Raw genomic sequence first — 48,201 nt, 5'->3', positions numbered from 1 at the left:
CTCCCTCCCAAACACACAAGGGGTTGGGGTGAGGGGGCGCAAGTTTAATTTCCACCGACCTACGGTCGGCCGCCCCCTCATCCCAACCCTTCTCCCGCGAGGGGAGAAGGGCCATTTGCTAGAGAAAGTCGCATCTCGTTCGCAGAAGCGAGATCTGTGCATGCCGTAGCGCGAAGGCGGGGATACAGGCTTTCCGGAGACGCCGCTTCCGACAGCCCTGGATTCCCGCCTTCGCGGGAATGACGGTTGAGAGAAGCGACAGGCGGTTCGGACAAGACATAGAAAAAGGGCGGGGACCTTTCGGTCACCCGCCCTTTTTCTTTTCGGCTCCCTGGGATCCGCTTGGGATCAGAAGGGCGGCTGCTGCGGCTGTTCGGCCTGCTGGCCGGACTGGCGGTGGTAAAGCTCGGCGAAGTCGATCGGGTTGATCATCAGCGGCGGGAAGCCGCCTTCGCGGGTCGCGCTGGAAACGATGGCGCGGGCGAACGGGAAGATCATCCGGGCGCCTTCGATCATCAGGACCGGGCGGTGATGCTCCTCCGGCAGGCCGGGGAACTGGAACAGAGCGCCATAGGCCAGCTCGACCAGGAAGGCGACGGACTCGCCCTGGCGGGCTTCGCAGCGCAGGTTCAGCGTCAGTTCGTAGATGTCGTCGCCGACCTTCTGGCCCTGGACGTCGACACCGATGTTCACCTGCGGCTGCGGCTGGTTGGGCAGCAGGCTCTGCGGGGCGTTGGGGTTCTCGAACGACAAGTCCTTCACATACTGCGCGAGGACATGCATCGGCAGCGAGGACGCCTGCTGCTCGGCGCCGTTGCTCATCTGATCGGACATAACGGACTCCTAATCGCCGGCCCGCTTCCCGGCCCCGGCCCCGGTTCGGGAAAGGGCAGGGACGGCGGGCCGACACGGATGTGGGGTAACAGGATTTGGTTCGCGACGGTTGTGCCTTCGCCCAACGGGCTGGCTATCACGGATCGGCCGTCCTGCCAACGGAAACCACCGGCCTTGCCGCCGTTCAGCGCCGCCCATCCGGACGGTGTTTCCCCCATTGGGAATCGGTCAGCCGCGGCGCATCGCCGTCGTCGCCGGCCTTGCTATCCGGAGTGACGTCGCGGAAATCACCGTCGATCACGCCGGGAGCGGGGCGGAAGGGATCGTCCGAACGGCGGGGACCGTCGGCGCCGAAATCCGCGCCGCCAAACCCCTGGCCGCTGGAATTCGCTCCGTTGGCGCCGCTGCCGAAGTCCGGGCCGAAGCCCCCCGCCCCGAAGCCGCCCCTGGACGTGGTGGTGAAGACCGGCAGTCCGGTTCCCAGCCGGCCGAGCAGCCAGCGGCCGATGCCGCGGCGCAGCGGCCGGATCAGCAGGGCGATGCCCAGGATGTCGGTCAGGAAGCCGGGGATGATCAGCAGGATGCCGGCGAGCACGGCGCAGAAGCCGTCGAGCACGGTGCCGATCGGCGCCTCGCCCCGCGCCGCCGCCGCCTGGGCGCGGCTCAGCGAGGCCAGCCCCTGGTGACGGACCAGCAGCACGCCCACCACCGCCGACAGGGCCAGCAGCCCGATGGTCGGCCCGGCGCCGATCCAGTCGCCGACCTGGATGAATCCGACGATCTCCAGGATCGGCAGAAGGAGGATCAACAACAGGGGATTCATGGTGTCCTTGCTCTTCGGGCTCACTGCCCCTATCTAGGTTTGGATAGGTCGTCCGGTGGAAACACCGGCCGCTTCATCCAATCGGCGGTCACTGGTTGGCGATTATCGGCGGGCAGGCAACACGTAATGCCGCCCGGCCGCAAGGTCCAGAGGCGGGCCGGATCCGCCGGCGATTTCGCCCGGCGCGGGGCTCGCGGCAAGTGGTTTTGGCAAGTTGTCTTGGAAGGAACAGATGATGGGAGATGGGTTCGTGTTCATCGAGATCGTGATCTTCGCGATGATCGCGGCCTTCCTCGTCTATCGGCTGCGCAGCGTCCTCGGCCGCCGGACGGGAGAGGAGCGGCAGCGCCCCAACCCCTTCACCCCGGCTCCCGGTGCCGGGAAGCCCGACAATGTCGTGACCCTGCCGGAGCGCAACCGGACGCGACCCGATGTCGCACCCGGCGCGGAGCCGGTGGCCGCGGACGAGCCGTTGTCGCTGGCCGCTTCCATCGACCAGATCCGGGCCGCCGACCCGAATTTCGACGAGAAGCATTTCCTGGAAGGCGCCAAGGCTGCCTTCGGCATGATCGTCGATGCCTTTGCCCGTGGCGACACCGCGACGCTGCGCCCGCTGCTGGCCGACGACGTCTATGACGGCTTCGCCCGTGTCATCCGCGACCGTCAGGCCGCCGGCGAACAACACGAGACCCGCATCGAACAGGTGCGCGAGGCCGAGGTGGTGGAGGCGAAGCTGGATGCCGGCCGGACCGCCCTCGTCACCGTGCGTCTGGTTTCCGATCAGGTGAATGTGGTGCGCGACCGTGACGGCACCATCGTCGATGGCGATCCCAAGGCCCTGGTCGAGAATACCGACGTCTGGACCTTCGCCCGCAACCTCCGCTCCCGCGATCCGAACTGGGCGCTGGTCGAGGTGCGGCCTGTTCAGTAAAGAACGATCTCAGTAAAGAACGATCATCGGGAATGGCTTTCCATCATCGTACCGGTTTCAGCGCCATCGTCCTCTTCGGGGCGGTGGCGTTGCTGTTTTCGGCCTGCACCCCCAAGGACGAGGCGAAGCGGGAGGAACCGAAGCCGCCGCCCGACACGCTGACGCTGGCGCCGCTGTCTTTCGCCGACTTGGCCGGATGGCGCAGCGATCCGGTCGCCCAGGCTATTCCGGCGCTCGCCCGGTCCTGCGCGCGGTTCAGGACGCAGCCGGCGGAGCGGACGGTCGGGCCGAACGGGGTGGCGGGAACCATCGCCGACTGGCAGGGGGCCTGTGCCCAGCTGGCGGCTCTGCCGCCCGGCGACGATACCGCCGCCCGCGCCTTCTTCGAGGCCAGCTTCACCCCCTATGCCGCCGGCAACAACGGCACGCGCGAGGGGCTGTTCACCGGCTATTACGAGGCCGAGCTGGAAGGCAGCCGCCGGCCGGATCCGGCCTATCCCGTGCCGCTCTACCGCCGGCCGGCCGATCTGGTGATGGTCGATCTCGGCGACTTCGCCGAGCGCTGGAAGGGGGAGCGCACCGCCGGCCGGGTGGTCGACGGCAAGCTGAAGCCCTATGAGGACCGTGCCGCCATCGTCGCTGGCTCGCTCAAGGGCAAGGGGCTGGAACTGGTCTGGGTGAAGGACCCGATCGGCGCCTTCTTCCTGCAAATCCAGGGATCGGGGCGGATCCGGCTGACCAATGAGGGCGACGGGAGCGGCGAGGTCCGCGTCGGCTACGCCGGCCAGAACGGCCACAAATACGTCGCCATCGGCAAGGAACTGATCGATCGCGGCGCGCTGAAGCGGGAGGAGGTTTCGCTGCAGACCATCCGCGACTGGCTGCTCGCCCATCCCGATCAGGCGGCGGCGGTGATGAACGTCAACCCGTCCTACGTCTTCTTCCAGCCATTGACCGGCGACGGCCCGAACGGTGCCCAGGGCGTGGCGCTGACCCCCGGCCGCAGTCTGGCGGTGGATTCCAAGTTCATGCCCTACGGCGTGCCGGTTTGGCTGGATGCCGAGGATCCGGTCGATGCCGGGCAGCGGCTGCAACGCCTGCTGGTCGCCCAGGACACCGGAGGGGCGATCCGCGGGCCGGTGCGCGGTGACGTCTTCTGGGGCCATGGGGCCGAGGCGGAGCGGAGGGCCGGGGTGATGAAGAGCCGCGGGAGCTATGTGCTGCTGCTACCGAAAAGCGTGAAGGTAGCGACCGGCGGGTAGGGGGCCGACACGGGGAATGTTTCACGTGAAGCGGGGGCTTCGGTGGGACGTTAACCCCCCACCTGACCTCCCCCGCTGGGCGGGGGAGGGACTGCCGCGACCCTTCCGTACAAGCACTTATCTCCTCCCCCACCCAGCTCTCGCACAAAGCTTCGCCTTGTGCTGACGCGACAGGCGGACCATAGGTCCGCCGAGAGCGGGGGAGGATCAAGGTGGGGTAGCTTCGCAAGGAGCCTACCACCCCGTCACAGGATGAACTTCGACAGATCGGCGTTCTTCGCCAGCCCGCCGACCCGCTCGCGCACCAGGGCGGCGTCGATGGTGACGGTCTCGCCGGCGCGGTCGCTGGCGGCGAAGCTGATCTCCTCCAGCAGGCGTTCGAGCACCGTGTGCAGGCGCCGGGCGCCGATATTCTCGACCGAACCGTTGATCTCCGCCGCCAGCCGGGCCAGCTCGTCGATGCTGTCGTCGGTGAAGACCAGATCGACCTCCTCCGTCTTCATCAGCGCCTTGTACTGGCGGATCAGGCTGGCTTCCGGCTCGGTCAGGATGCGCTTGAAATCGTCCTGGCTCAGCGCCTTCAACTCGACGCGGATCGGCAGCCGGCCCTGAAGTTCGGGCAGCAGGTCCGACGGCTTGGCGATATGGAAGGCGCCCGACGCGATGAACAGGACGTGGTCGGTCTTCACCGGGCCGTGCTTGGTCGACACCGTCGTGCCCTCGATCAGCGGCAGCAGGTCGCGCTGGACGCCCTCGCGGCTGACGTCGGCGCCGCGGGCGTCGGAGCGGGCGGAGATCTTGTCGATCTCGTCCAGGAAGACGATGCCGTTCTGCTCGACCGCGCGGATCGCCTCGGCCACCACCTTTTCCTGGTCCAGCAGCTTGTCGGACTCCTCGGCCATCAGGACGCCGTGGCTCTCGGAAACCGTCATCCGGCGGGTCTTGGTGCGGCCGCCCATCATCTTGCCGAACATGTCGTTCAGGTTCAGCATGCCCATCTGGCCGCCGGGCACGCCGGGGATGTCGAAGGTCGGCATGCCGGCGGGCGCGCCGGTGTCGGCGACCTGGACCTCGATCTCCTTGTCGTTCAGCGTGCCTTCGCGCAGCATCTTGCGGAACTTGGCGCGCGTCTCGGCACTGGCACTGTCGCCGCACAGCGCGTCGAGCACCCGCTCTTCGGCCCGCAGTTCGGCCTTGGCGGCGACCTCCTTGCGCAGCCGCTCGCGGGTCAGGCCGATGGCGGCCTCCACCAGGTCGCGGATTATCTGCTCGACGTCGCGGCCGACATAGCCGACCTCGGTGAACTTGGTCGCCTCGACCTTCAGGAAGGGGGCCTGGGCCAGCCGGGCGAGGCGGCGGGCGATCTCGGTCTTGCCGACACCGGTCGGGCCGATCATCAGGATGTTCTTCGGCAGCACCTCTTCCCGCAATCCCTCGGGCAGCTGTTGCCGGCGCCAGCGGTTGCGCAGCGCGATGGCGACCGCGCGCTTGGCATCGTTCTGGCCGACGATGTAGCGGTCGAGTTCGGAAACGATCTCGCGCGGGCTGAAGGCGGCGGTGTCGGCGGAAACGGCGGCGGTCTGGGTGGTCATGGCGCTCACAGCTTTTCCAGGGTGACGTTTTCGTTGGTGTAGACGCAGATGCCGGCGGCGATCCTCATCGCCTTGCGCGCAACCGCCTCCGCGTCCATTCCGTCGATGTCGATCAGCGCACGCGCCGCCGACAGGGCGTAGGAACCGCCGGAACCGATGCCGATGAGCCCGTCCTCCGGCTCCAACACGTCGCCGTTGCCGGTCAGAACGAGGCTGACGGACGTGTCGGCTACCGCCATCATCGCCTCCAGGCGGCGCAGATAGCGATCGGTGCGCCAATCCTTGGCCATTTCGACGCAGGCGCGGGTCAACTGGCCGGGATACTGCTCCAGCTTGCCTTCCAGCCGCTCGAACAGGGTCATCGCGTCGGCGGTGGCGCCGGCGAAGCCCGCCATCACCGTGCCGCCGGCCAGCCAGCGGACCTTGCGCGCATTGGCCTTCATCACCGTCGGGCCGACCGAGACCTGCCCGTCGCCGGCGATCACCACCTGACCGTTCTTGCGCACCGACAGGATGGTGGTGCCATGCCATTGAATGGGATCGTGTGGATTGGACGCTGGGTAGGTCATGTGGAAACCATGCTGGGGGAAAGGAAGCCTCCCGCCATCGCGAAGAGCCGTGCCGTCGCAGGGCTTCGACCCCACGGACCGCGGCGGCAGGGCATCCGGTCTATGTGGGAGGGGTAAGGTCCCCGTCAAGCGGATCGCCATCCGGCACCTGGTCGTCCCAGGCCGGCTCCCCCATCGGGTCGGCAGCGCCGCCGCGGCGCGTCTTGCCCTGCCTGGGCATCGCAGGGGCAGGGACGACGCCGACCGGATCCGCACCCAGCCGGTCGAGCAGGGAACCGAGCGCCAGGAACTCGACCAGCCCGGCGGGCGTGGCGACGGAGCGGCCGGCGGACGGGGCGACGCCGACCAGCGCGCCGGTCGCGTCCAGCAGCGGGTCGCCGGACTCAGTCACCGCGGTGAACAGGGTGGCGGAGCCCAGATCCGCCTGGATCAGCGTGGCGCCGCGTCCCCCATCGGCAGGCAGACCGCCGACGATGCCGGCGATCTCCCGCCCGTGCCCCCTGGGAACCGCCCGCACCGGTTCGCTGACCCGCAGGCTCCCGGTGCGGACGGGCAGGGCGGCCAGCCGTGCCGGCACCCGGACCAGCGCGAAGCCGCTGGCCGCGTCGCGCCGGACCACCCAGCCGGTCAGCTCCACCCCGCGGGCCGGCCGCACGGCGACGGTGGGGTCGGATCCCGGAAGGGGTGCCAGCAGCACGGCCTGCACCTCGCCTGCGACATCGGTCTCGCCGATCACCAGCCCGAGCGACCTGCCGACCGGTATCCTCGCCGCCGCGGTCCTGCCGCCTCCGGTTCCGGCACGGAACAGAAGCCGATCCGATGCGACGGCTGCCGCGGCCGGAACGGCCGGAGTCGGAGCCGCAACCAAGGCCGGCGTCAGCGGCGTGGGGCCGGATCCGGCCGGTGCCGTTGCGGGACGTGCCGGTCCCGGAAATGCCGGTGGCGGCACGGATGAAGCGGGCAGGGGGCTGCCGGACAACAGGGCACGCAGCCCGTCGTCCGCGGCGAGAGCCTCCACCGCGGCGGCGAAAGCCTCTTCGACCAGCATGGTCTCGCCCTGCGGCACGCCGCGGTCCTGCACCGTGGCGCCGGTGGTGACCAGACGATGGACCAGCCCGCCGCCGCGCGCGTCATAGACCGTCCATTCCACCCTCACGCTGCCGGTGCCCGAACTGCCCTTGCTGCTTCCGGTCAGCCAGTTGGTTCGGTGGCACAGCTCCAGCTGCACGTCGCGCAGGTCGCCTTGCACGGTGAAGCGGGCGCGGCTGCGGTTTCCGTCGGGATTGTCGGGACCCCCGGGCCGGCCGACCACGTCGAAGCCGGTGGCGGTCATCACCTCGCCGAACCGCTCCTCGAAGGTGGAGCCGCGCCGCATGTTCACGCCGCTGGTCCAATAGACGTCGTCATAGGGCGGGGCGCAGTCGATGTCCCAGACATAACGGCCGATCTGCATGCCGCGCCGCATCGATCCGGTCGTCAGTTCGCCGAAGCGCAGCGGCGCCGTGGTCCCGCGGGCGACCGGCGGCGCCGTCCTGACGGCCTGCGGCGGCGGAGACAGGCCGCCGCAGCCGGCCGGCGGCAGGCAAAGGAGAAGCAGAACCGCCGCGGAGGGGAGCGGGTGTGTCGTCATAAGTGGATATGCACGCAGTGAGTGTAAAAGACTATAGACCGCACACCTTCGTAGGACAATCGTCGGAATGGACGGATGATCGGCCGTCGGTGCCACGCGCTGGCGCGTGCGAATGCTTCCTGCTACAAAACCGCCATGGACCAGACCCCCATCAATGGCGGCCGCCGCGCCTCGATCGAGCGGAACACCACGGAGACCCGGATCCGGGTCGCGCTGAACCTGGACGGCACCGGCGTCTACGACGTCAAGACGGGGGTCGGCTTCCTCGACCACATGCTGGAACAGCTGTCGCGCCACAGCCTGATGGACCTGACGGTCCTGGCCGACGGCGACCTGCACATCGACTACCACCACACGACCGAGGACACCGGCATCGCCATCGGCATGGCGGTGGCGAAGGCGCTCGGCGACCGCAAGGGCATCCAGCGCTACGGCCATTCCTATGTGCCGATGGACGAGACGCTGACGCGGGTGGCGCTGGACTTCTCCAACCGGCCCTACCTGATCTGGAAGGTGAATTTCACCCGCGACAAGATCGGCGATTTCGACACCGAGCTGTTCCGCGAATGGTTCCAGGCCTTCGCCATGGCCGCCGGCGTGACCCTGCACGTCGAAAACCTGTATGGCGAGAACAACCACCACATCGTGGAAAGCTGCTACAAGGCGCTTGCCCGCGCGCTGCGCGCCGGGGTGGAGATCGACCCGCGCAAGCGCGATGCGGTGCCCTCCACCAAGGGCACGCTCGGCGGATCGCTCTGACGGCGGGGACCTCCCGGTCCAGCCAAGAACCCCCTCCGCCGCCCTATCGGAAGGTTTGTCACGTCCATGGAAACGGTCGCGCTGATCGATTACGGCTCCGGCAACCTGCGCTCCGCCGCCAAGGCGATCGAGCGCGCGGCCGGCGAAGCCGAGGCTTCCTACACCGTCCTCGTCACCTCCGACGCCGATGCGGTCCGCCGGGCCGACCGCGTGGTCCTGCCGGGCGTCGGCGCCTTCGCCGACTGCAAGCGCGGTTTGTCGGAGGTTCCCGGCATGCTCGAGGCGCTGGAGGAGACGGTGCATCGCCGCGGCCGGCCCTTTCTCGGCATCTGCGTCGGCATGCAGCTGATGGCGGAACGCGGGCGCGAATACGGCGTGACCGAAGGGCTGGGTTGGATAAGCGGCGAGGTGGTGAAGCTGGAGCCGTCCGACCCGGCCCTGAAAATCCCGCATATGGGGTGGAACGAGCTGAACTTCCGCCGGCCGCACCCGGTTCTGGCCGGGCTGCCGGAAGGTGCGCACGCCTATTTCGTCCATTCCTACCGGTTCAAGCCGGCCGATCCCGACACGCTGATCGCCTCGGCGGATTATGGCGGACCCTTCGCCGCGGTGGTCGGGCGCGACAATCTGGTCGGCACCCAGTTCCACCCGGAGAAGAGCCAGGCCACCGGCTTGGCGCTGATCGCCAATTTCCTGCGCTGGAAGGTCTGAGACGATGGCCGAGATCGCCATCGACAGGGTCGATGCGCTGAAGACCGCCGAGTTGCACGACCTTTGCGACGCGGCCGACGACGCCATCCGCGCCGGCGGCGGTTTCGGTTGGGTCGAGCCGCCGCCGCGCGACGTGATGGAGCGCTTCTGGAAAGGCGTCCTGGTGGTGCCGGAACGGGTGCTGTTCGTCGCCCGCCTGGACGGGGTGGTGGCCGGATCCGCCCAGTTGGTCAAGCCGCCGCGCAACAACGAGGCGCAGGCCCACGCCGCCCAGCTGACCACCAGCTTCGTCGCTCCCTGGGCGCGCGGCCATGGCCTCGCCCGCCGCCTGACCATGGCGGTGGTGGAGGAGGCACGCGCCGTCGGCTTCAAAGTGCTGAACCTGGATGTCCGTGCGACGCAGGAGGCGGCGATCGCGCTCTACGAATCGCTCGGCTTCAGGCGCTGGGGCACCCATCCCTTCTACGCGCTGGTGCAGGGCAAGCCGCTTGCCGGCCATTTCTACTGCAAAGATCTCGATCCCGCTTCCCAGACGCCCGTCCCGTAACCGCCCGCCCGACAACCGCCAGCCACGCCATAGGAAGACGCCCGCGATGATCATCTATCCCGCCATCGACCTCAAGGACGGTGCCTGCGTCCGCCTGCTGCGCGGCGAGATGAGCCAGGCCACGGTCTTCAACACTGATCCCGGCGAACAGGCCCGCCTGTTCCAGAGCCAGGGCTTCGAATGGCTGCATCTGGTCGACCTCAACGGCGCCTTCGAAGGCAAGCCGGTGAACGGTGCCGCGGTCGAGAGCATCCTGAAGTCGGTGACCATCCCGGTCCAGCTCGGCGGCGGCATCCGCGACCTGAACACCATCGGCATGTGGCTGGAGAAGGGCATCAGCCGCGTCATCCTGGGCACGGTGGCGCTGCGCGATCCGGAGTTGGTCAAGGCCGCCTGCCGCGAGTTTCCGGGCAAGGTCGCCGTCGGCATCGACGCGCGCGAGGGCTATGTCGCCGTGGCCGGCTGGGCCGAGACCTCCGACATCAAGGCGCTGGATCTGGCGCTGAAGTTCGAGGATTGCGGCGTCGCCGCCATCATCTATACCGACATCAACCGCGACGGCGCGATGGGCGGCGTCAACGTGGAGTCGACCTCCGACCTCGCCTTCCACCTGACCACCCCGGTGATCGCGTCCGGCGGCGTGTCCTCCATCGAGGACCTGAAGGCGCTGAAGCTGGAGGAGGACACCGGGATCGAGGGCGTGATCTGCGGCCGGGCGCTGTACGATGGCCGGATCGATCCGAAAGAGGCGCTGGCCCTGCTCTCCGCCCCCGCCGTCGAGGACGCCGACTGATGCTGAAGATGCGCGTCATCCCCTGCCTGGACGTCAAGGACGGCCGGGTGGTGAAGGGGGTCAACTTCGTCGATCTGGTCGATGCCGGCGATCCGGTGGAGCAGGCCCGCGTCTACGACCGCGAGGGCGCCGACGAACTGACCTTCCTCGACATCACCGCCAGCCACGAGAACCGCGACACCATCTTTGACGTGGTGCGGCGGACGGCGGAGCAGGTCTTCATGCCGCTGACCGTGGGCGGCGGCGTCCGCACGGTCGACGACATCCGCAAGCTGCTGCTGGCCGGCGCCGACAAGGTGTCGATCAACACCGCGGCGATCCACCGTCCGGAGTTCGTGCGCGAAGGCGCCGAGAAGTTCGGCGCCCAGTGCATCGTCGTCGCCATCGACGCCAAGAAGGTGGCTCCCGGCAAATGGGAGGTCTTCACCCATGGCGGGCGCAACGCCACCGGCATCGACGCGGTGGAATGGGCCATGCGGATGGAATCGCTGGGGGCGGGCGAGATCCTGCTGACCTCGATGGACCGCGACGGCACCAAGAGCGGCTTCGACCTGGAGCTGACCCGCAAGGTGGCGGACAGCATCCGCGTCCCGGTGATCGCGTCGGGCGGCGTCGGCACGCTCGACCATCTGGTGGAGGGCATCCGCGAAGGGCACGCCACCGCGGTGCTCGCCGCCTCGATCTTCCATTTCGGCACCTACACCATCGGACAGGCCAAGGCGGCGCTTGCCGCCGCCGGCATCCCGGTGCGTCCGGCCAGGGCGGCCGAGACGGCAGCCGTGGAGAAAGCCAATGGGTGACAAGAAGTCGACCGATAAGGCGGGCGAGAAACCCGTCGAGAAGGCTCCGGCTCCGCTGGGGGCCGAGGTGCTCGACCGCCTGTTCGTCACCGTCCAGGCCCGCAAGGGGGCGGATCCGGAGACCTCCTACACCGCGAAGCTCTACAGCCGCGGCACCGCCAAGATCGCCCAGAAGGTGGGCGAGGAGGCGGTGGAGGCGATCCTAGAAGCGGTGCGCGGCGACAAGGCGGCGCTGGCCGCGGAATCCGCCGACCTGCTCTATCACCTGCTGGTGCTGTGGGCCGACCTCGGGCTGGATCCGGCGGAAGTCTGGAGCAAGCTCGGCCAACGCGAGGGCACCAGCGGCATCGACGAGAAGAAGTCCCGCAAGGCTTGACCGGGACTCCCCACCAAGAGGACGCATGCGATGGCCAAGATCTATGACGCCGACAACGTGTTCGCTCGCATCCTGCGCGGCGAAATCCCGTGCAACAAAGTGCATGAGACCGACCACGCGCTCGCCTTCCACGACATTGATCCGCAGGCGCCGACCCATGTGCTGGTGATTCCGAAGGGCGCCTACACCGACCTGGACGACTTCACCGCCAATGCTTCGGAGGCGGAGATCGCCGGCCTGTTCCGCGCGGTGGGCGAGGTCGCCCGCATGGTCGGCGCCGAGGGTCCCGGCTATCGCATCCTGTCCAACTGCGGTGAGGCGGCGCACCAGGAAGTGCCTCATTTGCATATCCACCTGTTCGCCGGCCGCGATTTGGGGCGGATGCTCGGCAAGGCCTGAGGGGAAGTCAGGTTTCGCGATTGCGGAGTTAGACCCCCACCCTAACCCTCCCCCGCTGGGCGGGGGAGGGACTGCCGCAGCCTTTCCGAACAAGCACTTATCCCCTCCCCCGCCCAGCGGGGGAGGTTGGGTGGGGGGCATCGTCAGCCGATACCTCTCCAAAAAGCCACTATCTCCGCCGTACCCACACCCGCCGCCGTGTCGTCGTCTTCGGCGGCACCGCGTCCAGGATCGCCAGGATCGCTTCGATCCGCTCCTCGTCCAGCTCGCCGATGTGTTCCGACAGGCGGTTGGCGAGTTCCGTCGCCTTGGAACTCAAGCCTGCGGTGTCGACCGTCACGCGGGGATGGGACAGGGCCGCCAGCCGTTCCAGCTCTTCCGCGTCGTCCCAGATGATGCCGAAATAGGCGCAGATCTGCCGGACCAGCTGGGGGGAGGGCTGGCCGCGCTTGCCATGTTCCAGGGCCGACAGGTAGGCGGACGAGATGGACAGGTCGGTCGCCATCTGCTTCAGCGTCACGCCCCTGGCGTCCCGCAGCGACCGGACCCGTTCGCCGAACGGGGTCATGTGAAGTCCCTGATTGTTTGGGACTCAGTCCTTACGGTCGCGCCGCCGTTTGATCAAGACATAGAGCGCGCCGTCGCCGCCGTCCCTGGGCTGGGCCGGCTGGATCGCCAGCACCATCGGGCGCAGGGCCGGATCCCCCAGCCAGCGGGGGGTTGCCTGGCGCAGGACGCCCAGGCTGCCGAAGCTGCCCTTGCCGGTGATGACCAGCACGCAGCGCCGTCCCTCGTTCCAGGCACGGTGGACGAAGGAGGCGAGCGCCGTGTGCGCCTGGGCCTGGGTCATGCCGTGCAGGTCGATGCGGCCGTCGATCTCCAGCTCGCCGCGGCGGAAGCGGTCGCCGGTGCGGCGGTCGATGTTGGCGGTGGAACCGGGCGTCAGCGGCGGCTGGGAGTGCCGGGCGGGGCGGGGCGGGGAGGGATGCTGGCGCGGCGTCGGCGGCGGGGCGAGGCTGGTCGCCACCGGCTCCTCCACCAGCTCCGCCATGGTCGCCAGCGGTTCCGCCTCCGCCTCGACCTGCCGTCCGGGCATCGGTTCGGCGTCGCGCATGGCGATCCGCCACAGGCGCCGCTCGTCGGGCGTGGGCAGTCGTCTGCGGGTCATCGGCGCGGAACCTTCTGCGGAAATGAAAAGGGCGGTACCGACGGATAAAGCCCGCCGGCCCGCCCCTGTCAATGTGTGTCGCCGCCCGGCATAGAAAAAGGGCGCAAAGAAAAAGGGCGCGAAGGAGAACGAGGCCCCGTCGAAGGAAGCCCGGCTCAGGCTTGCGAATAGGCCGCCGCCGCCGCGACCTGTTCGTCGGTCGGGCGCACGCCGGTGTAGAGCACGAACTGTTCGAGCGCCTGCAGGGCGATGACCTCGGCGCCGGTGATCACCGGCTTGCCGGCCTCGCGCGCGGCGCGGATCAGCGGGGTCTCGGCCGGCATGGCGACGACGTCGAACACCTGGGCAGCCGTGGCGACCAGCGCCGGCTCGAAGGCGAGGGTCCCGGCCTCCGGTCCCCCCGCCATGCCCAACGGCGTGACGTTGACCAGCAGCGATCCTTCGGCGATTCCGGCGGTGTCCGGCTGCCAGGGCAGGCTGTACTCGTCGGCCAGCCGGCGGCCGGTCGCTTCGTTGCGGGCGATCAGCGTGCCGTTGGTGAAGCCGGAATCGCGCAGCGCGCACAGCACCGCGCGGGCCATGCCGCCGCTGCCGCGCAGCGCGAAGGGCAGGCCGGGCGAGACGTCGTGGCGGTCGAGCAGCGTGCGGACCGCGAGATAGTCGGTGTTGTAGCCGCGCAGCCGGCTGCCGCCGTCCTCGCCCCCGCCTGCGCCGGTGTCGTTGACGATGGTGTTGACCGACTGCAACCCGGCGGCCGACGGATCCAGATCGTCGAGGAAGGGGATGCAGGCTTCCTTGAAGGGCATCGACACGCCGCAGCCGCGGATGTTCAGCGCCCGGATGCCGGTGATGGCGCCCGGAAGGTCGCCGGTGGTGAATGCCTTGTAGACGTAGTTCAGCGAAAGGGCGTCATAGAGGTGATTGTGGAAGCGCGTGCCGATGTTGCTCGGACGGCCCGAGAGCGAAATGCACAGGCGCGTGTCTCTGTCGATCTTGTGGGGCAACCAAACCTCTCCTTGCCGTCATGCGTCGCGGGTCAGCCGCCCGCCTTCAATGCGTCCAAACGACCTTTCAGCAGAGTGTATTCGGGATCGCTCGGCTTGAACTGGGCGATCAGCTTACCCCAATGGGCGGTGGCCTCGTCCTTGCGGCCCGACATCATGGCGTCGAGGCCGAGCAGCCACAGCGCGTCCTTGTTCTCCGGCTCCGCCTTCAGCGCCAGACGCAGGGCGGACGTGGCTTCCTCCGGCAGGGGCTTCGGCGTCTCGTTGCGCGGCTGGCTCTGGAGGACGGCGTTGGCGTAGGCGACCTGCACGTCGGCGCGGTCCGGCGCCCGTTCGCGCGCCTTGCCGGCGGCGTCCAGCGCCTTGGCCGTCTCGCCCAGCACGCCGTAGGAGCGGGCGAGCTTCAGCCAGCCGTCGACGTCGGACGGATCGGCGTCCAACCGGGCAGCGAGGTTGGCGACCATGCCGCGGATCATCTCGTCCTGGCCCTGGGCGCTGGGCGCACCATTGGCCTGCGCGTTCGGAGCCGCCGGCTGTCCACCCTGCTGCCCTTGCGCCGCCTGTTCCTTCTGTTCCGGCGGCAGCGGTTGCGGCGTGACCTTGGCGGGGTCGAGGTTCAGCGCAACCGCGGCCTCGCGGATCTGGTCGCGCACCACCGGCACCCACGGCGCGTCGGCCGGCGATTCCGCCATCAGCGCGCTCCAGCGGTCCAGCGCCCCCTGCTGGTCACCGGCCTGGAAGCGGGCGAGCGCGGCGAAGAAGCGGGCGCGCGGATCCTTGGGTTCCTTCGCCAGCACGGCGTCGAAGGCGGCCACCGCCTCTTCCGGCACCATGCCGTCGTTGGCGGAAACCAGCGTTTCGCCGAACAGGCCCTGAAGCTCGACATCGTCCTTGTTCAGGGCGACGGCGTGGCGCAGCGCGTCGGCGGCGTCGCCGTTGCGGCCCATCTTGGCATAGGCCTGCCCCAGGATCAGCCAGCCTTGCTGGTCGGTGGGGTTCTCCGCCAGCTGGGCCTTCAGCTTGTCCATCGCGGCCAGCACGCTCTTGGGCGGGCCGCCGCGCTCCTGCTCCAGGTTGCGCGAGGCCAGCGGCTGGGCCGGCAGGTCGGGACGGCCGACCGATCCATAGACCGCAAGCGCGCCGACCGGCAGCACCAGCGCCAGCAGCACGGCCAGGACGCGGGCGCTGCGCGGGGTGACCGTCGCGCCGGACGGGCCGCTCTTCTCCGCCGTCGCCAGCATGCGCCGGGCAATCTCCGCCTTGGCCGCTTCCGTCTGCGCGTCGTTGATCAGGCCGCGCGACCGGTCGCGCTCCAGCTCGTCCAGCTGGTCGCGGTAGACCTCGCGGTCGAACTCCTCGCGGTCGGGGCCGGATCCGGCCGAGCGCAGCAGCGGCGGCACGATCAGCAGCAGCACGGCCGCGGTCAGGACGGCGGCGAAAATCCAGAACAGCATCAGTCGTCTTTCCGCAGCAGGGCATCCAGCCGCCGCCGCTCATCCGCGCTCAGGGGAGCGGTGTCGGCGCCGGCGGCCACGCCGCGCCGCCCGCGCAGGAACAGGAAGGTGCCGGCCGCGCCCAGCAGCAGCACGGCGAAGGGGCCGACCCACAGCACCAGCGTGGTCGCCTTGAACGGCGGCCGCAGCAGCACATAGTCGCCGTAGCGGTCGGTGACGTACTCCATCACCTTGGTGTCGCTGTCGCCGGCCTTCAGCCGGTCGCGCACCAGCAGGCGCAGGTCGCGGGCCAGCGGCGCGTTGCTGTCGTCGATCGACTGGTTCTGGCAGACGAGGCAGCGCAGCTCCTGGCTGATGGCGCGGGCGCGGGTCTCCAGCGCCGGATCCGGCAGCACCTCGTCCGGCTGGACGGCCAGGGCGGGCGCAAGAGTGGACAGTGCCAGCAGGGCGGCGAGGAGGACGCGCTTCATCAGCCCTGCCTCAGATGCTTGACCATCGGCAGGATCTGCTCCTCGACCACCTGCGGGGTCAGCGGGCCGACATGCTTGAAGCGGATGCGGCCCTTGCGGTCGATCAGGTAGCTTTCCGGCACGCCGTAGACGCCCCAGTCGATCGACACCCGGCCATCCTGGTCGGCGCCGATGGCGGCATAGGGATTGCCGTTGCGCGACAGCCAGGTCAGCGCATCCTCCGGCTTGTCCTTGTAGTTGATGCCGTAGACCGTCACCCCCTGCTCGCGCGACAGGCGGGTGATGACGGGATGCTCCGCCTTGCAGGGGATGCACCAGGAGGCGAAGACGTTCACCAGCGTCACGTCGCCGGTCAGCTTGGCCGAGGACAGGCCGCCGGCCCCCAACTGTCCCTGGACCGGCTGGCCCGGGATAGCCGGCAGGTCGAAGGTCGGCGCCGGCTTGTCGATCAGGGCCGACGGGATGTCGCGCGGGTCGCGCTCGAACCCCAGGTAGAAGGCCACGCCCACCCCGAGGAACAGCAGGAAGGGCAGCAGGTAGAGAAGGCGGCGCATCGTGTCTTTGTCCTCATTCGGCCGGCAGCGGAGCCGATTTGTCGCCAGTTTTCCCGGCCATGCGGCGCCGTTCAGGCGCGCCGATGCGGAAGCGGCGATCGGTCAGGCTCACCAGTCCGCCCAGCATCATGCCGATGCCGCCGATCCAGATCCACGGCACCAGCGGGTGGTGGTAGATGCGGACGATCCAGGCGGTGCCGTTCTGCGTCGGGTCGCCCAGCGCCACATACAGGTCGGAGAAGACCGTGGTGTGGATGGCCGATTCCGTGGTGGTCATGCGGGTGGTGCTGTAGCTGCGGCGTTCCGGCTCCAGCGTGGCGATCTGCCGGCCGTCCTTCGTCACCGTGAAGGTGCCGCGCTCCGCCTTGAAGTTCGGGCCGTCGACCAGCCCGACGCCGTCGAACCGGAACTCGTAGCCGGCGACGCTGGCCCGGTCGCCCGGCTTCATCGCGCTGATCGATTCCGTCTGCCACGCCGAGGTGCCGGTCATGCCCAGGATCGACAGGCCGACGCAGGCATGGGCGATGGTCATGCCCCAGGCGCTGCGCGGCAGATGCACGGCGCGGTTCCAACTGTTGCGGAACGAGGTGCGGAACAGGGCGATGCGGTCGGCGAACTCCACCAGCGAGCCGACGAAGGCCCAGGCGGCAATGCCGATGCCGACCAGCGCCAGCAGCGGGCCGCTGCCCGCCTTGACATAGGCGGTGACGGCGACGGCGGCCACCACGGCGACGCCGGCCACCCACAGCCGGGTCAGCGCCGACCCCAGATCCGCCCGCTTCCACGACAGGAAGGGGCCGACGACCATGGCGATCACCATCGGGATGGCGACGGGCAGGAAGGTGGCGTTGAAGAAGGGGGCGCCAACCGACACCTTGCCCAGCTTCATGATGTCGAGGAACAGCGGATAGAGCGTGCCGATGAACACCGTCGCCGTCGCGGTCGACAGCAGCAGGTTGTTCAGCACCAGCGCCCCTTCGCGGCTGATCGGCGCGAACAGCCCGCCCGCCTTCAGCGACGGCGCCCGCAGGCTGTAGAGCAGCAGCGAGCCGCCGGTGGCGATGGCCAGCAGCACCAGGATGAAGATGCCGCGCTTGGGATCGACGGCGAAGGCGTGCACCGAGGTCAGGATGCCGGAGCGCACCAGGAAGGTGCCCATCAGCGACAGCGAGAAGGTGACGATGGCCAGCAGGATGGTCCAGCTCTTCAGCGCGTCGCGCTTCTCCACCACGATGGCGGAGTGCAGCAGCGCCGTGCCGGCCAGCCAGGGCATGAAGGACGCGTTCTCCACCGGATCCCAGTACCACCAGCCGCCCCAGCCCAGCTCGTAATAGGCCCACCAGGAGCCCATGGCGATGCCCATGGTCAGGGTCGACCACGCCGCCAGCGTCCAGGGCCGCACCCAGCGCGCCCAGGCGGGATCGACCCGCCCTTCGATCAGCGCGGCGACGGCGAAGGAGAAGGCCATGGAGAAGCCGACATAGCCCGCATAGAGGAAGGGCGGGTGGAAGGCGAGGCCGGGATCCTGCAGCAGCGGATTCAGGTCGTTGCCGTCGAGGGGCGCCGGAATCACGCGGATGAAGGGGTTGGAGGTGATCAGGATGAACAGCAGGAAGCCGACCCCGATCAGCCCCTGGACCGCCAGCACGCGTGCCTTCAGCGTCGGCGGCAGGTTGCGCCCGAAGACGGCGACGGCGGCGCCGAAGATCGTCAGCATGACGATCCACAGCATCATCGAGCCCTCGTGGTTGCCCCAGACGCCCGACACCTTGTAGAGCATCGGCTTGGCCGAGTGGCTGTTCTGCACCACGTTCAGCACGCTGAAATCCGACACCACATGCGCCCAGGTCAGGGCGGCATAGGCGAGCAGCACCAGCAGCATCTGGGCGATGGCGGCGGGCACCGCGACGTTCATCCAGGCGCCGTTGCGGGTGGCGGCACCGACCAGCGGCGGCACCGACTGCACCAGCGCGACGAACAGCGCCAGCACCAGCGCGTAATGGCCGAGTTCGGGGATCACGGTCCCGCTACTCCTTCTTCGCGGTCTTCGTCGCGGATTCGGCAGGGTTCTTGTAGACGCCGGCCTGCTTCAGCGCTTCCGACACCTCGGGCGGCATGTAGTTCTCGTCATGCTTGGCCAGCACCTCGCGCGCGACGAAGACGCCGCCGGTCATCCGGCCCTCCGCCACCACGCCCTGGCCCTCGCGGAACAGGTCGGGAAGCTGGCCGCGATAACGGACGCTCACCGTGTTGGCGGTGTCGGTGACGCGGAAGGCGGTGGTGACGCCGTCCGGCTGCTTCTGCACGCTGCCTTCCTCGACCAGCCCGCCCAGGCGGAAATTGCGGTCGCCGACCTGCTGGGTCTGCAGTTGGCTCGGGCTGTAGAAGAAGACGATGTTGTCCTGGAAGGCGGTCAGCGCCAAGGCGGTCGCCGAACCCAGCCCGAGAAGGGCGAGGCCCAGCATGTAGAGGCGGCGTTTCTTGCGGGTCATCCTTCGCTCGCTTCCGCCGGCGTTCCGGCGCTCTGTTCGGCCGCTTTCCGACCGGTGTTGCGGGTGCGGCGGCGGGCCGGACGGGCGCTTTCCAGCGCCTTCAGCGTCGCCTCGGCGTTGCGCAGCCCCTTCCAGGTGGCGACCAGCAGGCCCAGCAGGACGAGGGTGGCGATGCCGTAGGCCGGCCAGACATAGGCGGCATACCCGCCCATATGGAGGAACTCGTTCATCGTCCTTACCCCCGCATCCCATCCGTCACGGTGCCGTTGACGGCCCCATCGCCGGTCCTGTCGCCGGCAGGCCCACCGGCGACCGCCAGTCGCAGCGTCTGGATCTTGCGCTGGGCGATCTCGGTGCGCACGCGCAGCAGGACCACCGATAGGAAATAGGCGGTGAAGGCGCCGGCCATCACCAGCAGCGGCGTCAGCATGCTGGGGTCGATGCTGGGACCGCCCATCCGCACGACGCTGGCCGGCTGGTGCAGCGTGTTCCACCAGTCGACCGAGAACTTGATGATCGGCACGTTGACGATGCCGACCAGCAGCAGGACGTTGCCGGCCTTGGTGCCGCGCTGCGGATCGTCGAAGGCGTTCACCAGGGCCATGTAGCCGAGATAGAGGAAGAACAGGATAAGCACGCTGGTCAGCCGCGCATCCCATACCCACCAGGTTCCCCACATCGGCGCCCCCCACAGCGACCCGGTCACCAGACACACGAAGGTGAAGCCGGCGCCGATCGGGGCGGCGGCCTTGGCGAACAGGTCGGCCAGCGGGTGCTTCCACACCAGGCCGCAAGCTGCGGCGATGGCCATGTTGGTGTAGACGAACAGGCTCATCCAGGCGGCGGGCACATGGATGTACATGATCCGCACCGTCTCGCCCTGCTGGTAGTCGGGCGGCGAGCTGAACAGGCTGAACCACAGACCGAGGATCGTCAGGATCACGGTCGCCCCGGCGCACCACGGCAACAGCAGGGCCGACAGGCGCAGGAAGCGGGCGGGGTTGGCGAAACGATGCATGGAACGATGGCCCCGGTACGGATGACCTTGGTCAGGCTTGCGGACGATATAAGCGCATGTATAGCGGACTGCGAGGGGTTTCGCCTTGATCTCGGTCAGGCGGACCCGCCATTCGTTCGTACGCTGACACCAAGGTATGAGGCGCCTCAGACCTCCAGTGCCGCCTGTTTTCCCGTTGTGGGACGCCGGTGGCGGGGTCTTTCATCCCCGCGCACCGGTGATTTTTTCCGGATCAGGCGGCGACCGCGTCTCGTGCCGCCGCCCGCATCTCCCCGGCGATCAGGTCGAAATCGCGCAGGCTCACCGGCAACAGGCCGAAGCGGAAAGCATAGCCCCAGTTCCGCACCCCGGCGGTCAGCTCCAGCCGGTCGAGCAGCGGCTGGATCGGCGTCTCCTCCGCCGGCCACCAGCCGACGTTGCGCCGGAAGGGAACGAAGCCGCCGCCCATGTCGAAGCGGTAGGGTTCTCCCGGCAGGATGGTGCCGATGGCGGTGAAGGACTTCAGCCCGTCCGCCGTGCCGAACCGGTCGGTGGGGGAGTAGTAGACGACCCGGTCCGCCCGGCCGGATCCGCCGCAGCGGGGCCGCCTTGCCGTGGCAGACCTGCATGAAGCCGCCGGCCCGGCCGCGCCGCACATGCTCGGCGCAGGCCACGGCGATCCAGGCTGCGATCGGGGCGCCGGTGTACGTGCCGCCGCCGCTCACGACCGCACCTGTTCGGCTTGCGTCTCTTCCCGGTGGGGGGCGAACACGCGCAGGCGGTGGCCGTCGGGGTCGCTTGCAACGAAGGTATGACCGAAATCCATCGCGGTCGGCCGTTGCAGGATGGTCAGGCCGCGGGCGCTCCAGTCGGCGTGGAGGCTATGGACAGCCGCCTCGTCGGCGACGCTGAAGGCGATTTCGCTGCCGCCGGGGGCCGTTGCCGCCGGTTCCACCGTGTGGCGCGACCACAAGCCCAGCATCAGCCCGTCTCCCGCCTTGAACATGGCGAAGGTGGGAGAGGCCTCGACCGGCTCCCGGCCGAGCAAGGCGGCATAGAAGGTGGCGCTGGCGGCCGGGCTGTCGACGTGAAGAAGGACGAAATCGAGGGCGAGGGCAGCGGTCTGCGGCGCGGTCATGGCTGGCTCCGGTCTTGAAGGATTGGGGTGGGGCGGCGGCCGGTTCGTTCCGTCACCCTCACCGGCAAGGCCAAGACTAGGCTCCTATGCTGACAGTTTCCGTCAGCATACCGTCAGCGTTGCGGGATGCCCTCCGCCGCGCGCCACTCCTTCAGCATCGCCTGCCGGCGGCGGGGATAACGGGTGTCGCTGGCGGTCAGCGCCAGGATGCGGTCGGTGCGGAAGTGGCGGAAGGACTGGCGCAACTCGCACCATGCCACCATCACCCGCACCCGGTCGAAGAAGCCCAGCGCGAAGGGCCAGACAATGCGCCGGCTTTCCGACCCGTCGCGGTCGCGATAGGCGATCTCGAGCTTGCGCTCCGCCCGGATCGCACTGCGGATGGTCGCCAGCTCGGCGTCCCCGACCGGGATCGGTTCGCCCGGCCCGACCAGCAGGGCCGAGCTGTCCAGCCCCTCCCGCCTGTCCGGCGGCAGCACCGCGGCGATCTTGGCGAGCGCGTCGCGCGCCGCCCCGCCCAGCCTGCTGTCGCCGCGCTCCACCACCCAGCGCGACCCCAGCACCAGCGCCTCGACCTCTTCCTCGGTGAACATCAGTGGCGGCAGCAGGAAGCCGGCGCGCAACAGATAGCCGACCCCCGGCTCCCCCTCGATCATCGCGCCCTGCGCCTGCAGCGTGGCGATGTCGCGGTAGAGCGTGCGCAGGCTGACCCCCAGCCCGTCGGCAAGCGACTTGCCGCTGACCGGCTGGCGGTGCCGCCGCAGAACCTGCATCAGATCGAGGAGACGTTCGGCGCGCGACATCGGCGGGGAAGGGTAGGGTTTGGAGAAGCCTGCATAACATGATGCCCGGTTGGGGCGAATGCCGCTTGTCGGTCCATTGCAGTTGGATCATATCTGGAGAAACCCCAGTTTCTGGAGAAAGCCATGCCTGCCCGCACCATCTCGGCCTATGCGGACGAAGAAACCGCGCGGGTCGTGGAACAGATAGCCGAACTGGAAGACCGTTCTCCCGCCCAGATCGCCGCAGCGGCGCTGCGCTTTTACGCTCGGCTGCCCTCCGAAGCACGGGCGGCCTTTCGCCGGATAGAAAAGCTCGGGACGGATGAGGATCTCGACTCCCTGACCCGTGCCATCACGCGGAAGACTCTGGATGCGGAATGGGAGGTGGCGCACCGCCGCTTCATCGGCGGGATGACCGGTGTCCCGGTTCCATCCGCCGACGAGGGCGTGGACGAAAATGACCTGCTGGCGAAAGCCGTACGTCTGACGCAGTGACGGCATCCGAACGATGCCGCCTGTCCTGAACATCTGCCTGGATTTGAATATCTGGTGCGCCGCTTTCCTGGCCGACCGCAAGGGTGCCAAGGGCACGGCTTCTCAAACCCTGGTCGGCACGGCGCGGGCAGGGCAGGCTGCTGATCTTTCGCTGCAACTGGTCGTGTCCTGGGGGATGCTGACCCGGTTGCGTAAGGTCTTTGAAGTGGACTGGAGCGTTCCGCGTCCGACGGTGGACCTGCTGGTCGAATCGATTGCCGGTTACGCCCGGCTGGGTCCGGCCGGAACGGCGCCGCACCTTACGCTCGGCGGTACCGGGTTGATGCCGATGCGCGACGAGGAGGACGCCCATGTCGTGGATACCGCGATGGCGGGAGGAGCGCATCTGCTCGTCACTGCCAACTTCGACGACTTTCTGGGCCTGAAAGGTCGGATCCTGGAGGGTGGACGGGTGGCGTTGATTGAATCCGCGAAGGCGCGCCTGATCGTCGCTCATCCGTTCCGAGCCGTCGAATGGCTGCGTTCCGGTCGGTTGCCCGTCCTGTAGCGTCGAACCACCTTGCAACAAAAAAGGCGCCTTCCCACGGGAAAGCGCCTTTTTTGTTGACCCGGCAGGGAGGGCTTCAGCCCGCCCCGCCGTCAAGTCCGGCGGATCACTCCGCCTTCTTGGTCAGGTCTTCGCCGGTGGCCTGGTCGACCTGCTTCATCGACAGCTTGACCTTGCCGCGGTCGTCGAAGCCGATGACCTTGACCTTCACCGAGTCACCCTGCGACACGACGTCCGACACCTTGCCGACGCGCTGCTGCGCCAGCTCGGAGATGTGGACGAGGCCGTCGCGCGAGCCCAGGAAGTTCACGAAGGCGCCGAAATCGACGACCTTCACCACCTTGCCGGTGTAGACGACGTTCATCTCCGGCTCGGCGACGATGCCCTTGATCCACTCGATGGCGGCGTCCGACTTCTTCTGGTCGACGGCCGAGACCTTGACGGTGCCGTCGTCGTCGATGTCGATCTTGGCGCCGGTCTGCTCGACGATCTCGCGGATCACCTTGCCGCCGGAGCCGATCACGTCGCGGATCTTCTCCTTCGGGATGTTGATCACGGTGATGCGCGGGGCGTTCTCGTTGACGCCTTCGCGGGCGCCGGTCAGCGCCTTCGACATCTCGCCCAGGATGTGCAGGCGGCCGTCCTTGGCCTGGCCCAGCGCGATCTTCATGATCTCCTCGGTGATCGAGGTGATCTTGATGTCCATCTGCAGCGCGGTGACGCCGACCTCGGTGCCGGCGACCTTGAAGTCCATGTCGCCGAGGTGGTCTTCGTCACCCAGGATGTCCGACAGGACGGCAAAGCCGTGGTCTTCCTTGATCAGGCCCATGGCGATGCCGGCGACCGGACGGATCAGCGGCGCGCCGGCGTCCATCAGCGACAGCGAGGTGCCGCAGACGGTGGCCATCGAGGAGGAGCCGTTGGACTCGGTGACTTCCGACACGACGCGCAGCGTGTAGGGGAAGTCTTCCTTCTTCGGCAGCAGCGGGTGGATGGCGCGCCATGCCAGCTTGCCGTGGCCGATCTCGCGGCGGCCCGGGCTGCCCATGCGGCCGGCTTCACCCACCGAATACGGGGGGAAGTTGTAGTGCAGCATGAAGTGCTCGCGGTACTCGCCCTCGAGCGCGTCGATGATCTGCTCGTCCTGGCTGGTGCCCAGCGTGGTGACCACCAGCGCCTGGGTCTCGCCGCGGGTGAACAGGGCCGAGCCGTGGGCGCGCGGCAGGATGCCGACTTCCGACACGATCGGGCGCACGGTCTTGGTGTCGCGGCCGTCGATGCGGCGGCCGGTCTTGAGCACGGCGCCGCGCAGGATGTCGGCCTCCAGCTCCTTGAACTCGAAGCCGATCGACTGGTTGTCGAATTCCTCGGCCAGCGTCTCGAGCGCCTTCGCCTTGGCGGCGCCGACCTTCTCGTAGCGGCTCTGCTTCACCGTCTCGGTGTAGGCGGCTTCGACGTCCGAGCCGACGGTCTCGCGCAGGCGGGCCTTCAGGGCCTTGCGGTCATAGGCCGGCTCCGGCAGGTCCCACGGCTCCTTGGCCGCGTCCTCGGCGAGGTCGATGATCATGTTGATCACCGGCTGGAAATTGGTGTGGCCGAACATGACGGCGCCCAGCATGACCTCCTCGGTCAGCTCCTTGGCTTCCGATTCGACCATCAGCACGCCTTCGACGGTGCCGGCGACGACCAGATCCAGATCGCTGTCGCCAACCTCGTCCCGGGTCGGATTCAGAACGTACTGGCCGTTCTTGTAGCCGACGCGGGCGGCGGCGATCGGACCGAGGAACGGGATGCCGGAGATCGTCAGGGCGGCCGAGGCGCCGACCATCGCCACGATGTCCGGATCGTTCTCCAGATCATGGCTCAGCACGGTGCAGACGACCTGCGTCTCGTTGCGGAAGCCGTCGGCGAACAACGGACGGATCGGACGGTCGATCAGGCGGCTGACCAGCGTTTCCTTTTCGGTGGGACGGCCTTCACGCTTGAAGAAGCCGCCGGGAATCTTGCCGGCCGCGAAGGCCTTTTCCTGGTAATTGACGGTCAGCGGGAAGAAATCGATGCCCGGCTTCGGCGCCTTGGCGGCGACGGCGGTGCACAGGACGGTGGTGTCGCCATAGGTGACCAGCACCGCGCCGTTGGCCTGACGGGCGATCTTGCCCGTTTCCAGGACCAGCTTGCGGCCGCCCCACTCGATTTCCTTGCGATGAACAGTAAACATGGATTCTTTCCTTCCATCCGACACCCTGAAACGGCCGGATTGCCGCCCAAGGCCGGGGCCATCGGTCGTAGGACCCCGCGAGAAAACTGGAGATACGGCGTTCGACAACAGGACCAAATCAATCAAGATGGAGGCGTCGCGGATGCAAAAAAGGCCGGTCCCCGAATAAACGGGCCGGCCTGTCCATCACGAAACGCTCAAGATCGAGTTTCTATTGCCAATAACCAATGAGGTGTTCCGGAACGGTACAGGTGAATGAAGATCTCGGTATCGGCTCTCTATGGTCCCGCCGGACTTTCGCGGAAACCCCCGGCCGGTGGCCGGCCAGGGGAACCCGAACCCGTCAGGGGGACGGCGCTGCGATCAGCGGCGCAGGCCCAGACGCTCGATCAGCGTGGCGTAGCGCGACTGATCCTTCTTCTTCAGGTAGTCGAGCAGACGGCGGCGCTGACCGACCATCACCAGCAGACCACGGCGGGAGTGGAAGTCCTTCTTGTGGCCCTTCAGGTGATCCGTCAGGTTGCTGATGCGCTCCGTCAGGATCGACACCTGGACCTCGGGCGAACCGGTGTCGTTGGTGCCGCGGGAATATTCCTTGATCAGCTCTTGCTTGCGCTCGGGCGTAATCGACATCGGGGTCTCCTAAATCACGTGAGGTTGAGCACGCGCACCGGACGGACCTCCGCCCCCTCGACACGGGCCAACGCCACCGGCGTTCCGCCGAAAAGCGCAATGACGGTGCCATCCCCACCGTCAGCACCCTGAACCGCCATCAGCCGTTCACGATCCTGCCGGGTGAGGAGAGCGACCGTCTGGCCGTGCCTCAGTCGGTGCGCTTCCGCTTCCGTCAGGGCCAGCGCCGGGATGTCGTCCAGCGCGGTCTCGATCGGCAACAGAAGTCGTTCGACGGCCGCACCTTGCTCCATGGCGGCCAGATCGTCCAGGGAAATCGCGCGGTCCAGGGTGAAGGAGCCGACGCGCAGACGGCGCAGAAGGCCGACATGGCCCACCGTGCCCAGCGCTTCCGACAGGTCGCGCGCCAGCGAGCGGACATAGGTGCCCTTGCCGCAATCGACTTCGAACACCGCATGGTCGGCGTCGGGCTCCTCGACCAGCTCGAAGCGGTCGATGCGCACGGTGCGGGCGGCCAGATCGACGGCGTCGCCTTCGCGCGCGATGTCGTAGGCGCGCTCGCCGTCGATCTTGATGGCGCAGAATTGCGGCGGCACCTGCTGGATCTCGCCCAGGAAGGCGGGCAGGGCGGCGCGGATTTCGTCGGTCGATGGACGGTGGTCGGAGCGGTCGATCACCGCGCCCTCGCGGTCGTCGGTGGTCGTGCGTTCGCCCCAGCGGATGGAGAAGCGGTAGGTCTTGGCGCCGTCCATGGCATAGGAGACGGTCTTGGTCGCCTCGCCCAGCGCGATCGGCAGGATGCCGGTCGCCAGCGGGTCCAGCGTGCCGCCATGGCCCGCCTTCTCGGCGTTCAGCAGGCGGCGCACCTTCGACAGCGCCTGGGTGGAGGTCATGCCTTCCGGCTTGTCCAGCACCACCCAGCCATGGATCGGCGTACCCTTGCGCTTACGAGCCACGACGGCCGCCCCGGCTCTCGTCCTTGTTCTCGTTCTTATCCTCGTCGTCGAGCATGGCGCGGTCGTCCTCTTCGAGGTCGTCCTCCGCAGCGTCGGGGTCCTCGTCCTCCCCGTCCTCATCCTCGTCCCAGGAATCGTCCTCATCCCCATCATGATCATCGTCATGGTCGTCGTCGCCGTTGACGCGGCCCAGCGGATGGCCGCTCAGGTCGCGGGCGACCTCCGGGCTGTGCAGGATGCTGTCGATGCGGTGGGCGTAGTCGAAGGAGGTGTCGCCCTCGAAGCTCAGCGTCGGGGCATGGCGGAGGTTGACCATGCGGGCGACCTGTCCGCGCAGGAAGGCGGCGGCCCGTTTCAGGGCGACCTGTGCCTCCTCCATCCGCTCGCCGCCCAGCGTCGCATAGAAGACGGTGGCGTTGGACAGGTCGGGGCTGATCCGCACCTCGGTGACCGTGACGTTCAGCGAGGCCAGCTCCGGGTCGTGGAAGTCCCCGCGGCGGAACAGGTCGGCGAGGGCGTGGCGAACCTCCTCGCCGACGCGCAGTTGCCGTTGGGACGGGGGCTTGCCGGCGATGAACGCGCCGCGCTTCTTGCTGGCCATGATACGTGTCTTTCGTCGATGTCTGCTACCCGTGCGGTCAGACGGCGGTCAGGACCAGAGAACGGGCACGTCGTAAAGTCTTATGGTTCGGTCGGCGCTCACCAGCGTTAAGCCGTCCGCCTGAGCCTGTGCGATCAGCATCCGGTCGAAGGGATCGCCATGGTGCCGGGGCAGGCGGTCCAACCTGTCGATGTGACGGACATCGATGGGTAGGATCGTCAGTCCATTTTCGGCCAGAAGACGATGGAACCCGGCGGGCAAAGTCAGCTTTCCGAGACCAACCTTGATGGTGAGTTCCCAGAGCGATGCGATGCTCGCCAGAACCGTGCTGGAGCCATCGGCGATCACCATCCGGACTGTAGGACCGAGCTTCGGGTCGTCGGCGGCCAGCCACAGCAGCACATGGCTGTCGAGCAGCAGCTTCACCCCGGCATTCCTTTCCACTGGTCCGGCCACTCCTCATCCGGAGCGAGACCGTAGAAACTCTTCAGCAGGTCGTCCGGCAGCGGAGCGTCGAAATCATCCGCGATCCGGATCCGGCCCTTGGCGAAGCCGAACCGTATCGGTGGCCTTCCGGCCGGAACGCCTTCGGATTGCGCGTTCTCGGCGACAGGCACCAGCTTCACCGCCGGCTTCCCGTCTCGAAGGATGACGATCTCCTCGCCATTCTCCACGCGGTCGATCAGTTCGGCCATGTGCCCGTCGGCTTCGGACAGCGGAATGCAATCCATAGCGTCACCTCCAGGTAGGCTTCACCACCTCGTCCGGAAAACGAACCGCCCGGCCCTCCCCGGTGAAATACCGGAAGGAGCCGGGCGGACCGCCGGTCTTACAGCTCGCGGGCGATTTCCTCGATCTCGAAGGCTTCGATCTGATCGCCGGCCAGGATGTTGTCGTAGTTCTCGAAGGCCATGCCGCACTCGTAACCCTCGCGGACGTCCTTGACTTCGTCCTTGAAGCGCTTGAGCGTCTTGAGCGTGCCTTCGTGAATGACGACGTTGTCGCGCAGCAGGCGGACGCCGGCGCCGCGCTTGACGGTGCCTTGCGTGACCATACAACCGGCGACCTTGCCGACCTTCGTGATGTTGAACACCTCGCGGATGGTCGCGTAGCCGATGAAGCGTTCCCGCAGCGTCGGAGACAACAGACCGGTCAGCGCCGCCTTCACGTCGTCGATCACGTTGTAGATGATCGAGTAGTAGCGGATTTCCACGCCGTCGCGCTTGGCGAGGTCGCGGGCCTGCGGGTTGGCGCGGACGTTGAAGCCGATGATCATCGCGTTGGACGCATTGGCCAGCGTGATGTCGGACTCGTTGATCGCACCGACCGAGTTGTGCAGGACGCGGACCTTGACCTCGGTGTTCTCGGCCGTGAGCTTCTCCAGCGAGCTGGCGATGGCTTCGATCGAGCCCTGCACGTCGCCCTTGATGACGACCGGCAGTTCCTTGGCCTCGCCGGCCTGGATGCGGCTGAACATGTCCTGCAGCGAACCGCGGGCCGACGCAGCCACCGCCGCTTCGCGCTTCTTGCGCTGGCGGAACTCGGCGATTTCGCGGGCACGGGCCTCGGACTCGACGACGGAGAAGTCGTCGCCGGCCATCGGCGTGCCGTTCAGGCCCAGAACCTCCACGGGCACGGCCGGGGCCGCCTCGTTGACGGTCTGGCCGCGGTCGTTGATCAGGGCGCGGACGCGGCCCCATTCGGCGCCGGTGACGAACACGTCGCCGACCTTCAGCGTGCCGCGCTGGACCAGCACGGTGGCGACCGAACCGCGGCCACGCTCCAGCTTCGCCTCGATGACGACGCCTTCGGCGGCGCGCTCGGGGTTGGCCCGCAGCTCCAGGATTTCGGCCTGGAGGAGGATGGCCTCTTCCAGCTTGCTCAGGTTGAGCTTGGCCTTGGCCGACACCTCGACGTCGAGAACGTCGCCGCCCATCTCTTCCACCACCAGCTCGTGCTGGAGCAGTTCCTGGCGGACGCGCTCCGGCTTGGCATCGGGCAGGTCGCACTTGTTGATGGCGACGATGATCGGAACCTTGGCCGCCTTGGCGTGGCGGATGGCTTCGATCGTCTGCGGCATGACGCCGTCGTTGGCGGCGACCACCAGCACGACCACGTCGGTGACGTTGGCGCCGCGGGCACGCATCTCGGTGAAGGCGGCGTGACCCGGCGTGTCGATGAAGGTGATCTTCGCACCCGACTCCAGCTGCACCTGATAGGCGCCGATGTGCTGGGTGATGCCGCCGGCCTCGCCCGACACCACGTCGGTCTGGCGCAGCGCGTCGAGCAGCGAGGTCTTGCCGTGGTCGACGTGGCCCATGATGGTGACGACCGGGGGACGAGACACCAGGATGGCGCCCTCTTCCTCGGTGGCACGCAGGCCGATCTCGACGTCGGACTCCGACACGCGGCGGACGCGGTGGCCGAACTCGGTGATCAGCAGCTCGGCGGTGTCGGCGTCGATGGTCTGGTTGATCGTCGCCATGACGCCCATGCGCATCAGCGCCTTGATGACGTCCGCACCGCGCTCGGCCATGCGGTTGGCGAGTTCCTGGACCGTGATGACTTCCGGCAGCACGACGTCGCGGGTGACCTTCGCGGTCTCCTGGCGGCTCATCTGACGCAGGCGTTCACGCTCGCGGGCACGGCGCACCGCGGCCAGCGACCGGGTGCGGTCGCTGCCGTCGTCGCTGAGCGCCTGCGAGACGGTCAGCTTGGTGCCCTTGCGGCGGTCGGCGCCGACGGGAGCCTTGGCGGCCGGACGGGCCGGCGCGGCCTTGGCGGGGGCGCCGCCACGACCACCCTTGCGGCGGTTGTCCTCCTCCTCCTCGGCGCGGGCCGGCGGGGCGCCGACGCCCGGCGGGGTGCGGCCGGGAGCGGCATCGGCGGCGGGACGGGCGGCGGCACCGCCGGGGCGCTGGTCGGCACCCGGGCGGGCACCGGCCGGACGGGCGCCGTCACGGGGCGCACCGTCGCGGCCGCCATCGCGGGCGCCGTCACGGCGGGGCGCCGGCTCGGCGTCGCGGCGCTTGGCCTCCTCGGCTTCCTTGCGCTTGGCCTCTTCCTCCTTGCGGCGGCGTTCGGCCTCGGCGGCGATCTTGCGATCCTCCTCCTGGATGGCGCGCATCTCGTCCAGCTCGCGCTGGCGCAAGGTGTCGGCATCCAGGATGACCGGCGGCATTTCCGGCTCGGCATGGGCCGGAGCGTCGGAAGCGGAGGGGGAGGCGGCCGGAGCGGCGGCATCGGAGGGAGCGGCCGCAGCGGCGGCGGCCTCTTCGGCGGCACGGGCGGCGGCCTCTTCGGCGCGGGCCTCGGCCCGGATCGCTTCCTCTTCGGCGTCGATCCGGCGCTGTTCCTCGAACGCCGCGGCGCCGCGAAGCGCGCGCAGGCGGGATTCCAGCTCCTCGCGGGTCAGCTGGCGCCCGGCGGGGGCACCGCCGCCACCGCCGCCGCGGGGCCGCTGGCCTGCCGCACCGCGCATGGGGAGGCCCTGGGCAGCCTGACGGGCGGCTGCACCGCCGTCGGCGACGCCGGGGACGGCGCCCTTTTCAACATGACGCTTGCGCTTGACCTCTACGGTCACCGGTTTGGACCGGCCATGGGAGAAGCTCTGCCGGACCTGGGTCTCGACCGGCTTCTTCGACTCCAGCTTTCCTTTGCCGGTGCCGGAGTTGAGGTGCAAGACTTTCTTCTGGTCCTGGTCGTTGCTGTCGGTCATCGGTTCCCGAATGGTCAGACGTTACATCGCAGGCCGGCCGGCCGAATCGCCGACTCCCCAGCCCTTATCAGAATCAAGGCGCGCGTCCCGGTCCCCTGGAGGACCCTTGACGTCCAGGTGCCCCTGGGGACCCTTCAGCCCCCTCAGGCGTGCCGCATCGCGGGCCAGCCCTGCGGCCAGCCTGCCCCGCGCCACCACGGCGTGCACCGCGTGATCACGTCCGAGCGCCGCGGCCAAGGCCGAGGACACGAACAGATCGATCACCGGCAGCGACGGCGCGAGCGCCGTCACCTTGCCGCGCTGGTCCAGCGAGCCGTCAGCGGCTTCGACCAGCAGGGACGGCGGGGGACCCGCACGGCCGACCTGGTTGGCCTTCAACGCCTCGCGCACCTTCTCGTATCCCGCCAGAACGTGGCCGGCACGGCGGGCAAGGCCCAACGCGTGCAGACACCGCTTTTCCAGCAGCCGTTCCAGCCTTTCGGCCAGATCGGGCGGTACTTTCACCGCCCGGCGGGCCGCTTTGGCGAAAACGGATTTACCCATGGCCTTCGCCAGGGCATCCCGGTCGGCCGTGACCCAAAGGCCGCGGCCGGGCAGACGTTCTTCCAGGTCGGGAACCACCTCGGCGTCGGGGCCGATCACGAAACGGATCATCCCCTCCTTCGGTCCCACCGTACCCGACGCGATGCAGCGGCGCAGAGGCCCCTTCTCGTCGTCGGCCGGCAGGCGGTCCGTCCCGGCACGATCGTCCTGTGCCAATTCCTGATCCGGCACCGCATCCGCGGCGGCGGTCGGTGTCCGTTCGTCGTTCCGTTCGGTCATCCGATCGTCATCCGCTCGCGCGGTCCCGAATAATCGTTCCTGTCGGACGCGGTTCCAACCGGCATTGCTGCCGGTCAGGCCTGCGCGCCCTGGGCGTCGGTCGAGCCCTCGGCCTTGCCGTCGCCGGCGGGAGCCGCGGCGGCGCCGTCCTGTTCCTCACCCTCGAACCAGTGGGCGCGCGCGGCCATGATGATCGCGTTCGCCTCCTCTTCCGAAGGAGCGTCCTTGGCGCCGTCCTTGCCCAGGATCTCGACCAGCTCGTCGCCGGCCAGATCGGCGAGGTCGTCCAGCGTCTTCACGCCGTTCTCGCCCAGCTTCACCAGCTGGGTGGCGCTGAAGCCGGTCAGCTCGGCGACGATGTCCTCGACGCCCAGCTCGAGACGGCGCTCGTTCGCCTGCTCGTCCTGGACTTCCAGGAAGGCCAGGGCGCGCTGCTTCAGCTCGTCGGCGACGGACTCGTCGAAGCCCTCGATCTCGGCCAGTTCGTCGGTCTCGACGTAGGCGATCTCCTCGACCGAGGTGAAGCCTTCGGCGACAAGGAGATGGGCGATCACGTCGTCGACGTCCAGCGCCTGCATGAACAGGGCGGACCGGTTGTGGATTTCCTCCGACCGGCGCTCCGACTCTTCCTGTTCGGTCAGGATGTCGATGTCCCAGCCGGTCAGCATCGAGGCGAGGCGCACGTTCTGGCCGCGGCGGCCGATGGCCAGCGACAGCTGGTCGTCGGGCACCACCACCTCGATGCGGTGGTTGTCGTCGTCGAGCACGACCTTGGCGACTTCGGCGGGGGCGAGCGCATTGACGACGAAGGTCGGCGCTTCGCCGTTCCACGGAATGATGTCGATCTTCTCGCCCTGCAGCTCGCCGACGACCGCCTGGACGCGGCTGCCGCGCATGCCGACGCAGGCGCCGACCGGGTCGATCGAGCTGTCGTGGCTCAGCACCGCGATCTTGGCGCGGCTGCCCGGATCGCGGGCGACCGCCTTGATCTCGATGATGCCGTCGTAGATCTCCGGCACTTCCTGGGCGAACAGCTTCGCCATGAACATCGGATGCGTGCGCGACAGGAAGATCTGCGGGCCGCGCGGCTCCTCGCGGACGTCGAAGATATAGGCGCGGACGCGGTCGCCGTTCTTGAAATGCTCACGCGGCAGCAGCTCGTCGCGGCGCAGGATCGCTTCGGCGCGGCCCAGGTCGACGGTGACGTTGCCGTATTCGACGCGCTTGACCAGACCGTTGACGATCTCGCCGTTGCGGTCCTTGTACTCGTTGAACTGGCGCTTGCGCTCGGCGTCGCGCACCTTCTGCACGATGACCTGCTTGGCGGTCTGGGCGGCGATGCGACCGAAATCGATGGGCGGCAGTGGATCGACCAGGAAATCGCCCAGCTTGGCGCCGGCCTTGCGGCGCACGGCATAGGGCAGGGTGACCTGCGTCGCCTCGTTCTCCACCGTCTCGACCACCTCCAGGTGGCGGGTCAGATGGATGTCGCCGGTCTTGCGGTCGATGCGCGCGCGGATATCGTGCTCGTGTCCGTACTTGGAGCGGCCGGCCTTCTGAATCGCCTGCTCCATCGCCTCCAGGACTTCGTCCCGGTCGATGTTCTTTTCGCGGGCGACCGCGTCAGCGACTTGCAGCAGTTCCATCCGTTACACTTCCTGGGTCGGTCTTGTGTGATGCCGGTCTTGCGTGATGTCCGGTCGGGTCGGCGGGGTCGGTGCGGGCAACCTGGGCCAAGCATCCCGGCGGTTCGTCCTTACGGACGGTTCCGTCAGTTCTGCGGGCCGTCCTGCTGCTCCTGGCTGGCGCGGATCAGTTCGTCCGTCAGCACCAGCTTGGCGCGCAGGATGTTGTCGAACTCCAGCCGGGCGGCTCCCTGTTCGGTGTCGACGCACACGAGGCCGTCCTCGACGCCCTTCAGCATGCCCTTGAAACGCTTGCGGCCGTCGATGGCCATGCGGCTTTCCAGCCGGGCTTCGAAGCCGGCGAAGCGCTCGAAATCCTTGAGCCGGGTCAGCGGCCGGTCGATGCCGGGCGAACTGACTTCCAGCGTGTAGGCCTCGCGGATCGGGTCTTCCACGTCCAGCAGGGCCGAGACGGAGCGGCTGATGTCGGCGCAATCCTCGACAGTCATGGGCGCGCCGTCGGCGCGCTCCGCCATGATCTGGAGAATCGACCGCTGGCCGCCTGAGATCTGAACGCGCACGACTTCATAGCCCATGGCTTCGACCGACGGCGTGATGATCTGTTCGATGCGACCTGTAGCGTCCATTCCACCTGACCCAAAGCCTGCGGCCGGGATCGAACCGGACGAGGTTTTCCACAACAATAGGTTCAACAAGCGCGTGGTTCCACACGCTGATAAAAAAATAAGTGGGCAAAAGCCCACCCGCAAAGCGTCTCGCCGGCCCGGTTGCCCGGGCCGCCAATCCGTATGGGTTCTCAGAGGGTGAATATAGTCATTCCGTCCGATGCCGCAAGCCTTTTCCGGCCCGATCGTCGTGGCGGTCCGGATTCTCAAGCGGAACGGGTATGCGTCAGCCCCGCGGGCGGCGGACGAAGCGCAGGAAGACCGGCTTGCGGCCGGCGGCGATCGCCTTCTCCTCGTAGCGCGTCGCCGGCCAGTCGTCGGGGCGGACGCGCCAGTCCGAGGGGCGGCGGGCCGTCCATTCGAAATCGGGATGCTTGACCGTATGTTCAAGCATCCAACGCACCAAGCCCATGTCGTCGCTGGCCAGACGCAGCTCGGCCCCGTCCTTCAGCACGCGGGCCAGCCGCGGCAGGTTCTCGGGCCCGATGAAGCGGCGGTCGGCGTGGCGTTTCTTCGGCCAGGGGTCGGCGAACAGCACGAAGGCGCGGCCGATCGAGGCGTCGGGCAGGGCGTCCAGCAGCGGCCGGGCGTCGTCGGGAAGGACGCGGACGTTGCCCAGGGCCTCGTCCTCGACCATGCCCAGCAGTCCGGCGATGCCGTTGAGGAAGGGTTCGGCGCCGACGATGCCGACATCCGGGTTGTGCCCGGCCTGCCAGGCGAGGTGATGGCCCATGCCGAACCCGATCTCCAGCCAGACCTCCCGTTTGGGCTCGTCGAACAGGCCGGCGGGATCCAGCCGGTCGCCGGGCTTCGGCACCGGGATTTCCAGGCGGGGCAGCAGATCCTCGATCAGGCTCGTCCGGCGCTTGCGCAGGGGGCGCCCCTTGCGCCGGCCGAACAGCCGGTTTCCGGTCTCGGTCTGGGAGGCTTCGTCGTTCGGTTGAGCGGTTTTGCTGTCAGTCATGGCGGTCGGTGCGGTTCGAAGAGCGGTGTCGGCGGAAAACAGGCTTACACAAAAAGGACGGCGGAGGCCGTTTCCAGCCTCCGCCGTCCTTCCGAGGTCCCTTGATCCGCCGGATAGGCGATCAGAAGGCGCCGCGCAGGGCCTCGACCAGATCGGTCTTCTCCCACGAGAAGCCGCCGTCCACCTCCGGCTCGCGGCCGAAATGGCCGTAGGCGGCGGTGCGGGCGTAGATCGGCTTGTTCAGGCCCAGATGCGTGCGGATGCCGCGCGGGGACAGATCCACCAGCTGCTGGAGGATGTCGGACAGACGGTCCTCGTCGACATTGCCGGTGCCATGGGTGTCGACATAGACCGACAGCGGCTTCGACACGCCGATGGCGTAGGAGACCTGGATCGTGCACTTCTCCGCCAGTTCCGCCGCGACGACGTTCTTGGCGAGGTAGCGGGCGGCGTAGGCGGCCGAGCGGTCGACCTTCGTCGGGTCCTTGCCGGAGAAGGCGCCGCCGCCGTGCGGGGCGGCACCGCCGTAGGTGTCGACGATGATCTTGCGGCCGGTCAGGCCGGCGTCACCGTCCGGGCCGCCGATGACGAAACGGCCGGTCGGGTTGACATACAGGTTCTTCGGGTCGCACATCCAGCCTTCCGGCAGGCAGTTGACGATGTGCGGCAGGACGATCTCGCGCACGGCGTCCTGGTCCAGCCCCTCGGCATGCTGGGTCGACAGCACGATGGCGGTGGCGCGGGTCGGGCGGCCGTCGACATACTGCAGGGTGACCTGGCTCTTGGCGTCCGGACCCAGCTGCGGCGAGGCGCCGGAGTGGCGCGCCTCGGCCAGCGACTTCAGGATGGCGTGGCTGTAGTAGATCGGCGCCGGCATCAGCGCCGGGGTCTCGCGGCAGGCATAGCCGAACATGATGCCCTGGTCGCCGGCACCCTCGTCCTTGTTGCCGACGGCGTCGACGCCGACGGCGATGTCGGCGGACTGGGAATGGACGAAGCACTTGACGTCCATCTTCTCCCAATGGAAACCGTCCTGCTCGTAACCGATGTCCTTCACCGCGGCGCGGGCGGCCGCGACCAGCTGGTCGGCCTTGATGCTGTCGGGGCCGCGGACTTCGCCGGCCAGGACGACCTGGTTGGTGGTCGCCAGCGTCTCGACGGCCACGCGGGCCTGCGGGTCGTGCGAAAGATAAAGATCGACGATGGCGTCGGAGATGCGGTCGCAGACCTTGTCGGGATGACCTTCCGACACGGATTCGCTGGTGAAGACGTAGTTCAGCTTTGCCACGGGAAACCTCGGCATTCGGCGGCACGCTATTTCATGAGCCGAAACGGCAGACCGGTACAGCGGCCGCAGACACCGGTCCAAAACCGGTTTTGACAAGGTTTCCGTCCGCGGTCAAGGAGACTACCGGCAGTAAGGCCTTGGGCCTATCATCGCAGACCCCACACGAAGGGGTGGGCACGGTCGCGCCGCGCCTTCCCCATTCGGTGGGTATCGCATGCCGTGTGGCAAAACGGCAGGAACTGTCGCGATGGCTTCCGCTCCCGACCCGTCGGGATCAGAAGCTTCGGTGTCCTATGCCACCGCCGCGCCAGTCGGCGCGGATGCCGGCGGTCATCGTCGATGGCCGCAGGTCCATCAGCCGGCGGCGTCCGCCACGGCGGCGCTGGCCACCGCCTTGGTCAGCTCGAACAGGCGCTTGCGCACCGACGGATCGCTGATCTTGTAATAGGCGCGGACCAGTTCCAGCGTCTCGCGCTTGGCCATCGGATCGGGCTCGTAGGTGTTGACCGCCCGCTCCTCGGACGAACCAGCCTCATCGTCGTCCTCGACGCGGGCGGAGGCGGCTTCGGCCGGCATGTCGTCGAAGAAGAAGGAAACCGGCACGTCCAGCACGCGGCTGAGGTCGAACAGACGCGACGCGCCGATGCGGTTGGCGCCGCGCTCGTACTTCTGCACCTGCTGGAAGGTCAGGCCGATCGCCTCGCCCAGCTTTTCCTGGCTCATGCCGAGAAGGGTACGGCGGAGACGGACGCGGGATCCGACATGGACGTCGATGGGATTCGGCTTTCCGGTCTTCGGACGGCCCGCACCCGCACGGCGCCCGCGCGGCGCCCCAGTTTCAGTCTGCATCTCGTTTATCCCTGTAACGGTTGTGCAACCTAGTTACGACATATCCACGTATGCAGTCAAGTCCGCTCCGGTCAAGCCGGTTACACGAAATTGTTATGCATGTGGCGAGCGGATTGCCCGTATTGCTGCGTCACCGGCGATATCGCGAGGCCGTGGCCGCCAAGAAGCAGCCAAGAAGCAATATGCCGAAAATCCAGTCGCCCATGCGGGCATAGGCTGTGACGCCATCCGGCGCTTTCGGCAACGTGGTATCGATGAAGCCTCGCTCACCCAGTCCGAGCAAGTGTCGCACACGACCGTAAGCGTCCACCACCCCGGATATTCCCGTATTCGCCACCCGGACCAGCGGCAGACCCTCCTCCACCGCGCGCACCTGATTGATGGCGAAATGCTGGTGCGGGCCGGCGGTGCGGCCGTACCAGGCGTCGTTGGTCAGGTTCAACAGCCATTGCGGACGGTCGGCGGTGTCGATCACGGCACCGGGGAAGATGCTTTCATAGCAGATCAGCGGGCTGAAGGACGGCAGGCCGGACACATGGTCCGACAGATGCAGGGTGCGCGGACCCGGTCCCGGGGAGAACTCGGCACCGTTGCCGGCGATGGCGCCGACCGGCAGCCATTGCCGCAGCGGCATGTACTCGCCGAAGGGGACGAGGTGGAACTTGTCATAGTCGGCGACCGCGGCGCCGCTGCCGTCCACCGCCACCATGCCGTTGAAATAGCGCCGTTCGCCGTCGGCGCCGATCACCGTGCGCGGCGCTCCGGTGATCAGCAGCCCGCCCGGCGGGGTGACCGAGGCCATCGCCTGCCGGACCCGCGCATCCTCCTCGACGAAGAAGGGAACGGCGGTTTCCGGCCAGATGATGACGTTCGGCGGTGACGTCGACGGATCGGCGGGTGGGGCGGCGGACAGCGCGAGATGGCTCTGGAAATTCTGCACCCGTTCGGCCGGTGCCCATTTCAGCCGCTGGTCGATCGCCGCCTGGACCAGCCGCAGGCGGATCCCCGGCACCGGATCGTCGACCGCCCCGGCCAGCCTCCAGGCACCCCAGCCGCCAAGCACCGCCAGCAGCGCCAGCCCGGCGGCGACGGCGGCCCGGGCGCGTCCGGATGTTGTGTCTTGGTCGGGCAGCGCGGCGGGCAGGGCGGCGGCCACCACCGTCACCAGCGTCAGGCCGTAGATGCCGAAGAGCGAGACGGTCTGCAGCACCGGCAGCACCCCGACCCAGCCATAGCCGATCAGGTTCCACGGAAAACCGGTGAGGACGTGGCCGCGCAGCCACTCCCACAGGCACCAGCAGGCGGCGAACAGCAGCGGGCGCGCCAGACCGGCACCGAGACCGCGCCGGCGCAGCAGCTGGAAGGTCAGGGTGGCGCCGCCGCTGAACATCGCCAGCAGGATCGGCAGGCCGACGGCCGACAGCGGCAACGCCCACCAGAAGCGCTCGATGTCGGTGAACAGGGCGGCGCTGATCCAGTAAAGCCCGAGCACATGGTGGGCGAAGCCGAAGAACCAGCCGACGGCGAAGGCGCCCTTCTTCGTTTCCACCCCGTCCAGCAGCCAGATCAGGCCGGGAAAGGCCGCCAGCAGCACCGGCAGCACATCGGCCGGCGGCAGCGCCAGCGTGGCGAGGCCGCCCAGCAGCATCGCGGCGGCCACCCGGCGCCAGCCGGTCAGCGCGGCCAGCCGCGCGGAGACACGGCCCAGCCGGGCCGGGACGGGCAGGGTGTCGGTGGCGGTCAAAATGGAAACTCCGGCAGCGGCGGGGCAGGCGGCGCCATAGGTAATGCGGCCGGACGGGGGCGCCAAGGTCCTTATGGGCGGGGCAGTGTTGTGGAAGAGGGGGCGTTGGACCTCCGCCTGTCCTCCCCCGCCGGGCGGGAGAGGGTCAGGTTGGAGAAAACACCGGGGACGCTAGGCCGTCTCGGCCAGCTCCGCGCTGTTGGCCGGAACATTGTGGACGCGCAGGCGCTTCAGGCGGCGGGAGTCGGCATCGACGATCTCGAACTCCAGGCCCGAGGGATGCACCAGCCGTTCGCCTAGCCCCGGCACGCGGCCGGCGATGGAGACGACCAGACCGCCCAGCGTGTCGATGTCCTCGCGCTCCTCCTCGGTCAGGACGGGACCGACGCGGTCCTCGAAATCCTCGATGGGCAGGCGGGCGTCGGCGATCAGGCTGCCGTCGGGACGCTCGAACAGCCGCGGGGCCGCCGCCTCGTCATGCTCGTCCTCGATCTCGCCGACGATCTCCTCCACCAGGTCCTCGATGGTGACGAGGCCGTCGATGCCGCCGAACTCGTCCACCACCAGCGCCATGTGCTGGCGGGTCTGGCGCATCTGCACCAGCAGGTCGAGCACATGCATGGAGGGGGCGACGATCTTCGCCTCGCGGATGATGCCGGTGAGGTCCGGCTTCTGGCGCAGGCCTTCGGACGAGGCGGCCTGCTTCGCCAGCAGAGTCAGCACGTCCTTGATGTGGATGATGCCGACCACGTCGTCCAGGGTCTCGCGGAACACCGGCAGACGGGAATGGCCTTCCTCGGCGACGCGCTGGACCAATGCTGGGAAGGGGATGTCGATGTCGACGGCGATGATGTCGGCGCGCGGCACCATGACGTCGGCGACGGTGCGGTCGCGCAGCTTCAGGATGTTGGTCAGCAGCGCCCGCTCGCCGGTGCCGAGCGAATCCTCGCCGTCCTCGCTGGCGGCATCGTCCAGGCCGGCGATCAGCTCTTCGATCGTGCCGCGCAGGGAAGTGTCCTCGCGGCCGCCCCAGACGGTGCGGAGCCACCCCTTGAACAGGTGGCCCAGGGAATGGTCTTCGGCCCCGTTGTCATCACGGGGCGTGCGACTGTCGGATATTTCGCTCATCGGTCCGGCGGTTGGTGGTTGGCGGCATAGGGATCGGCGATGCCGAGCGTGGCGAGCAGCCGGGTTTCCAGCGCCTCCATCTCCTCGGCCTCGTCGTCCGTCTCGTGATCATAACCCAGCAGATGCAGAACACCATGCATCACAAGGTGAGTCGTGTGGTCTTTGAGGCTTTTCCCCTGTTCGGAGGCCTCGCGGGCGACGGTTTCGTAGGCAAGGATGACGTCGCCGAGCATCACCGGCATGCCGTCCTGCGCTTCCGGCTCCTCCGCCTCGGTCAGCGCGAAGGACAGGACGTTGGTCGGCTTGTCCTTGCCGCGATACTCGCGGTTCAGCCGCTGGACCAATGCGTCGTCGGCCAGCACGACCGACAGTTCGGCCGGGCCTTCCTCGTCGTCATAGGCGGCGCCCAGGGTGGCGAGGGCGGCGCGCTCGGCCAGCCACTCGGCATCCTCGGCCCAGTCGCCGGCTTCACGTGAAACAGTGACGTCGACCGCGCTGGTCATTCCGGTTCTCCAACGATCTCGGACCCTTCTCCGATCTTTTCGCTATTGAAACCGGCACGGCGGGCCTGCTTGCGCGCCGCCTCGCGGACATCGGCCTGATCATAGGCGCGGATGATGCGCGCCACCATCGGGTGGCGGACGACGTCGGCGTCGGTGAAGCGGACGAAGCGCACGCCCTCTACCCCGTGCAGGATGTCCAGCGCGTCGCGCAGGCCCGACCGCGTGCCGGACGGCAGGTCGATCTGCGTGATGTCGCCGGTGACGACCATCCGTCCGCCCTCGCCCAGCCGGGTCAGGAACATCTTCATCTGCATCGGCGTGGTGTTCTGCGCCTCGTCCAGGATGACGAAGGCGTTGCCCAGCGTCCGGCCGCGCATGAAGGCCAGCGGCGCGATCTCGATCTCGCCGGACTCCAGCCGCTTCTTCACCTGTTCGGCCGGCAGCATGTCGTGCAGCGCGTCGTAGAGCGGACGCAGGTAAGGATCGACCTTCTCCTTCAGGTCGCCGGGCAGGAAGCCCAGCCGTTCGCCCGCCTCGACCGCCGGGCGCGACAGCACGATGCGGTCGACTTGGCCGGTGGTCAGCAGTGCCACCGCCTGGGCCACCGCCAGATAGGTCTTGCCGGTGCCGGCCGGTCCGAGCCCGAAGACCAACTCGCTCTCCGCCAGGGCCTGGAGATAGGCGGCCTGGGTGGGGGTGCGCGGGGTGATCGGGCCGCGCCGGCGGGTGCGCAGCGCGATCTCGGCGCGGGTGATGGTCGCCTGCGGGGCGGCGGGGCGTGGCTCCTCGCCGCTGGTGACGCCGGAGAAGCCGGCGTCGGCGGTCGCCATGCGGACGGCGCCGTCGACCTCGCCGCCGTCGATCGTCTGGCCGCGGGTCAGCCGGCCATACAGGCCGTTCAGCGCCGTCCGCGCCGTCTCGGCGGCATCGGACGGGCCGGAAATGGTCAGGGTGTTGCCGCGCGAGATCAGCGACACTCCCAGAAGGGATTCGATGCGGGCGAGGTGGCGGTCATGCTCCCCGTACAGCATCGGCAGAAGACGGTTGTCATCGAATTGAACGTCGATGCGCCGTTCGGGCAGACCGTTCAAGCGCTTGCCTCCAAGGTTGCGGCAGGCTGGAAGGGAGAGGGGGCGATGTGTCCGCCGGCCATGATCCGGCTGGTCGTGGTCTCGGTGGTGACGACCGTGCCGGCGAGGCTGTTGGCCCGCGCGGCGTCGACCCGCACCTCGACGATGCGGCCGAGCAGCCGGGCGTCGGCCTCGGCATGGACCGACTGCATCCATGGGCTGCGGCCCAGCAACTGGCCGTCGCGGCGGCCGACCCGGTCGAACAGGACGGGCACGCTGCGGCCGACGAAGCCGTGGTTGAAGGCGATCTGCTGGGCGTCCAGCAGCTGGCGCAGCGCCTCCAGCCGCGCCTCCTTCACCTCTTCGGGCAGCTGGGCGCCCTCGGCCGAGGCCGGGGTGCCGGGGCGCGAACTGTATTTGAAGGAATAGGCCTGGGCATAGCCGATGTCGGTGACCAGCTTCAGCGTCTGGGCGAAATCGGCGTCGCTCTCGCCGGGGAAGCCGACGATGAAGTCGCCGGACATCGCCAGGTCGGGCTTGGCCGTGCGCAGCCGGTCGACCAGTCGGCGGTAATCGTCGGCGCTGTGCTTGCGGTTCATCGCCGCCAGGATGCGGTCCGACCCGGCCTGCACCGGCAGATGCAGGTAGGGCATCAGCTGCGGCACCTCGGCATGGGCGCGGATCAGGTCGTCGGCCATGTCGCGCGGGTGCGAGGTGGTGTAGCGGATGCGCGCCAGCCCGTCGATCTCCGCCAGTTCGCGGATCAGCCGGCCGAGGCCCCAAGTGGTGCCGTCCGGCCCATCGCCGTGCCAGGCGTTGACGTTCTGGCCCAGCAGGGTGATCTCGCGCGTGCCGCCGGCGACCAGCCGCTTCGCCTCGGCCAGGACCTGGCCGGCGGGGCGGGAGAACTCGGCGCCGCGGGTGTAGGGCACCACGCAGAAGGTGCAGAACTTGTCGCAGCCCTCCTGCACCGCCAGGAAGGCTGCGACGCCTTGGGCGCCGGCTTCCTCCGGCAGGAGGTCGAACTTGGATTCGGCCGGGAAATCGGTGTTCAGCACGCTGCCGGCGGCGCGGCTGGCCTTCGCCACCATCTCCGGCAGGGTGTGATAGGTCTGCGGGCCGAAGACCATGTCGACGAAGGGGGCGCGGGCGACGATCTCCTCGCCCTCGGCCTGGGCGACGCAGCCGGCGACCGCCAGGATCATCCGGCCGTCCTCGGCCTCCGCCTTGCGGTCCTTCATCTGGCGCAGCCGGCCCAGCTCGGAGAAGACCTTCTCGGCGGCCTTCTCGCGGATGTGGCAGGTGTTCAGGATCACCATGTCGGCGCCGTCCGGCTCATCGACCGGTTGGTAGCCCAGCGGTGCCAGGACGTCCGCCATCCGGGCGGAGTCGTACACGTTCATCTGGCAGCCCCAGGTCTTGATGAACAGCTTCTTGGTCAACCCGCACCCTTCCGCTTGCAACAAAAACGAATAGCGCGCTCACGATGCTGCGTGGCGCGCGGCACGCCGTCGGTCCGGCGTCGCTCCTGATGAGATGGTATCGCGTGTGGGGCGAATCGAGTCAATCCCGCTTCGCCCCACCCCTATTCGCAGACCGGCCGTTTCCGCAATCCGGAAGTTTCATGCCGCCCCGGCCTGAAGGCCGTCGCGCCAGAACCAGTCGGTCCGGCGCACCCGGTCAGTCCACAGTCGCTCCGCCGCCGTCCGGCCGAACAGGGCGCTGAAAGGGCCGGGGGTGTCTCCTGCCAGCACCGGCCCCAAAACCGGCCCCAAAACCGGCCCCAAAACCGGCGTGGCGCCGGTCTCGGTTTCCAGCGCATCGGCCGTCGCCGGCTTGCCAATCATGCCGCCGACCCCGGCCAGCGCGCCCTCGACCAACTCCAGCCCGAGCAGCCGGTTCATGTCGACCGGACCCGGCATCTCCATGCCCAGCGTCAGGGCGCGGGAGAAGCCGAACCGCTCGTAATAGGGGGCGTCGCCGACCAGGATCACCGACTGGTGGCCCAGCGCCACCGCCTTGTTCAGGCTCATCCGGATCAGCTTGCTGCCCAGCCCGCTGCCCTGGAGGTGGGCGGCGACCGCGATGGGGCCGAGCAGGATCGACTGGGTGGTCCCGCCGACCTGGATCGGCCAGTAGCGGATGGTGCCCACCACCACCTCGCGCCCATGCTCGTCATGATCGACGGCGACGAGGTTCAGCGCCGGGATGGAGTCGACGCCGTCGCGCAGCCGGTAGGCGGTCTTGTTGAAACGGTCGGGACCGAAGGAGGCGTCCAGCAGGGCTTCGATGGCAGCGGCGTGCTTGGGCTCTTCGACGGTGATGATCATGCGTGGGGCTCCCGGCGGGAAGAAGGTCTTCTCAGAAGGCTTCTGAAGGGCGGATCGCGCCGCCGCCGGAAGGCCGGGGATGTCAGGTCCCCGTTGTGCCTTCGGCGTCCGCACGCGACCCAAGGACGGCCGCAACCGCGATGCGCGGTGCGAGGCTCCGTCGTCGGATGCGAAGGGCGTGCGGACGAGACATGGACAAGGCTCTTCGGCCGTTGCTGGGACTTGCGCATATATCATCGTCACCCCCCTCCCGCAAGACCGTGGAGACCCGGCGACGATGCATGACTGTATCCATCACAGTGCGGGTCCGGGATGGGGAGGGCGCAGGATTGTCAGGCCGGGTTCTGGACAGTGGGAAAGGGCGACTTTATCCTGCGCCGAACCGCTGCCCGGCCAACCGGACTCCCCAGCCGCCGGCCCGTCCTGGCCGGCGCCGTATATCGGATCGTCTGCCATGTATACCGCCGTCACCCACGACATTCGCGTCACCGTCCAGCCCGTGTTCCTGGAGGACCAATCGGCCCCGGCCGAAGGGCGCTTCGTCTGGGCTTATCACGTCCGCATCGAGAACGAGGGCAACGAGACGGTGCAGTTGCGCACCCGCCACTGGCGCATCACCGACGCCATGGGCCGCGTGCAGGAGGTGCGGGGACCCGGCGTCGTCGGCGAGCAGCCGGTGCTGGAGCCCGGCGACCATTTCGAATACACCAGCGGCACCCCGCTCGGCACGCCGTCCGGCATCATGGCCGGTACCTACGGCATGGAGGGAGAAGACGGGCAGGCCTTCGACGTGACGATCCCGGCCTTCTCGCTCGACAGCCCGCACCAGCCGATGCAACTGAACTGATCCGGCGCACCGCCGCCAGGCAAATAACACAATAAAATTTGTGTGGATAATCCAGGATTCAACATGCGGCTTTGACAAGCCGCATGGCTGACCGTAGTTTGTCCGTCGCTTGAAGGCCATGGGACCGGACCTATCTAGGGGCTTCCATAAGGATGCCAAGCGACGAAAACCGGGGCGGGCGCCGCCGTTCCGCTCCTGCAAACGGGGGCCTTGCGATCGCGAGGGCCGTCTGACCGATCCGTTTGCGTTGATCCGCCGAGGCTTCGGCTCCGTAATGACGCTGGACAGGATGGACGTATCGCGTGATGGCCGCCGGTTCGCGACCGCCGGATTTGCGCAGGGCGTCCCAGTTATCGAAAGGATGTTCCCGTGACGGCTACCAAGCCCCCGCACGCCAAGCCCCCGGTCGTCGACAACGTGCTGCGCGGCCCCGGCCTGCCGCGGCCAGACGCCGTCCTCCGCCCGTCCCGGGCCGAGGCGGAGGAAGCCGTGCGCACCCTGATCCGCTGGGCCGGCGACGACCCGGAGCGCGAAGGGCTCGTCGGCACGCCGGACCGCGTCGTCCGTTCCTATGACGAATTCTTCGCCGGCTACGGCATCGACCCGGTCGAGATCCTGTCGCGCACCTTCGAGGAGACCGACGGCTACGACGAGATGGTCGTGCTGCGCGACATCCGGGTGGAATCCTACTGCGAGCACCACATGGTGCCGATCATCGGCAAGGCGCATGTCGCCTACCTGCCGCGCCGCCGCGTCGTCGGCATCTCCAAGCTGGCCCGCCTGGTCGAGGCCTATGGCAAGCGCCTGCAGATCCAGGAGAAGATGACGGCGCAGATCGCCAACACCATCGACGAGGTCCTCCAGCCGGAGGGCGTGGCCGTGGTGGTCGAGGCGCAGCACCAGTGCATGACGACCCGCGGCATCCACAAGACCGGCGTGACCATGGTGACCAGCCGCATGCTGGGCGCCTTCCGCACCGATCCGTCGACCCGCCGCGAATTCCTGACGATGATCGGCAACCCGTCCTCGCGCGGGATGGAGTGAGGTCTACAGGTCTTTACACCCAAAGCGCTGCCTGCCAAGCTCCCGCCGCTATTTCCCAGTGAGCGGTGTGGAGCATGGCGGCGAAGGTGACCCCGGCGGTCAATGCGGCGAAGGCGGCGGGCATCGCCTTCCGGCTGATGGAATACGACTACGATCCGTCGGCCGACGCCATCGGCCTGCATGCCGCCGAATCGCTCGGGCTCGATCCCGCCATCGTCTACAAGACCCTGATCGTCCAGCTGGAGCCCAAGGCGCTGGCCTGCGCCGTCATCCCGGTCGCGGCCAAGCTGGATTTGAAGGCCATCGCCGCGGCCGCCAGGGCGAAGAAGGCCGATCTCGCCGACCCGGCGCTGGCGGAAAAGACCACCGGTTTCCTGGTCGGCGGCATCAGCCCGCTCGGCCAGAAGAAGGCGCTGCCGACCTTCATCGACGCGAGCGCCGAAGCGCTGCCGGAAATGGTGGTGAATGGCGGCCGGCGCGGCCTGCAGATCGTGCTGGCGCCCGCCGATCTGGCCAAGGCGACGAAGGCGGCGATCTGCGCCATCGTCGCGCACTGAACCAGGAATTTACGGTGGTGGTGACCCCGGCAGGACTCGAACCTGCTGCCTCAAGTTTAGGAAACTCGCGCTCTATCCTGATGAGCTACGGGGCCACTTGCGCCGCACCTTAACGGTTTCGCCGGCAAGGGGAAAGTGGCTTTTGGTGAAAGTGCGGCGTCGCTGGGGCGCTCGCCTGAAGGCGGGCGTCGCGCCGTTGGAAGCAACATAGAACACGGATTACACGGATTTCGACACGGATTGCACGGATCAGGCCGTATCCGGGACGCCAATCCATAGGAATGGCGACCGGGACGGATCGTGCTGAAGCGGGCGGTTCCGTGAAATCCGTGTCGAAATCCGTGAAATCCGTGTCGATTGTTGCCTGCGTCTCCAGTACCTCGCGTTCAGGCGAGTGACTTGGCGGCTTCGCTCCCGTCAGTCCGAATAGCGCTCCTCCAGCCACGGGTCGGCGTGGTTGTTGTAGCCGCGGACCTCCCAATAGCCCTTGCGGTCGCCGGCCAGCAGCTCGATCCGCTTCACCCACTTGGCGCTCTTCCAGAGATACAGCTTGGGCAGGATGATGCGCACCGGACCGCCATGCTCGCGGCTGATCGGCTGGCCTTCCCAATTGGTGGCGAGCAGCACGCCGTCGTCGTCGAAGTCGGACAGGGCGACGTTGGTGGTGTAGCCGTCGAAGGAATGGAAGACGACGAAACGCGCCTCCGGTTTCGGTCGGGCCAGCTCCAGCAGGCGGCGGGCGCTGACGCCCTCCCACCGGTTGTCGTAGCGCGACCAGGTGGTGACGCAATGGATGTCGGAGACGAAGCTCTCCTGCGGCTGGGCCTGGAAATCCGCCCAGTTCCAGGACAGCCGGTTCTCCACCAGCCCGTCGACGGCGAGCGTCCAGTTGGCGGTCGTCACCTTCGGCGTGATGCCGAGGTCGAGCACCGGCCAGTCGGTCACCAGTCGCTGGCCGGGCGGCAGCCGGTCGCGCGCCGGGTCGGCGGCATGGCCGGTCAGCGCACGGCCGTCGCGCGCCCATTGCTCCTTGGTGGCGACCAGCTTGTCGCGGACGGCGCCGTCCTGTCCGACCTGCGGGTCCGGTTCCAGTCCGGTCAGCCCGTCCGGCTTGGGAGGTGTGTCGCTCATGGCTCATCCTTACGCAGCGCTTCCGGCTCGGCCGGCATGGGTCCCGCTTAAAAAAGGAACAGACAGCCGGGTTGGCAAGCGGAAGCGGGAGAACTAACTTCCCGGAGCCCGGCACGTTGGAGCCCTGGCTTATTGGAGCCACAGTTCCACGCCAGGGTGCCGGCCTTCCTCCGCCGACCCCTTATCGCCGCCCTGTCAGAGACCACCCGAGTGATTTGCCGATGATCCGGTCCGCAGCGCCCGCCGCTTCCCCTTTCGCACGCGCTTGGCGTTTGTTCCTGTCCGGCGGCCTCGCCGTCCTGCTGCTCGCGGTCCTGCTCGCCGGGCCGGGACCCGCCGCGCTGGCCGCCTCGCCGGCGC

52 protein-coding genes and 1 tRNA gene are annotated in these 48,201 nt (G+C 68.2%); 14 read left to right on the top strand and 39 right to left on the bottom strand.

The features are described 5' to 3' along the window. Positions 1 to 348: 348 nt before the first annotated feature. Both secB and JHL17_RS15430 read right to left on the bottom strand, forming a co-directional pair. Positions 349 to 834 (bottom strand): protein-export chaperone SecB, encoded by a 486-nt coding sequence (secB, locus tag JHL17_RS15435; RefSeq protein ID WP_200194413.1) that lies wholly within the window; start codon positions 832 to 834, stop codon positions 349 to 351. 184 nt (positions 835 to 1,018) lie between these two features. Further along, the gene (locus tag JHL17_RS15430; RefSeq protein ID WP_200194412.1) at positions 1,019 to 1,657 is read right to left on the bottom strand and encodes an FxsA family protein; all 639 of its coding nucleotides are present in this window, start codon (positions 1,655 to 1,657) and stop codon (positions 1,019 to 1,021) included. Positions 1,658 to 1,892: 235 nt separating this feature from the next. Here JHL17_RS15430 and JHL17_RS15425 point away from each other — a divergent pair, with 235 nt between their 5' ends. Together JHL17_RS15425 and mltA are read left to right on the top strand one after the other, a co-directional pair. Continuing rightward, a complete protein-coding gene (locus JHL17_RS15425; RefSeq protein ID WP_200194415.1) occupies positions 1,893 to 2,588 on the top strand; it encodes a Tim44/TimA family putative adaptor protein in 696 nt (231 codons plus the stop codon). A 32-nt stretch (positions 2,589 to 2,620) separates the two neighbouring features. Next, a complete protein-coding gene (gene mltA / locus JHL17_RS15420) occupies positions 2,621 to 3,850 on the top strand; it encodes a murein transglycosylase A (protein WP_200194411.1) in 1,230 nt (409 codons plus the stop codon). Between the two features lie 245 nt (positions 3,851 to 4,095). On the opposite strand, the gene hslU is transcribed toward mltA, so the two are convergent. The 3 genes from hslU to JHL17_RS15405 form a co-directional block, all read right to left on the bottom strand. After that, positions 4,096 to 5,442 carry an ATP-dependent protease ATPase subunit HslU gene (hslU, locus tag JHL17_RS15415; RefSeq protein WP_200194409.1) on the bottom strand — a complete coding sequence of 449 codons (1,347 nt, stop codon included), beginning with the start codon at positions 5,440 to 5,442 and terminating at the stop codon, positions 4,096 to 4,098. Positions 5,443 to 5,447: 5 nt separating this feature from the next. After that, a complete protein-coding gene (hslV, locus tag JHL17_RS15410) occupies positions 5,448 to 6,011 on the bottom strand; it encodes an ATP-dependent protease subunit HslV (RefSeq protein ID WP_200194408.1) in 564 nt (187 codons plus the stop codon). Between the two features lie 100 nt (positions 6,012 to 6,111). Further along, entirely contained in the window at positions 6,112 to 7,641 is a 1,530-nt protein-coding gene (locus tag JHL17_RS15405; RefSeq protein ID WP_200194407.1) for a S1 family serine peptidase, read from the bottom strand. A 135-nt stretch (positions 7,642 to 7,776) separates the two neighbouring features. Between JHL17_RS15405 and hisB the strand changes: the two genes are divergently transcribed. The 7 genes from hisB to JHL17_RS15370 all read left to right on the top strand — a co-directional run bounded on the left by hisB (position 7,777) and on the right by JHL17_RS15370 (position 12,026). Next, on the top strand, positions 7,777 to 8,400 hold the full coding sequence (gene hisB, locus JHL17_RS15400) for an imidazoleglycerol-phosphate dehydratase HisB (protein WP_044550958.1): 624 nt from the start codon (positions 7,777 to 7,779) through the stop codon (positions 8,398 to 8,400). Between the two features lie 66 nt (positions 8,401 to 8,466). Further along, the gene (hisH, locus tag JHL17_RS15395; RefSeq protein ID WP_200194406.1) at positions 8,467 to 9,111 is read left to right on the top strand and encodes an imidazole glycerol phosphate synthase subunit HisH; all 645 of its coding nucleotides are present in this window, start codon (positions 8,467 to 8,469) and stop codon (positions 9,109 to 9,111) included. Positions 9,112 to 9,115: 4 nt separating this feature from the next. After that, positions 9,116 to 9,658 carry a GNAT family N-acetyltransferase gene (locus tag JHL17_RS15390; protein ID WP_200194405.1) on the top strand — a complete coding sequence of 181 codons (543 nt, stop codon included), beginning with the start codon at positions 9,116 to 9,118 and terminating at the stop codon, positions 9,656 to 9,658. A gap of 46 nt (positions 9,659 to 9,704) precedes the next feature. Then, positions 9,705 to 10,451, top strand: coding sequence for a 1-(5-phosphoribosyl)-5-[(5-phosphoribosylamino)methylideneamino]imidazole-4-carboxamide isomerase (gene hisA / locus JHL17_RS15385; RefSeq protein WP_109074916.1), 747 nt, complete (start codon positions 9,705 to 9,707; stop codon positions 10,449 to 10,451). Beyond that, a complete protein-coding gene (hisF, locus tag JHL17_RS15380) occupies positions 10,451 to 11,251 on the top strand; it encodes an imidazole glycerol phosphate synthase subunit HisF (protein ID WP_200194404.1) in 801 nt (266 codons plus the stop codon). The genes hisA and hisF overlap by 1 nt, the downstream gene beginning before the upstream one ends. Continuing rightward, positions 11,244 to 11,627 carry a phosphoribosyl-ATP diphosphatase gene (locus tag JHL17_RS15375; protein ID WP_200194402.1) on the top strand — a complete coding sequence of 128 codons (384 nt, stop codon included), beginning with the start codon at positions 11,244 to 11,246 and terminating at the stop codon, positions 11,625 to 11,627. The genes hisF and JHL17_RS15375 overlap by 8 nt, the downstream gene beginning before the upstream one ends. Positions 11,628 to 11,657: 30 nt before the next feature. After that, a complete protein-coding gene (locus JHL17_RS15370) occupies positions 11,658 to 12,026 on the top strand; it encodes a histidine triad nucleotide-binding protein (protein WP_200194401.1) in 369 nt (122 codons plus the stop codon). A 169-nt stretch (positions 12,027 to 12,195) separates the two neighbouring features. Here JHL17_RS15370 and JHL17_RS15365 read toward each other — a convergent pair whose 3' ends face one another. From JHL17_RS15365 to JHL17_RS15305, 13 genes are all read right to left on the bottom strand, one after another. Then, complete coding sequence (locus tag JHL17_RS15365; protein ID WP_200194400.1) at positions 12,196 to 12,594, bottom strand: helix-turn-helix domain-containing protein; 399 nt, start codon at positions 12,592 to 12,594, stop codon at positions 12,196 to 12,198. A 24-nt stretch (positions 12,595 to 12,618) separates the two neighbouring features. Then, the gene (locus JHL17_RS15360) at positions 12,619 to 13,194 is read right to left on the bottom strand and encodes a Smr/MutS family protein (protein WP_200194399.1); all 576 of its coding nucleotides are present in this window, start codon (positions 13,192 to 13,194) and stop codon (positions 12,619 to 12,621) included. Between the two features lie 155 nt (positions 13,195 to 13,349). Next, a complete protein-coding gene (locus JHL17_RS15355; protein WP_200194398.1) occupies positions 13,350 to 14,198 on the bottom strand; it encodes a shikimate 5-dehydrogenase in 849 nt (282 codons plus the stop codon). 32 nt (positions 14,199 to 14,230) lie between these two features. Continuing rightward, the gene (ccmI, locus tag JHL17_RS15350; RefSeq protein WP_200194397.1) at positions 14,231 to 15,652 is read right to left on the bottom strand and encodes a c-type cytochrome biogenesis protein CcmI; all 1,422 of its coding nucleotides are present in this window, start codon (positions 15,650 to 15,652) and stop codon (positions 14,231 to 14,233) included. Next, positions 15,652 to 16,122 (bottom strand): cytochrome c-type biogenesis protein, encoded by a 471-nt coding sequence (locus JHL17_RS15345; RefSeq protein ID WP_200194396.1) that lies wholly within the window; start codon positions 16,120 to 16,122, stop codon positions 15,652 to 15,654. The genes ccmI and JHL17_RS15345 overlap by 1 nt, the downstream gene beginning before the upstream one ends. Next, a complete protein-coding gene (locus JHL17_RS15340) occupies positions 16,122 to 16,676 on the bottom strand; it encodes a DsbE family thiol:disulfide interchange protein (protein ID WP_200194395.1) in 555 nt (184 codons plus the stop codon). The genes JHL17_RS15345 and JHL17_RS15340 overlap by 1 nt, the downstream gene beginning before the upstream one ends. 13 nt (positions 16,677 to 16,689) lie before the next feature. Then, the gene (locus JHL17_RS15335; protein ID WP_200194394.1) at positions 16,690 to 18,696 is read right to left on the bottom strand and encodes a heme lyase CcmF/NrfE family subunit; all 2,007 of its coding nucleotides are present in this window, start codon (positions 18,694 to 18,696) and stop codon (positions 16,690 to 16,692) included. A gap of 7 nt (positions 18,697 to 18,703) precedes the next feature. After that, a complete protein-coding gene (gene ccmE / locus JHL17_RS15330) occupies positions 18,704 to 19,168 on the bottom strand; it encodes a cytochrome c maturation protein CcmE (protein WP_200194393.1) in 465 nt (154 codons plus the stop codon). Beyond that, positions 19,165 to 19,398, bottom strand: a complete 234-nt coding sequence (gene ccmD, locus JHL17_RS15325) for a heme exporter protein CcmD (protein WP_200194392.1) — start codon at positions 19,396 to 19,398, stop codon at positions 19,165 to 19,167. The genes ccmE and ccmD overlap by 4 nt, the downstream gene beginning before the upstream one ends. A gap of 5 nt (positions 19,399 to 19,403) precedes the next feature. Then, complete coding sequence (locus JHL17_RS15320; protein ID WP_200194391.1) at positions 19,404 to 20,186, bottom strand: heme ABC transporter permease; 783 nt, start codon at positions 20,184 to 20,186, stop codon at positions 19,404 to 19,406. Positions 20,187 to 20,418: 232 nt separating this feature from the next. Continuing rightward, on the bottom strand, positions 20,419 to 20,823 hold the full coding sequence (locus JHL17_RS15315; protein WP_247893568.1) for an EVE domain-containing protein: 405 nt from the start codon (positions 20,821 to 20,823) through the stop codon (positions 20,419 to 20,421). Positions 20,824 to 20,886: 63 nt separating this feature from the next. Continuing rightward, on the bottom strand, positions 20,887 to 21,303 hold the full coding sequence (locus JHL17_RS15310; protein ID WP_200194390.1) for a VOC family protein: 417 nt from the start codon (positions 21,301 to 21,303) through the stop codon (positions 20,887 to 20,889). A 113-nt stretch (positions 21,304 to 21,416) separates the two neighbouring features. Then, positions 21,417 to 22,106 carry a helix-turn-helix transcriptional regulator gene (locus tag JHL17_RS15305; protein ID WP_200194389.1) on the bottom strand — a complete coding sequence of 230 codons (690 nt, stop codon included), beginning with the start codon at positions 22,104 to 22,106 and terminating at the stop codon, positions 21,417 to 21,419. Positions 22,107 to 22,229: 123 nt separating this feature from the next. On the opposite strand from JHL17_RS15305, the gene JHL17_RS15300 reads away from it, so the two are divergent. Both JHL17_RS15300 and JHL17_RS15295 read left to right on the top strand, forming a co-directional pair. Continuing rightward, positions 22,230 to 22,580, top strand: a complete 351-nt coding sequence (locus JHL17_RS15300; RefSeq protein ID WP_200194387.1) for a hypothetical protein — start codon at positions 22,230 to 22,232, stop codon at positions 22,578 to 22,580. Between the two features lie 13 nt (positions 22,581 to 22,593). Next, a complete protein-coding gene (locus JHL17_RS15295) occupies positions 22,594 to 23,127 on the top strand; it encodes a PIN domain-containing protein (protein ID WP_200194386.1) in 534 nt (177 codons plus the stop codon). Positions 23,128 to 23,233: 106 nt separating this feature from the next. Here the strand turns inward: JHL17_RS15295 and pnp are convergent, their stop codons facing one another. From pnp to JHL17_RS37615, 19 genes are all read right to left on the bottom strand, one after another. Further along, positions 23,234 to 25,345, bottom strand: a complete 2,112-nt coding sequence (gene pnp / locus JHL17_RS15290) for a polyribonucleotide nucleotidyltransferase (protein WP_200194385.1) — start codon at positions 25,343 to 25,345, stop codon at positions 23,234 to 23,236. A gap of 363 nt (positions 25,346 to 25,708) precedes the next feature. After that, positions 25,709 to 25,978 (bottom strand): 30S ribosomal protein S15, encoded by a 270-nt coding sequence (gene rpsO / locus JHL17_RS15285; RefSeq protein WP_200194384.1) that lies wholly within the window; start codon positions 25,976 to 25,978, stop codon positions 25,709 to 25,711. Positions 25,979 to 25,992: 14 nt separating this feature from the next. Then, on the bottom strand, positions 25,993 to 26,934 hold the full coding sequence (gene truB / locus JHL17_RS15280) for a tRNA pseudouridine(55) synthase TruB (protein ID WP_200194383.1): 942 nt from the start codon (positions 26,932 to 26,934) through the stop codon (positions 25,993 to 25,995). After that, positions 26,924 to 27,535, bottom strand: coding sequence for a 30S ribosome-binding factor RbfA (gene rbfA / locus JHL17_RS15275; RefSeq protein ID WP_200194381.1), 612 nt, complete (start codon positions 27,533 to 27,535; stop codon positions 26,924 to 26,926). Before rbfA ends, truB begins: the two co-directional genes overlap by 11 nt. Positions 27,536 to 27,583: 48 nt before the next feature. Next, positions 27,584 to 27,961, bottom strand: a complete 378-nt coding sequence (locus JHL17_RS15270) for a PIN domain-containing protein (RefSeq protein WP_200194380.1) — start codon at positions 27,959 to 27,961, stop codon at positions 27,584 to 27,586. Then, entirely contained in the window at positions 27,958 to 28,266 is a 309-nt protein-coding gene (locus JHL17_RS15265) for a type II toxin-antitoxin system Phd/YefM family antitoxin (protein ID WP_200194379.1), read from the bottom strand. Before JHL17_RS15265 ends, JHL17_RS15270 begins: the two co-directional genes overlap by 4 nt. Positions 28,267 to 28,364: 98 nt before the next feature. Then, a complete protein-coding gene (infB, locus tag JHL17_RS15260; RefSeq protein ID WP_200194378.1) occupies positions 28,365 to 31,253 on the bottom strand; it encodes a translation initiation factor IF-2 in 2,889 nt (962 codons plus the stop codon). A 21-nt stretch (positions 31,254 to 31,274) separates the two neighbouring features. Then, positions 31,275 to 32,075 carry an RNA-binding protein gene (locus JHL17_RS15255; protein ID WP_200194376.1) on the bottom strand — a complete coding sequence of 267 codons (801 nt, stop codon included), beginning with the start codon at positions 32,073 to 32,075 and terminating at the stop codon, positions 31,275 to 31,277. Between the two features lie 74 nt (positions 32,076 to 32,149). Continuing rightward, on the bottom strand, positions 32,150 to 33,721 hold the full coding sequence (nusA, locus tag JHL17_RS15250) for a transcription termination factor NusA (protein WP_200194375.1): 1,572 nt from the start codon (positions 33,719 to 33,721) through the stop codon (positions 32,150 to 32,152). Between the two features lie 125 nt (positions 33,722 to 33,846). Continuing rightward, complete coding sequence (gene rimP, locus JHL17_RS15245; RefSeq protein ID WP_200194374.1) at positions 33,847 to 34,347, bottom strand: ribosome maturation factor RimP; 501 nt, start codon at positions 34,345 to 34,347, stop codon at positions 33,847 to 33,849. A gap of 265 nt (positions 34,348 to 34,612) precedes the next feature. Beyond that, a complete protein-coding gene (trmB, locus tag JHL17_RS15240; RefSeq protein WP_200194373.1) occupies positions 34,613 to 35,350 on the bottom strand; it encodes a tRNA (guanine(46)-N(7))-methyltransferase TrmB in 738 nt (245 codons plus the stop codon). A 121-nt stretch (positions 35,351 to 35,471) separates the two neighbouring features. Beyond that, positions 35,472 to 36,653, bottom strand: coding sequence for a methionine adenosyltransferase (gene metK, locus JHL17_RS15235; protein WP_211113427.1), 1,182 nt, complete (start codon positions 36,651 to 36,653; stop codon positions 35,472 to 35,474). A 339-nt stretch (positions 36,654 to 36,992) separates the two neighbouring features. Next, the gene (locus JHL17_RS15230; RefSeq protein ID WP_200194371.1) at positions 36,993 to 37,487 is read right to left on the bottom strand and encodes a helix-turn-helix domain-containing protein; all 495 of its coding nucleotides are present in this window, start codon (positions 37,485 to 37,487) and stop codon (positions 36,993 to 36,995) included. 130 nt (positions 37,488 to 37,617) lie between these two features. Then, positions 37,618 to 39,231, bottom strand: a complete 1,614-nt coding sequence (gene lnt, locus JHL17_RS15225; protein WP_200194369.1) for an apolipoprotein N-acyltransferase — start codon at positions 39,229 to 39,231, stop codon at positions 37,618 to 37,620. 171 nt (positions 39,232 to 39,402) lie between these two features. Beyond that, positions 39,403 to 40,359, bottom strand: a complete 957-nt coding sequence (locus JHL17_RS15220) for a hemolysin family protein (protein WP_200194368.1) — start codon at positions 40,357 to 40,359, stop codon at positions 39,403 to 39,405. Beyond that, entirely contained in the window at positions 40,356 to 40,862 is a 507-nt protein-coding gene (ybeY, locus tag JHL17_RS15215; RefSeq protein ID WP_200194367.1) for an rRNA maturation RNase YbeY, read from the bottom strand. Before ybeY ends, JHL17_RS15220 begins: the two co-directional genes overlap by 4 nt. Then, positions 40,859 to 41,953: a PhoH family protein gene (locus JHL17_RS15210; protein ID WP_200194366.1), complete on the bottom strand. Its 1,095-nt coding sequence runs from the start codon at positions 41,951 to 41,953 to the stop codon at positions 40,859 to 40,861. Before JHL17_RS15210 ends, ybeY begins: the two co-directional genes overlap by 4 nt. Then, entirely contained in the window at positions 41,950 to 43,374 is a 1,425-nt protein-coding gene (gene miaB / locus JHL17_RS15205; protein ID WP_200194365.1) for a tRNA (N6-isopentenyl adenosine(37)-C2)-methylthiotransferase MiaB, read from the bottom strand. Before miaB ends, JHL17_RS15210 begins: the two co-directional genes overlap by 4 nt. A 180-nt stretch (positions 43,375 to 43,554) precedes the next feature. Next, complete coding sequence (locus JHL17_RS37615) at positions 43,555 to 44,262, bottom strand: GNAT family N-acetyltransferase (RefSeq protein ID WP_200194364.1); 708 nt, start codon at positions 44,260 to 44,262, stop codon at positions 43,555 to 43,557. Between the two features lie 454 nt (positions 44,263 to 44,716). Here JHL17_RS37615 and apaG point away from each other — a divergent pair, with 454 nt between their 5' ends. The 3 genes from apaG (at position 44,717) to ybaK (ending at position 46,710) form a co-directional block, all read left to right on the top strand. Beyond that, positions 44,717 to 45,109: a Co2+/Mg2+ efflux protein ApaG gene (apaG, locus tag JHL17_RS15195; protein ID WP_200194362.1), complete on the top strand. Its 393-nt coding sequence runs from the start codon at positions 44,717 to 44,719 to the stop codon at positions 45,107 to 45,109. Between the two features lie 417 nt (positions 45,110 to 45,526). Further along, positions 45,527 to 46,153 (top strand): GTP cyclohydrolase I FolE, encoded by a 627-nt coding sequence (gene folE / locus JHL17_RS15190; RefSeq protein ID WP_200194414.1) that lies wholly within the window; start codon positions 45,527 to 45,529, stop codon positions 46,151 to 46,153. A 74-nt stretch (positions 46,154 to 46,227) separates the two neighbouring features. After that, complete coding sequence (gene ybaK / locus JHL17_RS15185) at positions 46,228 to 46,710, top strand: Cys-tRNA(Pro) deacylase (RefSeq protein ID WP_200194361.1); 483 nt, start codon at positions 46,228 to 46,230, stop codon at positions 46,708 to 46,710. 18 nt (positions 46,711 to 46,728) lie between these two features. Here ybaK and JHL17_RS15180 read toward each other — a convergent pair. Further along, positions 46,729 to 46,805: transfer RNA gene (locus JHL17_RS15180), tRNA-Arg, on the bottom strand. Positions 46,806 to 47,127: 322 nt separating this feature from the next. Further along, positions 47,128 to 47,841, bottom strand: a complete 714-nt coding sequence (locus tag JHL17_RS15175) for a sulfite oxidase-like oxidoreductase (protein WP_200194360.1) — start codon at positions 47,839 to 47,841, stop codon at positions 47,128 to 47,130. Positions 47,842 to 48,201 lie beyond the last annotated feature (360 nt).

The organism is Azospirillum endophyticum, assembly GCF_016595245.1.
In the GTDB taxonomy this organism is placed as follows: Bacteria; Pseudomonadota; Alphaproteobacteria; order Azospirillales; family Azospirillaceae; genus Azospirillum; species Azospirillum endophyticum.
The sequence above is the reverse complement of the archived record's forward strand: the minus strand, read 5'-3'. Positions and strand labels throughout refer to the sequence as shown.

Excerpts from the sequence above, each read along its gene's own strand:
- JHL17_RS15365 (WP_200194400.1), bottom strand. The coding sequence starts at position 12,594 with ATGACCCCGTTCGGCGAACGGGTCCGGTCGCTGCGGGACGCCAGGGGC.
- ccmE (WP_200194393.1), bottom strand. The coding sequence starts at position 19,168 with ATGACCCGCAAGAAACGCCGCCTCTACATGCTGGGCCTCGCCCTTCTC.
- JHL17_RS15295 (WP_200194386.1), top strand. The coding sequence starts at position 22,594 with ATGCCGCCTGTCCTGAACATCTGCCTGGATTTGAATATCTGGTGCGCC.
- JHL17_RS37615 (WP_200194364.1), bottom strand. The coding sequence starts at position 44,262 with ATGATCATCACCGTCGAAGAGCCCAAGCACGCCGCTGCCATCGAAGCC.
- hisH (WP_200194406.1), top strand. The coding sequence starts at position 8,467 with ATGGAAACGGTCGCGCTGATCGATTACGGCTCCGGCAACCTGCGCTCC.
- JHL17_RS15425 (WP_200194415.1), top strand. The coding sequence starts at position 1,893 with ATGGGAGATGGGTTCGTGTTCATCGAGATCGTGATCTTCGCGATGATC.
- JHL17_RS15230 (WP_200194371.1), bottom strand. The coding sequence starts at position 37,487 with ATGCAGACTGAAACTGGGGCGCCGCGCGGGCGCCGTGCGGGTGCGGGC.
- hisF (WP_200194404.1), top strand. The coding sequence starts at position 10,451 with ATGCTGAAGATGCGCGTCATCCCCTGCCTGGACGTCAAGGACGGCCGG.
- JHL17_RS15315 (WP_247893568.1), bottom strand. The coding sequence starts at position 20,823 with ATGTGCGGCGCGGCCGGGCCGGCGGCTTCATGCAGGTCTGCCACGGCA.
- JHL17_RS15220 (WP_200194368.1), bottom strand. The coding sequence starts at position 40,359 with ATGAGCGAAATATCCGACAGTCGCACGCCCCGTGATGACAACGGGGCC.
- rimP (WP_200194374.1), bottom strand. The coding sequence starts at position 34,347 with ATGGACGCTACAGGTCGCATCGAACAGATCATCACGCCGTCGGTCGAA.
- JHL17_RS15320 (WP_200194391.1), bottom strand. The coding sequence starts at position 20,186 with ATGCATCGTTTCGCCAACCCCGCCCGCTTCCTGCGCCTGTCGGCCCTG.
- metK (WP_211113427.1), bottom strand. The coding sequence starts at position 36,653 with ATGCCGAGGTTTCCCGTGGCAAAGCTGAACTACGTCTTCACCAGCGAA.
- JHL17_RS15175 (WP_200194360.1), bottom strand. The coding sequence starts at position 47,841 with ATGAGCGACACACCTCCCAAGCCGGACGGGCTGACCGGACTGGAACCG.
- JHL17_RS15430 (WP_200194412.1), bottom strand. The coding sequence starts at position 1,657 with ATGAATCCCCTGTTGTTGATCCTCCTTCTGCCGATCCTGGAGATCGTC.
- JHL17_RS15390 (WP_200194405.1), top strand. The coding sequence starts at position 9,116 with ATGGCCGAGATCGCCATCGACAGGGTCGATGCGCTGAAGACCGCCGAG.
- hslU (WP_200194409.1), bottom strand. The coding sequence starts at position 5,442 with ATGACCACCCAGACCGCCGCCGTTTCCGCCGACACCGCCGCCTTCAGC.
- hisA (WP_109074916.1), top strand. The coding sequence starts at position 9,705 with ATGATCATCTATCCCGCCATCGACCTCAAGGACGGTGCCTGCGTCCGC.
- apaG (WP_200194362.1), top strand. The coding sequence starts at position 44,717 with ATGTATACCGCCGTCACCCACGACATTCGCGTCACCGTCCAGCCCGTG.
- nusA (WP_200194375.1), bottom strand. The coding sequence starts at position 33,721 with ATGGAACTGCTGCAAGTCGCTGACGCGGTCGCCCGCGAAAAGAACATC.
- JHL17_RS15340 (WP_200194395.1), bottom strand. The coding sequence starts at position 16,676 with ATGCGCCGCCTTCTCTACCTGCTGCCCTTCCTGCTGTTCCTCGGGGTG.
- ybaK (WP_200194361.1), top strand. The coding sequence starts at position 46,228 with ATGGCGGCGAAGGTGACCCCGGCGGTCAATGCGGCGAAGGCGGCGGGC.
- JHL17_RS15300 (WP_200194387.1), top strand. The coding sequence starts at position 22,230 with ATGCCTGCCCGCACCATCTCGGCCTATGCGGACGAAGAAACCGCGCGG.
- trmB (WP_200194373.1), bottom strand. The coding sequence starts at position 35,350 with ATGACTGACAGCAAAACCGCTCAACCGAACGACGAAGCCTCCCAGACC.
- hslV (WP_200194408.1), bottom strand. The coding sequence starts at position 6,011 with ATGACCTACCCAGCGTCCAATCCACACGATCCCATTCAATGGCATGGC.
- ybeY (WP_200194367.1), bottom strand. The coding sequence starts at position 40,862 with ATGACCAGCGCGGTCGACGTCACTGTTTCACGTGAAGCCGGCGACTGG.
- pnp (WP_200194385.1), bottom strand. The coding sequence starts at position 25,345 with ATGTTTACTGTTCATCGCAAGGAAATCGAGTGGGGCGGCCGCAAGCTG.
- secB (WP_200194413.1), bottom strand. The coding sequence starts at position 834 with ATGTCCGATCAGATGAGCAACGGCGCCGAGCAGCAGGCGTCCTCGCTG.
- JHL17_RS15255 (WP_200194376.1), bottom strand. The coding sequence starts at position 32,075 with ATGACCGAACGGAACGACGAACGGACACCGACCGCCGCCGCGGATGCG.
- JHL17_RS15360 (WP_200194399.1), bottom strand. The coding sequence starts at position 13,194 with ATGACCCGCAGACGACTGCCCACGCCCGACGAGCGGCGCCTGTGGCGG.
- JHL17_RS15265 (WP_200194379.1), bottom strand. The coding sequence starts at position 28,266 with ATGGATTGCATTCCGCTGTCCGAAGCCGACGGGCACATGGCCGAACTG.
- ccmI (WP_200194397.1), bottom strand. The coding sequence starts at position 15,652 with ATGCTGTTCTGGATTTTCGCCGCCGTCCTGACCGCGGCCGTGCTGCTG.
- JHL17_RS15370 (WP_200194401.1), top strand. The coding sequence starts at position 11,658 with ATGGCCAAGATCTATGACGCCGACAACGTGTTCGCTCGCATCCTGCGC.
- rbfA (WP_200194381.1), bottom strand. The coding sequence starts at position 27,535 with ATGGCCAGCAAGAAGCGCGGCGCGTTCATCGCCGGCAAGCCCCCGTCC.
- JHL17_RS15305 (WP_200194389.1), bottom strand. The coding sequence starts at position 22,106 with ATGTCGCGCGCCGAACGTCTCCTCGATCTGATGCAGGTTCTGCGGCGG.
- JHL17_RS15405 (WP_200194407.1), bottom strand. The coding sequence starts at position 7,641 with ATGACGACACACCCGCTCCCCTCCGCGGCGGTTCTGCTTCTCCTTTGC.
- JHL17_RS15375 (WP_200194402.1), top strand. The coding sequence starts at position 11,244 with ATGGGTGACAAGAAGTCGACCGATAAGGCGGGCGAGAAACCCGTCGAG.
- infB (WP_200194378.1), bottom strand. The coding sequence starts at position 31,253 with ATGACCGACAGCAACGACCAGGACCAGAAGAAAGTCTTGCACCTCAAC.
- JHL17_RS15310 (WP_200194390.1), bottom strand. The coding sequence starts at position 21,303 with ATGACCGCGCCGCAGACCGCTGCCCTCGCCCTCGATTTCGTCCTTCTT.
- rpsO (WP_200194384.1), bottom strand. The coding sequence starts at position 25,978 with ATGTCGATTACGCCCGAGCGCAAGCAAGAGCTGATCAAGGAATATTCC.
- mltA (WP_200194411.1), top strand. The coding sequence starts at position 2,621 with ATGGCTTTCCATCATCGTACCGGTTTCAGCGCCATCGTCCTCTTCGGG.
- JHL17_RS15345 (WP_200194396.1), bottom strand. The coding sequence starts at position 16,122 with ATGAAGCGCGTCCTCCTCGCCGCCCTGCTGGCACTGTCCACTCTTGCG.
- ccmD (WP_200194392.1), bottom strand. The coding sequence starts at position 19,398 with ATGAACGAGTTCCTCCATATGGGCGGGTATGCCGCCTATGTCTGGCCG.
- hisB (WP_044550958.1), top strand. The coding sequence starts at position 7,777 with ATGGACCAGACCCCCATCAATGGCGGCCGCCGCGCCTCGATCGAGCGG.